The 56,519-nt window shown below is 65.5% G+C and carries 48 protein-coding genes and 1 pseudogene; 22 read left to right on the top strand and 27 right to left on the bottom strand.

Annotation, left to right across the window (positions count from 1 at the left end; all coding sequences use genetic code 11):
- Positions 1 to 447: 447 nt before the first annotated feature.
- From BMI01S_RS14480 to BMI01S_RS14465, 4 genes and pseudogenes are all read left to right on the top strand, one after another.
- Positions 448 to 630, top strand: coding sequence for a hypothetical protein (locus BMI01S_RS14480; RefSeq protein WP_028211711.1), 183 nt, complete (start codon positions 448 to 450; stop codon positions 628 to 630).
- Positions 631 to 726: 96 nt separating this feature from the next.
- Positions 727 to 1,917 carry a hypothetical protein gene (locus tag BMI01S_RS14475; protein ID WP_028211712.1) on the top strand — a complete coding sequence of 397 codons (1,191 nt, stop codon included), beginning with the start codon at positions 727 to 729 and terminating at the stop codon, positions 1,915 to 1,917.
- Entirely contained in the window at positions 1,917 to 3,116 is a 1,200-nt protein-coding gene (locus BMI01S_RS14470) for an MFS transporter (protein ID WP_028211713.1), read from the top strand. The genes BMI01S_RS14475 and BMI01S_RS14470 overlap by 1 nt, the downstream gene beginning before the upstream one ends.
- Positions 3,116 to 3,622: pseudogene (locus BMI01S_RS14465) on the top strand (methyltransferase domain-containing protein); the annotation flags it as partial. The gene BMI01S_RS14470 and the pseudogene BMI01S_RS14465, both read left to right, overlap by 1 nt.
- Positions 3,623 to 3,689: 67 nt before the next feature.
- On the opposite strand, the gene BMI01S_RS14460 reads toward BMI01S_RS14465, so the two are convergent.
- The 3 genes from BMI01S_RS14460 to BMI01S_RS14450 form a co-directional block, all read right to left on the bottom strand.
- Positions 3,690 to 4,280 (bottom strand): YceI family protein, encoded by a 591-nt coding sequence (locus tag BMI01S_RS14460; RefSeq protein WP_028211714.1) that lies wholly within the window; start codon positions 4,278 to 4,280, stop codon positions 3,690 to 3,692.
- A gap of 54 nt (positions 4,281 to 4,334) precedes the next feature.
- Positions 4,335 to 4,910, bottom strand: coding sequence for a YceI family protein (locus BMI01S_RS14455; protein ID WP_154671241.1), 576 nt, complete (start codon positions 4,908 to 4,910; stop codon positions 4,335 to 4,337).
- A gap of 62 nt (positions 4,911 to 4,972) precedes the next feature.
- Positions 4,973 to 5,542: a cytochrome b gene (locus tag BMI01S_RS14450; protein ID WP_028211716.1), complete on the bottom strand. Its 570-nt coding sequence runs from the start codon at positions 5,540 to 5,542 to the stop codon at positions 4,973 to 4,975.
- 99 nt (positions 5,543 to 5,641) lie between these two features.
- On the opposite strand from BMI01S_RS14450, the gene BMI01S_RS14445 reads away from it, so the two are divergent.
- On the top strand, positions 5,642 to 6,559 hold the full coding sequence (locus BMI01S_RS14445) for a LysR family transcriptional regulator (RefSeq protein WP_028211717.1): 918 nt from the start codon (positions 5,642 to 5,644) through the stop codon (positions 6,557 to 6,559).
- Between the two features lie 274 nt (positions 6,560 to 6,833).
- On the top strand, positions 6,834 to 7,211 hold the full coding sequence (locus BMI01S_RS14440) for a hypothetical protein (protein WP_028211718.1): 378 nt from the start codon (positions 6,834 to 6,836) through the stop codon (positions 7,209 to 7,211).
- Between the two features lie 56 nt (positions 7,212 to 7,267).
- On the opposite strand, the gene BMI01S_RS40795 is transcribed toward BMI01S_RS14440, so the two are convergent.
- Positions 7,268 to 7,417 (bottom strand): hypothetical protein, encoded by a 150-nt coding sequence (locus BMI01S_RS40795; protein WP_154671242.1) that lies wholly within the window; start codon positions 7,415 to 7,417, stop codon positions 7,268 to 7,270.
- Positions 7,418 to 7,677: 260 nt separating this feature from the next.
- On the opposite strand from BMI01S_RS40795, the gene BMI01S_RS14435 reads away from it, so the two are divergent.
- Positions 7,678 to 8,490: a mechanosensitive ion channel family protein gene (locus BMI01S_RS14435; RefSeq protein ID WP_028211719.1), complete on the top strand. Its 813-nt coding sequence runs from the start codon at positions 7,678 to 7,680 to the stop codon at positions 8,488 to 8,490.
- 111 nt (positions 8,491 to 8,601) lie between these two features.
- On the opposite strand, the gene BMI01S_RS14430 is transcribed toward BMI01S_RS14435, so the two are convergent.
- Positions 8,602 to 9,288 carry a VTT domain-containing protein gene (locus BMI01S_RS14430; protein ID WP_028211720.1) on the bottom strand — a complete coding sequence of 229 codons (687 nt, stop codon included), beginning with the start codon at positions 9,286 to 9,288 and terminating at the stop codon, positions 8,602 to 8,604.
- 223 nt (positions 9,289 to 9,511) lie between these two features.
- Here BMI01S_RS14430 and mutL point away from each other — a divergent pair, with 223 nt between their 5' ends.
- The 6 genes from mutL to BMI01S_RS42565 all read left to right on the top strand — a co-directional run bounded on the left by mutL (position 9,512) and on the right by BMI01S_RS42565 (position 17,962).
- Positions 9,512 to 11,668, top strand: a complete 2,157-nt coding sequence (mutL, locus tag BMI01S_RS14425) for a DNA mismatch repair endonuclease MutL (protein ID WP_028211721.1) — start codon at positions 9,512 to 9,514, stop codon at positions 11,666 to 11,668.
- Positions 11,665 to 12,678, top strand: a complete 1,014-nt coding sequence (miaA, locus tag BMI01S_RS14420) for a tRNA (adenosine(37)-N6)-dimethylallyltransferase MiaA (protein ID WP_042289585.1) — start codon at positions 11,665 to 11,667, stop codon at positions 12,676 to 12,678. The genes mutL and miaA overlap by 4 nt, the downstream gene beginning before the upstream one ends.
- Positions 12,679 to 12,904: 226 nt before the next feature.
- Positions 12,905 to 14,311: a D-arabinitol 4-dehydrogenase gene (gene dalD, locus BMI01S_RS14415; protein WP_028211723.1), complete on the top strand. Its 1,407-nt coding sequence runs from the start codon at positions 12,905 to 12,907 to the stop codon at positions 14,309 to 14,311.
- A 131-nt stretch (positions 14,312 to 14,442) separates the two neighbouring features.
- Positions 14,443 to 15,924 carry a xylulokinase gene (gene xylB, locus BMI01S_RS14410; protein WP_028211724.1) on the top strand — a complete coding sequence of 494 codons (1,482 nt, stop codon included), beginning with the start codon at positions 14,443 to 14,445 and terminating at the stop codon, positions 15,922 to 15,924.
- Positions 15,925 to 15,968: 44 nt separating this feature from the next.
- Positions 15,969 to 16,916 (top strand): sugar-binding transcriptional regulator, encoded by a 948-nt coding sequence (locus BMI01S_RS14405; protein WP_028211725.1) that lies wholly within the window; start codon positions 15,969 to 15,971, stop codon positions 16,914 to 16,916.
- Positions 16,917 to 17,461: 545 nt separating this feature from the next.
- Positions 17,462 to 17,962, top strand: coding sequence for a hypothetical protein (locus BMI01S_RS42565; RefSeq protein WP_202905089.1), 501 nt, complete (start codon positions 17,462 to 17,464; stop codon positions 17,960 to 17,962).
- 250 nt (positions 17,963 to 18,212) lie between these two features.
- Here the strand turns inward: BMI01S_RS42565 and BMI01S_RS14400 are convergent, their stop codons facing one another.
- The 6 genes from BMI01S_RS14400 to BMI01S_RS14375 form a co-directional block, all read right to left on the bottom strand.
- Positions 18,213 to 19,322, bottom strand: a complete 1,110-nt coding sequence (locus tag BMI01S_RS14400) for an ABC transporter ATP-binding protein (RefSeq protein WP_028211726.1) — start codon at positions 19,320 to 19,322, stop codon at positions 18,213 to 18,215.
- A gap of 42 nt (positions 19,323 to 19,364) precedes the next feature.
- Positions 19,365 to 20,051 carry an HAD family hydrolase gene (locus BMI01S_RS14395; protein WP_238327784.1) on the bottom strand — a complete coding sequence of 229 codons (687 nt, stop codon included), beginning with the start codon at positions 20,049 to 20,051 and terminating at the stop codon, positions 19,365 to 19,367.
- Positions 20,052 to 20,091: 40 nt separating this feature from the next.
- On the bottom strand, positions 20,092 to 20,901 hold the full coding sequence (locus tag BMI01S_RS14390) for a carbohydrate ABC transporter permease (protein WP_407669008.1): 810 nt from the start codon (positions 20,899 to 20,901) through the stop codon (positions 20,092 to 20,094).
- A 56-nt stretch (positions 20,902 to 20,957) separates the two neighbouring features.
- Positions 20,958 to 21,950: a carbohydrate ABC transporter permease gene (locus BMI01S_RS14385; RefSeq protein WP_407669004.1), complete on the bottom strand. Its 993-nt coding sequence runs from the start codon at positions 21,948 to 21,950 to the stop codon at positions 20,958 to 20,960.
- Between the two features lie 83 nt (positions 21,951 to 22,033).
- Entirely contained in the window at positions 22,034 to 23,368 is a 1,335-nt protein-coding gene (locus tag BMI01S_RS14380; RefSeq protein WP_028211730.1) for an ABC transporter substrate-binding protein, read from the bottom strand.
- An 81-nt stretch (positions 23,369 to 23,449) separates the two neighbouring features.
- The gene (locus BMI01S_RS14375; RefSeq protein ID WP_028211731.1) at positions 23,450 to 24,232 is read right to left on the bottom strand and encodes an L-iditol 2-dehydrogenase; all 783 of its coding nucleotides are present in this window, start codon (positions 24,230 to 24,232) and stop codon (positions 23,450 to 23,452) included.
- A gap of 353 nt (positions 24,233 to 24,585) precedes the next feature.
- Here BMI01S_RS14375 and BMI01S_RS14370 point away from each other — a divergent pair, with 353 nt between their 5' ends.
- The 3 genes from BMI01S_RS14370 (at position 24,586) to BMI01S_RS14360 (ending at position 27,320) form a co-directional block, all read left to right on the top strand.
- On the top strand, positions 24,586 to 25,575 hold the full coding sequence (locus tag BMI01S_RS14370; protein WP_081715976.1) for a metal ABC transporter solute-binding protein: 990 nt from the start codon (positions 24,586 to 24,588) through the stop codon (positions 25,573 to 25,575).
- An 85-nt stretch (positions 25,576 to 25,660) separates the two neighbouring features.
- A complete protein-coding gene (locus BMI01S_RS14365; RefSeq protein ID WP_028211733.1) occupies positions 25,661 to 26,545 on the top strand; it encodes a metal ABC transporter ATP-binding protein in 885 nt (294 codons plus the stop codon).
- The gene (locus tag BMI01S_RS14360) at positions 26,538 to 27,320 is read left to right on the top strand and encodes a metal ABC transporter permease (RefSeq protein ID WP_028211734.1); all 783 of its coding nucleotides are present in this window, start codon (positions 26,538 to 26,540) and stop codon (positions 27,318 to 27,320) included. The genes BMI01S_RS14365 and BMI01S_RS14360 overlap by 8 nt, the downstream gene beginning before the upstream one ends.
- A 123-nt stretch (positions 27,321 to 27,443) precedes the next feature.
- Here BMI01S_RS14360 and BMI01S_RS14355 read toward each other — a convergent pair whose 3' ends face one another.
- Positions 27,444 to 28,919: a xylulokinase gene (locus tag BMI01S_RS14355; protein ID WP_028211735.1), complete on the bottom strand. Its 1,476-nt coding sequence runs from the start codon at positions 28,917 to 28,919 to the stop codon at positions 27,444 to 27,446.
- A 603-nt stretch (positions 28,920 to 29,522) separates the two neighbouring features.
- Here BMI01S_RS14355 and BMI01S_RS14350 point away from each other — a divergent pair.
- A complete protein-coding gene (locus BMI01S_RS14350; RefSeq protein ID WP_042289577.1) occupies positions 29,523 to 30,995 on the top strand; it encodes a nucleobase:cation symporter-2 family protein in 1,473 nt (490 codons plus the stop codon).
- Positions 30,996 to 31,210: 215 nt separating this feature from the next.
- Here the strand turns inward: BMI01S_RS14350 and BMI01S_RS14345 are convergent, their stop codons facing one another.
- From BMI01S_RS14345 to BMI01S_RS14335, 3 genes are read right to left on the bottom strand one after another with little or no spacing between them, the layout of a single operon-like run.
- Positions 31,211 to 32,749 (bottom strand): efflux transporter outer membrane subunit, encoded by a 1,539-nt coding sequence (locus BMI01S_RS14345; protein WP_028211736.1) that lies wholly within the window; start codon positions 32,747 to 32,749, stop codon positions 31,211 to 31,213.
- Between the two features lies 1 nt (position 32,750).
- Complete coding sequence (locus tag BMI01S_RS14340) at positions 32,751 to 36,017, bottom strand: efflux RND transporter permease subunit (protein ID WP_028211737.1); 3,267 nt, start codon at positions 36,015 to 36,017, stop codon at positions 32,751 to 32,753.
- Positions 36,018 to 36,032: 15 nt separating this feature from the next.
- Entirely contained in the window at positions 36,033 to 37,295 is a 1,263-nt protein-coding gene (locus BMI01S_RS14335; RefSeq protein ID WP_028211738.1) for an efflux RND transporter periplasmic adaptor subunit, read from the bottom strand.
- Positions 37,296 to 37,725: 430 nt separating this feature from the next.
- Here BMI01S_RS14335 and BMI01S_RS14330 point away from each other — a divergent pair, with 430 nt between their 5' ends.
- Positions 37,726 to 38,379: a TetR family transcriptional regulator gene (locus tag BMI01S_RS14330; protein WP_028211739.1), complete on the top strand. Its 654-nt coding sequence runs from the start codon at positions 37,726 to 37,728 to the stop codon at positions 38,377 to 38,379.
- A gap of 81 nt (positions 38,380 to 38,460) precedes the next feature.
- Here BMI01S_RS14330 and BMI01S_RS14325 read toward each other — a convergent pair whose 3' ends face one another.
- Positions 38,461 to 39,096 carry an isochorismatase family protein gene (locus BMI01S_RS14325; protein ID WP_028211740.1) on the bottom strand — a complete coding sequence of 212 codons (636 nt, stop codon included), beginning with the start codon at positions 39,094 to 39,096 and terminating at the stop codon, positions 38,461 to 38,463.
- 164 nt (positions 39,097 to 39,260) lie between these two features.
- Here BMI01S_RS14325 and BMI01S_RS14320 point away from each other — a divergent pair, with 164 nt between their 5' ends.
- On the top strand, positions 39,261 to 40,286 hold the full coding sequence (locus BMI01S_RS14320; RefSeq protein ID WP_042289571.1) for a helix-turn-helix domain-containing protein: 1,026 nt from the start codon (positions 39,261 to 39,263) through the stop codon (positions 40,284 to 40,286).
- 56 nt (positions 40,287 to 40,342) lie between these two features.
- On the opposite strand, the gene BMI01S_RS14315 is transcribed toward BMI01S_RS14320, so the two are convergent.
- From BMI01S_RS14315 to BMI01S_RS14285, 6 genes are all read right to left on the bottom strand, one after another.
- Positions 40,343 to 41,089 (bottom strand): CoxG family protein, encoded by a 747-nt coding sequence (locus BMI01S_RS14315; RefSeq protein ID WP_028211742.1) that lies wholly within the window; start codon positions 41,087 to 41,089, stop codon positions 40,343 to 40,345.
- Positions 41,090 to 41,122: 33 nt separating this feature from the next.
- Complete coding sequence (locus tag BMI01S_RS14310; RefSeq protein WP_028211743.1) at positions 41,123 to 41,488, bottom strand: DUF427 domain-containing protein; 366 nt, start codon at positions 41,486 to 41,488, stop codon at positions 41,123 to 41,125.
- Positions 41,489 to 41,793: 305 nt separating this feature from the next.
- Complete coding sequence (locus BMI01S_RS14300; protein WP_407669009.1) at positions 41,794 to 42,294, bottom strand: carboxypeptidase regulatory-like domain-containing protein; 501 nt, start codon at positions 42,292 to 42,294, stop codon at positions 41,794 to 41,796.
- 277 nt (positions 42,295 to 42,571) lie between these two features.
- The gene (locus tag BMI01S_RS14295; RefSeq protein WP_028211746.1) at positions 42,572 to 44,074 is read right to left on the bottom strand and encodes a DegQ family serine endoprotease; all 1,503 of its coding nucleotides are present in this window, start codon (positions 44,072 to 44,074) and stop codon (positions 42,572 to 42,574) included.
- 135 nt (positions 44,075 to 44,209) lie between these two features.
- Entirely contained in the window at positions 44,210 to 45,511 is a 1,302-nt protein-coding gene (locus BMI01S_RS14290; RefSeq protein WP_028211747.1) for an ATP-binding protein, read from the bottom strand.
- An 85-nt stretch (positions 45,512 to 45,596) separates the two neighbouring features.
- On the bottom strand, positions 45,597 to 46,259 hold the full coding sequence (locus BMI01S_RS14285; RefSeq protein ID WP_028211748.1) for a response regulator: 663 nt from the start codon (positions 46,257 to 46,259) through the stop codon (positions 45,597 to 45,599).
- A gap of 382 nt (positions 46,260 to 46,641) precedes the next feature.
- Between BMI01S_RS14285 and dacB the strand changes: the two genes are divergently transcribed.
- The 3 genes from dacB to BMI01S_RS14265 all read left to right on the top strand — a co-directional run bounded on the left by dacB (position 46,642) and on the right by BMI01S_RS14265 (position 51,101).
- Complete coding sequence (dacB, locus tag BMI01S_RS14275; RefSeq protein ID WP_028211750.1) at positions 46,642 to 48,312, top strand: D-alanyl-D-alanine carboxypeptidase/D-alanyl-D-alanine endopeptidase; 1,671 nt, start codon at positions 46,642 to 46,644, stop codon at positions 48,310 to 48,312.
- A 271-nt stretch (positions 48,313 to 48,583) separates the two neighbouring features.
- Entirely contained in the window at positions 48,584 to 49,552 is a 969-nt protein-coding gene (locus tag BMI01S_RS14270; protein ID WP_028211751.1) for a sterol desaturase family protein, read from the top strand.
- Positions 49,553 to 49,721: 169 nt separating this feature from the next.
- Positions 49,722 to 51,101 carry an SGNH/GDSL hydrolase family protein gene (locus BMI01S_RS14265; protein WP_028211752.1) on the top strand — a complete coding sequence of 460 codons (1,380 nt, stop codon included), beginning with the start codon at positions 49,722 to 49,724 and terminating at the stop codon, positions 51,099 to 51,101.
- Positions 51,102 to 51,196: 95 nt separating this feature from the next.
- On the opposite strand, the gene BMI01S_RS14260 is transcribed toward BMI01S_RS14265, so the two are convergent.
- The 5 genes from BMI01S_RS14260 to fba all read right to left on the bottom strand — a co-directional run bounded on the left by BMI01S_RS14260 (position 51,197) and on the right by fba (position 56,404).
- Positions 51,197 to 52,261: an L-threonylcarbamoyladenylate synthase gene (locus tag BMI01S_RS14260; protein WP_028211753.1), complete on the bottom strand. Its 1,065-nt coding sequence runs from the start codon at positions 52,259 to 52,261 to the stop codon at positions 51,197 to 51,199.
- 14 nt (positions 52,262 to 52,275) lie between these two features.
- Positions 52,276 to 53,493: a 5-(carboxyamino)imidazole ribonucleotide synthase gene (locus tag BMI01S_RS14255; RefSeq protein WP_028211754.1), complete on the bottom strand. Its 1,218-nt coding sequence runs from the start codon at positions 53,491 to 53,493 to the stop codon at positions 52,276 to 52,278.
- 146 nt (positions 53,494 to 53,639) lie between these two features.
- Positions 53,640 to 54,158, bottom strand: coding sequence for a 5-(carboxyamino)imidazole ribonucleotide mutase (purE, locus tag BMI01S_RS14250; protein ID WP_028211755.1), 519 nt, complete (start codon positions 54,156 to 54,158; stop codon positions 53,640 to 53,642).
- Positions 54,159 to 54,197: 39 nt separating this feature from the next.
- The gene (locus BMI01S_RS14245; RefSeq protein WP_028211756.1) at positions 54,198 to 55,088 is read right to left on the bottom strand and encodes a phosphoribosylaminoimidazolesuccinocarboxamide synthase; all 891 of its coding nucleotides are present in this window, start codon (positions 55,086 to 55,088) and stop codon (positions 54,198 to 54,200) included.
- Positions 55,089 to 55,339: 251 nt separating this feature from the next.
- Positions 55,340 to 56,404, bottom strand: a complete 1,065-nt coding sequence (gene fba, locus BMI01S_RS14240) for a class II fructose-bisphosphate aldolase (RefSeq protein WP_028211757.1) — start codon at positions 56,402 to 56,404, stop codon at positions 55,340 to 55,342.
- Positions 56,405 to 56,519 lie beyond the last annotated feature (115 nt).

Below are 56,519 nucleotides of genomic sequence, written 5' to 3'. Positions count from 1 at the left end.
GCGTCATTTTTACATCGGCGCTAACAAGTATGCGTGCCGTCCGTGCAAAACCCGCCTGTTAGCGCGATATCCAGCGCGCGAAAGCTAAATGATTGAGCTATCCGAAAATCATAATGTCGCGCGAATTGAAGACGACACATATGGCAATTTTTGCGCAATGTATGGTGAGTTCCACATCGCCTAAAGCGTTAGGCAAGAGCGCTAAGATTTAGGAAAACTCCTAAAAATGATAGATCACGTTTTATTTTCAAATTTATTGTCTAGACTGAAGACGTGCTTCCAATCAATACGACACATCGAAACAGGAAAAATGTTCTTGCCTGGCCCGTCTAATCAGGGCAGGGCCAGGACGATTGAATAGATCCCGATTTCGTCTACGCTGCAAGTCGATCAAGGAAGTGCGCATCACCTGCCATAAATGCAATTCGGTTAAAAAGGAGCATCAAAATGACGATTTCCCTGGAAAAGGTAAAGATAATTCATGAATTGACCGCTGACGAGGTCGAGCCCGCCGTGGCCAACGTCAAATACGCACAGCGCAATGATGTCGAGGTAGAGCCGGTTGTGGCCAATGTCAAATACGCGCAGCGTAATGATGAAGAAGTCATGGCTGTCGCCGAGGCTGCCTGAACGCTGCGGTAATGCTCTGCATTGCTGTTCCACTCCCGGAGCAAGGGCTTTGCCCCTTGCTCAATTCTCCATATTTTTCCGAACGAAGAGTCGAATATGGTCGCATTATTGTCAACGCAATTTGCAAAAGAATTATGGGGTAGGCAAGCGGCGGAGCTGGATATATCGCGGATCCCATTCAAGGATAAAGACGTGCTGGGTGCGCTCAAGGAATATGCGGTGTGCGCGAACGACATTCGATCGTGCAACTCCCGGTCCGAAGCCATAACCGCTTTCAATGGAAAGCGCACATCAGTACCGCGTCATGATTTTCTTGCGCTTCCGCCCGATAACACACTCGATGATTATGTATCGAGAATTGGAAGTCTTGCCGGCGACGACGAATGGATGGTCATGTACTACGGGCTTCATACGGCAAGCCCCATTATCTGGGATGTTGCAAAAGCGTTTTCCGACCAGCTCGCCTTGTCATTAGGCTATCGGCCTGGCGGCCGCGTGGATATTGATTGCTTTATCGGTCGATATTCATCCACATATATCGGTATCCATGCGGATCATGCACATAATTTCGGGTTCACCCTGCGAGATGGGAAAACAATGTTCACTTGGCCCGGAAACCGGTCGGATCTCCTTGGCGTGCGATTTCCCTATTATGAATCATTCAAGTCTGAAGGAAGTCCGCTTGAGAACAAAATCAATCGTGTAACCTATTTCCCCCATGACTGGCTGCACGTTGCAGAAACTAAATCGGATGTTTCGGTAAACGTGAATATCGCTTTTTGGGAGACCGGTAACGATTCCCAGCAAAATGTGAACTACCTGAAGGGCCTGCTTCAGGCACCCAATCGTACCCGCCATGACGTACGCTCCTCGGGCATCGCAAAGCTGAACCCTGATGGCGAGCTTCTGCTTTCATCCCTGAAGATCTTGCTTGACGGTGCGTTTCTGAAAAGACGCATGATCATTTCTCAACTGATCTCGGACACCAGCAGCCGTATGAATGTCGGCCGTCCAATCGTCGAAGTCGAAGAGTTGGACGATGTCATCGCCCTCAACGCCGTCAGCACCCTGCAGTGGACGCCAGTAATGCAGGCGGGCGAGGTGCTGGTCGCGGCCAACGGCCATTGCGGCAGCTTCAGATACAGCGACGCATTGCATGAATTTCTGAATTGCCTGTCGGCCGGTCAGCAAGTGAACATTTCGGATTTATCGAGCGGGAAAGACGAGCTGCTGAACGATGATCTCTTGAGTGTCGCCGCAACGCTGACGCGGTGGGGAGCACTTTGATGGGCATCAAAGGTCGATGGGCGTTTGCTCTTATTTGTATCTCCCTGTCGTTTGGCAGCTTCGTCGATGAAGCGGCTCAAGTGACCTTTGCCCTGAGGCTGGCTGACCAGACTTCCAGGGTATCGATATTGCTCGCCGCCGGCCTCATCGGAGGCATGCTTTCCAGCCCGATCTCACCGATGATCCTCCGGCGAATCGAGCCCCGCAAAACGATTCCCGCGGTATTTCTCCTACAGTCGATTCTGATAACGGTCGCGTCCTCGGCCGATCAGTTCTGGAGCTACGTCGTCGTGTCAATGGCGCTCGGATCCACGGGGTCCGTTCTTTGGGCAGCAATCATGGTCGCCATTCCAGGCTATACAAACGACGATCGGTACATCGATCGCGTAAACCGGATTACGCAATCGGTGCGGAACATGGGTTACGTGGGCGGCCCGGCTCTCGGCGGGCTGCTGTATGGCATGGCCGAGCGTTCACGGGGGCTGTTGCTGCTGGCATTGTTGGTGTTGGTCGCCGCGCCTGTTACCGCGCTAGGTTTCAAGGTACTGGATTCTTTCAATCAAAAATCCGTTCAGGCGCCCACGCAAGTAAAGCAGAAGGGACGATTCGACCTGCTCGATCTCTTTCGCACAGCAGGCGTGATCCGTGCGGTAGTGCCGGTATTGATCACGATCGTGCTGACATCCACGCTCAATGTGCTGTTGATATTTCGAATTCGCACCGAACTGCAGTTCAGTGCCGAGACCTACGGGTTCGTCGTCAGCGCGTTGAGTATGGGGCTGATCGTCGGTCCCATGGCTTTTGCCGGAATGTTTGCGAAATTCGGCGACGCTGCCGGCGCCTCCATTGCCGCAACTATCATCGGCTTCGGCATCTTGGGGCTCGCATTGAGCGACGCGGCATGGATCATCATGTGCGCCACGTTTCTGATCGGATCGGCAAACGGCATCCAGAACGCGCTCACAGCAAGTTTCATGATGAAGGCAATCAATCCGCAGCGGCGTATCGACCTGATGCCGGCCTACATATTTTGCATCCAGACTTCGGTATTTCTCGGATTCCTGAGCGCCGGCATGATTAGTACGGCCCACGTGAGCATGGCCCTCATGGCTGTTGGAGTCGCAACGGCGATCATCGGCGCATGCGGCATCGCACTGAATGTCAAAAACCGACCAGGCATGGTTCCCAAAGGAGCTTAATGATGGATGGCATAGGACGCTTCGGATCGAAGCCAAAAGATCCGAGATCAATCAAACTGCAAGCCCCTTTGGATCGCATCGTGACATCGGGCATGGCGGATCTCAGAGTCAGCCACTACTACTTCGACGAACCGCTATTCGACGAGTATGAATTGACGACAGTCCGTGCGACATGGGATTTTTCCGCCGCGGAATCCATTGTCCGCGATGGGCACAATATTCTTGATCTGGGCTGCGGTGATGGTCGCCTGCTCCTGCACCTCGCCAAAAAAATTTTGTTGGAGGAGAGTTTTGGCATCGACATCTCTCCCGTCGCCATTGATCGCTTCAATGCGTCCGTAAATCACAGCCATATTCATGCGCTCCAGGGCGACATATTTGATCTGCCGACGCCGATAACACAACGACGCTTCGACGTCGTTACGTTTGGCGATGCGACCGTCAATTTCGTTCTGGACGACGATAGACTCGAAGCGTTGTTGCGTACATCCACCGCATCTGCAAAAAAGCCCGTACGCCTGACAGCGCACGGGCTCCAAATCAAGCCGGGCGCGGCCTCTGCCGCGCGCAAACTCAGTCTGCCTTGACGCCTTCGACCTGGATCTGCAGCGTCGTGGCCGTCTTGAAGCCATACGACTGGCCCCAGTTCACGCCGTAGTCCGCACGGTCGAATTGCGCGGATGCGTCGGCGCCGCACACTTCGCGCTTGAGCATCGGGTTCTGGAAGCACTTGAACGAATCGATCTTCAGGTTCAGCGGCTTGGTCACGCCGTGCAGCGTGAACGTGCCGATCACTTCCACCGGCTTGTCGCCTTCAAAACGGATCGACGTGCCCTTGTAGGTGGCCGTCGGGTACTTTGCGATGTCGAGGAATTCGGCCGAGCTCACGTGCTTGTCCAGCTTCGCGTTGCCGGTATCGATCGACGATGCATCGATCGTCACGTCCACGGTGCCCGTCTTCGCTTCGCGATCGAGCGTGACCGTGCCCGAACTCTTCGTGAACTTGCCGCGCCACACCGAGACGCCGCCGAAGTGATCGGCCTGGAAGCTCGGGTACGTGTGCATCGGATCGAGGTTGTAGGTCGTGGCGGCTGCCAGCGCCGGCGTGGCGACGACAGCAGCGAGCGAAGCGGCAACGGCCGCGGCGATAAACGTGATCTTCATATGGCGATTCCTGGTGCGAGAGAAACTGCGTGAAAAAGCGATGTCCCGGGCGCGTCAGTGCGCGGCGGACACGATGTGAAACTTGATCTGGACGTCGTCGGCAACGACCGAGGTGTCCTTCCACTCGCCCGCGCCGATGTTGTACGCGAGGCGCTTGATGGGCAACGTGCCGTCGAACACCTGGTTGGCGCCGTCCTTGCGGTACTGGACCGGCACGACGACGTCGGTCGTCTTGCCCTTGATCGTCAGTTTGCCGGCCACGCTGAATGCACCGTTCGCGCCCGGCTTGATCTGCGTCGAGACGAAAGTCGCGTGCGGGAAGCGGGCGGCATCGAACCACTCGTCGCCGGCGACTTCCTTGTTGTACTCGGGCGCCCCGATGTCGAAGCTCGCCACTTCGACGTCGAGCTTCGCGCTCGATGCCGCGATGTTGGCCGGATCGAAGCGCACGTCGGCGCTGAAACGGTTGAAGCGCCCTTCCACCGGCACGTTCATCTGCTTGAAGACGGCGGTCACGGAATTCTTCGCGGCTTCGGCGGCAGCATCGGCGTTCGTCGCGAAAACCGCGCCGGCGGCGAGCGCCGCGCCGAGCGCGACGACGGAAGCGGTATGGGCAAGACGTTGGATCATGGGCGTTCAGTCCAGGGTGGGAGGCATCGGGATTGGGTATCGGAACGGGGTGCGCCGGGCGATCAGTCGCGCGGCGCGCCGAACGGCAGCATGCGCGAGAGGATGTTCTGGCGGTCGATCAACTGATGCTTGATGACCGCGAGCACGTGCAGCACGACCAGGATGAGCAAGGCGTAGTTGAGCGCGACATGCACGATGCGCAGCACGCCCTTGAGCTGGGTATCGGGGTCGATCAGCACGGGCATCGGCCAGATGCCGAGGTACACCACCTGAATGCCGGCTGCCGAACTGTAGAGGTAGCCCGTCACCGGAATGGCGACCATCAGCACATAGAGCGCAAAGTGGCCCACGTGCGCGGCGAACTTCTCCCAGCCATGCATGGAGCCGGGCAGCGCCGGCGCGGTGTGCGTGGCGCGCCACAGGACGCGCACGAGCACGAGCGCAAGCACGGTCACGCCGATCCACTTGTGCCACGAGAAATACCGCAGCTTGGTGGGCGTGATGCCGGGAATGTCGGTCATGACCCAGCCGAGCGCGAAGCCCCAGACGATCAATGCGGCAATCAGCCAGTGCAGCAGCATGGCGACGCCGTTATAACGGCCGACGGGCTTGACGGTAGGGTTCATCGACATACGGCTCCAATATTCAAAGGGGGCACTTTACCCGGTCAATCCTATTCAAACAATCGTCTACAATGGATCGTTACCATCCACTTTTTCGATAGATTGACGATGGACCGCTCCCCGAGCCTCGAACAGTTGCGCGCGCTGATCGCCGTTGCCGAAACCGGCAGCTTCTCGGCGGCGGCGCGGCAGCTCGACCGCGCGCAGTCGGTCGTCAGCTACACGATTGCCAATCTCGAAGCGCTGCTGGGCGTCGCGCTCTTCGAGCGCGGCAAGCGCAAGCCGGCGCTCACGGCCGCGGGCCGCGCGATCCTCGCCGACGCGCGCCGTCTCGATCTGCTCATGGGCCAGCTTAACGCCAAGGCGGCCGGCCTGCAGCGCGGGCTCGAGGGTGAGGTCTCGCTGGCCGTGGACGTGATGTTTCCGTCGCAACGCCTCGTCGAGGCGCTGCAGGCGTTCGCGCTCGCGTTCCCCACCGTCGCGCTCAATCTGACGATGGAAGCGCTCGGCGGCGTGCTCAAGCTCGTGCTCGACGGCGACTGCGCATTCGGCATCAGCGGGCCGAATGACAACTGGCCGCATGTGATCGAGGCGCAGTCCATCGGCACCGTGGAACTCGTGCTCGTGGCCGCCCCCTGTCATCCGCTTGCCCAGGCGGATCAGCCGGTGCGCATTTCGGATGCGCGCGAGCACACGCAGCTCGTCCTGACCGACCGCAGCCGCCTGACCGAAGGGCAAACCTTCGGCGTGTACAGCAATCGCGCGTGGAAGCTCGGCGACCTCGGCGCAAAACACAGGCTGTTGCTCGCGGGCCTCGGCTGGGGGTCCATGCCGAGGCATCTCGTGCAAGCCGATCTCGATGCCGGACGGCTCGTGTGCGTCGCGCTCGCCGACCGGCGCTCGGTGAACTACCACGTCTCGCTGATTCACCGCACGGATGCGGCAAGAGGCCCGGCGAGCGAATGGCTCGGACATTACCTGACACAAGGCACGCCGCTGGAATCGCCCTTGCCCGATGCGGGCTGAAGCTGCGCTGCGCGCCCGGGCGCGAGAGAGTTGTGCGAACGCAACCCGTGTGCACACCTGACAAAGCTTCACAAACCCGCGCAAGCCGCGTCCGGCCGCGCTCGCGCGGCCACGCGCCCCGACCGTGCGCCAGCGGATGCGGTGCGCCCGCATTTATCGAGATGCATCTCCGTGCCAGGATCGCGCCACCCGTCGCCCGGGGCCGGTGCGCGCAACGATCGCGAGCCCCGCTGCCCCGCGCGAGCCTTGCGTCACTCGCCGGTCATCTCGCGTCATGGTCAACTTCGTCTGCTTTCTGATCTGGAATCTCGCCCTGCTCGTCGTCGTCCGCTTCGGCTGCTGGCTCGTCCGACGCGCGCGCCCCGATGTCACGCTCAATGGCACACGCGTCTTTGCCGGTTTGATGGCGATTGCCCTCGCGTTCGATACGGCAGTCACCTTCCTCGTCTTCGCCGACGCAGGCGGCAACTGGCAAGCGCACAACCCGAGCGAAACTTACCCGGAACGCGCCCTCTCCTACGCGCTCGCCGCATTGCTCGCCCTACTTCTGGCGTGGCGGACGCGCCGGCGGAAAGCGCGCAAGGCACGCGCACGCCCCGGCGAACTCGAAATCGAAACGTCTGCCTACAGCAAATCGACGCTGCCGATGTGAGGCGCAGGCCGCGTATCGCGCCGATCCCTCGTCGGCCTTTCTTGCCCTTGGCGGTCTTACGAACGTTTTGCGCGGCTCCTCTTGCCGAGCGTATTCCAGTGCGCGCGCCTGGCGCCGACTTCGCGACAGCCGACCGCGATCTGCGTGGAGCGCAGTTCATCCAGCTTCTCGGTGTTGGCATTGAGCCCGGTGTTGTGAAGGTTCATGGCGGCTTCCCGGTTCGTATCCGTGCCGCTTTGCGCAACGAAAGTGGCGAAGGGCTATGCGTGCAGTATTGCGCGCCTGCGCATCGCGCGGCGCCCAGGGTCCACGCGGAGGCGATCGGGCACGTTCGATGCGCGCTTCCGCCACTTCGCCTATAAATAGGCACCGAGGGATAGACGCCGGCCACGACGCGCGCCGGACTCCCCGCCAATGTCAGTTGTACGTTCCTACCGGCTCAATCAACGGCACAAGCGAGGGCATCTTGGATCTCGAAACCATCCGTACATTCGTCATGACCCGAGGCATCGACTTCGGGACCAAGGTCCTGGCGGCGATCGTCCTGTGGATCATCGGACGCTGGGCTATCAACTTCATCGCCGGCCTCCTGCGCAAGGTGCTCGCGCGCAACGAGCGCGTCGACCCGACGCTCGCGCATTACCTCAGCTCGATTCTCGCCGCCGTGCTGAACCTGCTGCTGGTCCTCGCGATCCTCCAGGTGTTCGGCGTGCAGACCACCTCGTTCGCCGCGCTGCTCGCCGGTCTCGGTCTCGCCATCGGCACCGCGTGGGGCGGCCTGCTCGCGCATTTCGCGGCAGGCGTGTTCATGCAGGTTCTGCGGCCGTTCAAGGTGGGCGACTTCGTCACGGCGGGCGGCGTTACGGGCACGGTGAAGGAGCTGGGAATTTTCGGCACGACCATCATCTCGCCGGACAACGTGGTCAACATCGTCGGCAACAACAAGATCTTTTCGGACACCATCTCGAACTACAGCGCGACGCCCTGGCGCCGCGTAGAGCTAACCGCAAAGATCGCCAACGGCGTCGATGCCGTCGATGCAACCCGGCGCCTGCGCGCGGCCATCGCGAAAATTCCGAACGTCTCGCAGGAGCCGCCGCCCGACGTCGAGATCCTCTCGTTCACGCCGGAAGGCCCATTGCTCGCCGTGCGTCCCTACACGAACAACGAAAGCTACTGGCAGGTCTACTTCGACACCAATCGCGCGATCGTCGAGACCTTCAAGGACGCCGGCTATCCAACGCCCGAGACGCCATCGATCGTTCGCCGCGTCGGCTGAATCGCCCCTCGCATCGGCATATCGGCGCACCAGAGACGCACCAGACAAAACGGCATCGCCTTCGCAGGCGATGCCGTTTTTTCATGCACTAACGATGTTCGGGCGCAGCGTTCAGCCGCCGTTCGGCTTGCGCACCGTAGCGGCGCGCGAGTTCTTGCGCATCATCTTCCATACGCCGCCCAGCACGACCGGCACGACCGCCGCGCCTATGCCGACCAGCACGATCACGTTCAGATACTGGCGAATGAACGGGATGTTGCCGAAGAAGAAGCCGAGCAGCACGAGCAGCAGCACCCAGAAGAACGCGCCCGCGAAGTTGAAGACCTGAAAGCGCTGCATGCTCATTTGCGAGACGCCGGCGACGAACGGCGCGAACGTGCGCACGACAGGAATGAAGCGCGCCAGCACGATGGTCTTGCCGCCGTGACGCTCATAGAAGTCATGGGTTTTCTGCAGCGCGGCGCGATCGAGGAAGCGCTCGAGCACGGGGATGTGCGTGTTGAACACCTTGGGCCCAATGGCGCGGCCGATAAGGTAGTTGACCGTGTTGCCGGAAACCGCCGCGAGAACCAGAAGGAAAATCAGCAGCCCGAGATGCATCTCGTGCGTGGCGGCGAACGCGCCGCCGATGAAAAGCAGCGAGTCGCCCGGCAGGAACGGCAGGATGACGAGGCCCGTTTCGCTGAACACGATCAGGAACAGCACCGCGTAGACCCAGGCCCCGTACTGGTGGATGAAGACGCCAAGAAACGTGTCGATGTGCAAGACAAGGTTGGCGAACTGCAGAAGCGTATCCAAAGGTGTCCCTTATTGAACGTGGGTCGCGGACCTGAAAAGGCGCGTTCGCCCGGTGTTGCGCGAGAAGGCAAATTGACCGCGCCATGATACCGAAAGTGCCCGGCCGTCACGAAAAAATCCCGCCAAATTCGGTGATTTCACGCACAAAGCACCCCGAGATGGGCGTTTCGCGCGAGAGAGACGCACGCCGGGCTCGCCACGCCGACTCGCTATAATTGCGCGCATGTCTTCGAATCCCGAATCCACCGGCGGCACGCCCGATTCCGTTCGCGCCGCCGAAGCCGCGACCGCTGTCCTCAACGCGGCCGCACAGCGCGCCGCGCAGCCCGCGCGGGCGATCCAGGCGCTGCCCGATCAGCTCATCAGCCAGATCGCCGCGGGCGAGGTGGTCGAGCGGCCCGCCTCCGTCGTCAAGGAACTGCTCGAAAACGCGCTCGACGCGGGCGCAAGCACGCTGCGCATCCTGCTGGACGAAGGCGGCGTGAAGCGCATTTCCATCGCCGACGACGGCTGCGGCATTCCCGAAACGGAACTGCCGCTTGCGCTCATGCGCCATGCCACCAGCAAGATCCGCTCCCTCGCCGAACTCGAGAGCGTCGCGACGCTCGGGTTCCGCGGCGAGGCGCTGGCGTCGATCGCCTCGGTGGCCGAAATGTCGATCACGAGCCGCAGTGCCGACGCGGCGCACGCCGTGAAGATCGACGCACACACGGGCGCGATCTCGCCCGCAGCTGGCGGACAAGGCACGACCATCGAGGTGCGCGAGCTGTACTTCAACACGCCCGCGCGCCGCAAGTTCCTGAAGAGCGAGCAGACCGAGCTCGGCCATTGCCTCGAAATGATCCGCCGCAGCGCGCTCGCGCGCCCCGACGTGGCGATCTCCGTGCTGCACAACGGCCGCGCCGTCGAGCACTGGAATGCGAGCGACCCCGCCACCCGTGTCTCGAAGATCCTTGGCGAAGTCTTCGCGACGGCCCACCTGCCGCTCGACGAACGCGCGGGGCCGCTCGCCGTCTACGGCTGCGCGGGCCTGCCCACGGCGAGCCGCAACCGGGCGGACCAGCAATACTTCTTCGTGAACGGCCGCTTCGTGCGCGACAAGCTGCTCACGCATGCGGTGCGCTCGGCCTACGAGGACGTGCTGCACGGCGACCGCTACCCGTCGTACGTGCTGTTCCTCGACCTGCCGCCCGAGGCCGTCGACGTGAACGTGCATCCCTCGAAGATCGAAGTGCGTTTTCGCGACTCGCGCTCGATCCACCAGTTCGTGTTCCATGCCGTGCAGCGCGCGCTCGCGCGCCACGCGGGCGCCTCGCCGGAAACGACCGCGGGTGGACATGCCGCGCTCATCGAGCCGCGGCCCTTGCCGGGCGCGGGCGTGCTCGGCGCCTCGGCCGGGCTGGCTTCGGGCGCTGGCGGCAGCTCCGGCGCGGCAGACTACGCGCGTTCCGGCGGTTCGCACAGCGTGTCCGGCGCGAGCGGCGGCTTCGGCGCGGACGGCAGGTTCGGCACCGCGAGCGTCGCGAGCAGCTTTGGCGGCGCGGGCGGCGCAAGTTCGCGCGCGTCCGGTTTCGGCCCGGCAGGCGGCAGCGCCGGCGCGGGCAGCGGCAACACCTGGCTGCGCCAGTCGCGCATGACTCAAGGCAGCCTGCCCGTCGCGCAGCCGCTTGCACTTTACGACGCCCTCTTCGGCCGCAAGGACGTAGGCGCGGGCACGGCGCAAGGCGCAACGGTGGCGCAGGCGGAGGACGCAGCGGACCCGGGTGCGCCGCAGCCCGCCTTCGCAGCGGGCGAAGACCACCCGCTCGGCTTCGCGCTCGGCCAGGTCCACGGCATCTACGTGCTCGCGCAAAACGCGCGCGGCCTCGTGATCGTCGACATGCATGCCGCGCACGAGCGCATTCTCTACGAGCAGTTCAAACAGGCGCTGGCCGAACGCTCGCTCGCCGTGCAGCCCTTGCTGATCCCGATTTCGATGACGGCGGATCCCGTCGAGACTGGCACCGTCGAGGAAGAAAAGGCGACGCTCGAAGCGCTGGGCTTCGACCTCGCCGTGCTCTCGCCCACCTCGATCGCGATCCGCGCGGTGCCCGCGCTGCTCAAGGACGCCGACCTCCAGGCGCTCGCGCGCGCCGTGCTGGCCGACCTCCACGAGTACGGCGGCTCGCGCGTGCTGACCGAGCGCCAGCATGAAATGCTCGGCACGCTCGCCTGCCACCATGCGGTGCGTGCAAACCGGCGTCTCACGCTCGACGAGATGAACGCGCTGCTGCGCCAGATGGAAGCGACCGAGCGCGCCGACCAGTGCAATCATGGCCGGCCGACCTGGTACCAGCTCACGCTCGCCGATCTCGATCGGCTCTTCATGCGCGGTCAATGACGCAGTCCACGAAACACGGAAGCGGCGCAGAAGGCAACGCGTTGCCCGTCGCGTGCCTGCTCGGGCCCACGGCCTCGGGCAAGACGGCGGCCGCGCTCGCCTATGCCGCGCAGTCGGCGGCGCGCGGTCGCACGGTGGAGATCGTGAGCGTGGATTCGGCGCTCGTCTATCGCGAGATGGATATCGGCACGGCCAAGCCGACCGCTGCGGAGCGCGCGGCGGCCGCGCATCACCTGATCGACATCGTCGATCCGCTGGATGCGTACTCAGCCGCCGATTTTCGCGCCGACGCATTGCGCGTAACCGGCGAGATCGTCGCGCGGGGCAACGTGCCCCTGCTCGTGGGCGGCACGATGCTCTACTACAAGGCGCTCACGCAAGGCCTCAACGATCTGCCCTCGGCCGATCCCGCGGTGCGCGCGCAACTCGACGCCGAAGCCGCGCGCGACGGCTGGCCCGCCATGCATGCGCGCCTCGCGCTCGTCGATCCGGCCACGGCGGCGCGCCTCGCGCCCAACGACTCGCAGCGCATCCAGCGCGCGCTCGAAATCTTCATGCTGAGCGGGCAACCGATGTCGGTGCTGCTCGCCACGCCGTCCACGCGCGAGGACGAAGCCGCGCGCTACCGCTTCGTGCCGGTCGCGCTCGAACCGTCGGATCGCGGCGTGCTCCACGCGCGCATCGAAGCACGCTTCGACGCGATGCTCGCGGGCGGGCTCATCGACGAGGTCAAGGCACTGCGCGCGCGCGGCGACCTGAACGCCAACCTGCCGTCCATGCGCTGCGTGGGCTACCGTCAGGTGTGGGAATACCTCGACGGCGAGATCGACTACGACACCATGCGCGACAAAGGCGTGTTCGCCACGCGCCAGCTCTGCAAGCGGCAGCTCACCTGGCTGCGGGCGATGCCGGAGCGCATCGTCGTGGATTGCTGCGCGGCGGATGCGACCGCGCGGGCGGTTGCGGCGGTCGAGCGCGTCGTGGAGCCAGGCGGCGACCAGGGCGGCTAGCCCTTCGTCGAATTCCCCCGGCGCCTTGTGCGCCACAACATTCCCCATTGACGTTCGCGCGCCGCGCGTTTGAGCGCCGCGCGCCCCTTCCCGCCCGCCGCAACGCGCCACGGAAAACGGCCGCCGTCCGCTTGACTTTCGGTCGACCGGATACGATCATTCGTTCATCAATAGAGCAATTGCTCAATCTCGAGCCGGTCGGCCGGTTCGAGCAAGGAGACACCGAATGAACACCGAACGCAGCGATGCGAACGTGATCCTGCACATCGGCGCCGGCTCGTTTCACCGGGCGCATCAGGCGTGGTATCTGCACCGCGTAAACCTCGCGCGCAAGGCCAACGAGGCCGCCTGGGCGCTCACCGTCGGCAACATCCGCTCCGACATGAACGCCGTGCTCGACGCGCTCGCCGCCCAAAACGGCGTCTATACGCTGGAAACCGTGACGCCCAAGGGCGAGCGCGCCTACGAGGCGATCCACTCGATCACGCGCGTGCTGCCGTGGTCCGCGGATCTTGCGGGCCTCATCGATGCGGGTGCGCACGCATCGTGCAAGATCATCGCCTTCACGGTGACCGAAGGCGGCTATTACCTCGACGAGCACGACCGTCTCGACACCGCGAACCCCGATCTCGCCGCCGATCTCAATGGCGGCCGCACGACGATCTACGGCGCGCTCGCCGCGATCCTCGAAGCGCGGATGGCGCGCAACGGCAGCCCCGTCACGCTGCAAACCTGCGACAACCTGCGCAGCAACGGCAAGCGCTTTCATGCGGGCATGCGCGAATTCCTCGCGCTGCGTGGCGCGATGGATCTGCGAGACTGGTTCGACGCGAACACGGCCTGCCCCGACTCCATGGTCGACCGCATCACGCCGCGCCCCACACCGGACGTGCGCGAGCGCGTGAAAGCAGCGACCGGCGTGGACGACGCCTGCCCCGTGATGGGCGAGGCGTTCATCCAGTGGGTGATCGAGGATCACTTCTGCGCGGGGCGGCCCGCCTGGGAGCGCGCGGGCGCCGAGATGGTCGAATCGGTGATGCCTTATGAGGAGGCGAAAATCCGCATCCTCAACGCTACGCACAGCTGCATTGCGTGGGCCGGTACGCTCGTCGGGCTCGACTTCATCCACGAAGGCACGAACGACGCCGACATTCGCACCTTCGCACGCGAGTACGTGAGCGAAGACGTGATTCCCTGCCTCACGCCGAGCCCGCTCGATCTCGCGACGTATCGCGACGTCGTGCTCGAACGCTTCAGCAATCCGTACATCCAGGACACGAACCAGCGCGTGGCCGCAGATGGCTACTCGAAGATCCCCGGCTTCATCACGCCCACGCTGGCGCAACGCATCGCCGGGGGTGCGACGCCGGGCGCCACGGCCATGCTGCCCGCGCTCTTCCTGCGCTTTCTCGAACGCTGGCACAAGGGCACGCTGCCCTACCGCTATCAGGACGGCGTGATGGACGAAGCGGCCGTGCATCGCATGTTCGAAAGCGGCGACCCCGTCGCGGCGTTTCTCGACGACAAGCTGCTGTGGGGCGGTCTCGCCGGCAATCCTGCACTCGCAGGCGCCGTGCGCGGCGCGCTCGCGCGTGTCGATGCGTGGCTCGCCTCGCGCGGGTGCAGCGTTTGAAGCAAGGCATCGAAGCGCACAAAGAAGGGCGCTCGACACCTGCGCCACGCGCCGTCCGGGTCGGCGCGCATGGCGTCGCGCCCGGCGCGCGGCTAAAGTAGCGCAACCCCCATCACCACTTGCGCGCGCCCATGTATCTCGGCATCGACCTCGGCACCTCCGAAGTGAAAGTCCTGCTGCTCGCGCCCGATGGCCGCGCGATCGGCACCGCCGGCTCACCCTTCACGGTGTCGCGTCCGCATCCGCGCTGGTCCGAGCAGAATCCCGCCGACTGGTGGGACGGCACCCGCCGCGCGCTCGCGGCGCTGCGCGAGGCGCACCCGCACGAATTCGCGCAGGTGCGCGGCATCGGCCTCTCCGGGCAGATGCACGGCGCCGTGCTGCTCGATCGCCACGACAACGTGCTGCGCCCCGCGATCCTCTGGAACGACATGCGCGCCGTCCAGGAATGCGCGGAACTCACCGCGCGCGCGCCGCAGCTGCATCGCATCGCGGGCAATCTCGCCATGCCGGGCTTCACCGCGCCCAAGCTGCTGTGGGTCGCGCGCCATGAGCCGCAGGTCTTTCGCGATACGGCCTGCGTGCTGTTGCCAAAGGACTACCTGCGCCTGTGCCTCACGGGCGGCAAGGTGTCCGATCCTTCCGACGCAGCAGGCACGCTCTGGCTCGACGTGGCCAAACGCGACTGGTCCGACGCGCTCCTCGACGCCTGCAACCTGACGCGCGCGCAAATGCCCTCGCTTGCCGAAGGCAGCGCGCCCTCCGGCACGCTGCTGCCCGAACTGGCGCGCGAACTCGGTTTGCGCGACGACGTGGTCGTCGCGGCCGGCGGCGGCGACAACGCGACGAGCGCGATCGGCATAGGCGCAACGCAGCCCGGCGACGGCTTCGTCTCGCTCGGCACGTCTGGCGTGCTCTGCGTGGTCGGCGACCGCTTCCGGCCCAATCCCGCCTCGGCAGTCCACGCGTTCTGCCATGCGATTCCGGACCGCTGGCATCAGATGAGCGTCGTGCTTTCGGCTGCCAGCTGTCTGCGCTGGGTCTGCAAACTCACGGGCACGGACGAGCCCACGCTGCTCGCCGAAGTCGAACGGCTCAGCGCCGAAGCGCTGGCCGAAGCGCCGCTCTTCCTGCCGTATCTCTCGGGGGAGCGCACACCGCACAACGACCCCTATGCGCAGGGCGTCTTCTTCGGCATGACGCACGCGACCGATCGCGCGCTGCTCGGCTACGGCGTGCTCGAAGGCGTGACGCTCGCGCTCACCGACGGCCTCGACGCGCTCGCGGCCGCGGGCACCGAAGTCGGCGCGCTCTCGATGCTGGGCGGCGGCGCGCGCAGCGGCTACTGGGCGCAACTGGTTGCCGACGCATTCAATACGCCCACGCGCCAGCACGGCGGCGGCGAGACCGGTGCCGCGCTCGGCGCGGCGCGACTCGGCTGGCTGGCGGCGGGCGGCGCCGCGAGCGACGTGCTGAGCAAGCCGCCCGTCGTGGCCGAGTACACGCCGAACGCCGCGCGCCATGCGGCGCTGCGCGAGCGGCTCACCGCCTACCGCGCGCTGTACCGCCACGTGCGCCCGCTGTTCGAACCCTCGCGCGAACGTCTCGCGTGAGGCGTGCAGTACACTTCGGCCCCGATCCCGCCTCGAACACCACCGTGCCCAAGTCCACCGAAAAACTCGATCTCGCGACCCGCGCCGCCTGGCTCTACTACGTGGCCGGCAACACCCAGAACGAAATCGCCGAGAAATTGCAGGTCTCGCGCCCGGTCGCGCAGCGTCTCGTCGCGTTCGCGGTCGAGAAGAACCTGATACGCGTGCGTGTCGATCACCGGCTCGCCGATTGCCTCGCGCTCGCCGATAAGCTCTCGAAGCGCTACGGCCTTTCGGTCTGCGAAGTGGTGCCCGTGGACAACGACACGCGCGAGGAGATCGACCGCAAGCTCGCGGTGGCGGGCGCGCAGGTCATGGAGCGCTATCTGACCGAAGAGCGGCCGATGGTGGTGGCCGTGAGCAGCGGCCGCACACTCAAGGCCGCTGTCGACCAGATCGCGCAGCTGGAGCGGCCGCAGCACCGGCTCGTTTCGATGGTGGGCGCCATCGCGCAGGACGGCTCCTCGAACCGCTACGACGTCGCGCTGCACATCTCCGAGAAGACCGGCGGCAAGCACTTTCTGCTGCCCGCACCGCTCATCGCCGACAGCGAGGCCGAGCGCGCGCAATGGTGCAATCACCGGCTCTACCGCATCGTCGAATCGCTGTCGGGCGAGGCCGATGTCGCGTTCGTGGGCATCGGCAATATCGGCGAACATTGCCCGCTCCATGAGGATGGCTTCATCACCTCGGAGGAAGTGCGCGAACTGATGAGCCAGGGCGCCGTGGCCGAGATGCTCGGCCTGCCCATCGACGCGGCCGGCAAGCGCGTGGATTCGCCCACTGGCCGCCGCGTGACGAGCGTGCACCTCGACTCGCCGCCGCGCCGCCCGACCATCGGCTTCGCCGGTGGGGCACGCAAACGCGAAGCGGTCATTGCGGCGCTCAACGGCGGCTGGCTCTCCGGGCTCGTCACCGACGAGCTCTGCGCGCGCGCGGCAATCGAACGCTGAGCGCCTGAAGACTCTCGTTGAGGGCGGGAAAAATTGATCGCGGGTTTCCCGGGGAGACGCTTTGTGGACAGGCTGTAGTCGGCCCAGGTGCGGTCATTTCCAGCAACGCCCCGAACCGGACTCTCGTGCGAGTCGCCAGTGTGACGTTCGCAACGCAGCTATTGCTTTGGCATCGGGGCCCGGGTAAGGTCGACGTCGTCCAGTTTGTTGATTGCATTGCGAGATGGATTAAAGACAAAAACTATGCGTTGAAGGACGACCATGATCGTATTTGAAATAGCTACCCCAGGCACGTGGCTCGACTGCGAAGATAGGAACTGGGCATGGCGAATTCAGGGGCAGCTTCGATCGCTTGAATCGCAATTTTTCGAAGCCAATGCGGCGTTAAACCTGTTTATTGGTGCACAGTCGATTCGCCCGTCGTTTGCAGATCGTGAAAACTGGGAGCGCGATTCGCAGCGTCGGTCTGAAATTTGGCGCATCATTGAGCAAGAGGCTGGCGTCAGCCTTGCGAAAATTTTGACGAAATTCGGTTTGAAACCGAAGTGCGCTTCAAGCGAGAAAAGTGGGCGGCCGGAGGTGTGCCGCGCGAGTTCGAACATAACTTGCCGTTCATCTATGCCCGCGCATTTTTGTATGCACTTGATGCTTTCGACAAATTCCTCGGCGTTCTTGCGAAGGAAGAAAATGTCCCTGAGGAAGTGGCAACTCATCATGAGAAGATCGCAGATGCTTTCCCTCATCTTCGCGGTGTTCGCAACACAGCTCAACACCTTGAAGATCGTGCCCGGGGTTTAGGCGCAGGCCGGAACCCTCAACCCCTTGAGCTTAAACCAATTGAAAACGGGTTCATCAATGCGCCAAGGGGCGGCGTTCTTGTACTGAACTGTCTTAACGGCTCAAAGTATGGTTCTACAATGTCAGACGGTCATTATGGCGAGATCGATGTATCACCTGAGTCAATGCTGCGTTTAAAGGAAATTCTGGAAGCAGTTTTGTCGTCATTTAAGTGGCGTGGACCAAGACAACACGCTCCGAGTGTGTGATGCAAACCCTGTGCTTAACATTGAGCCCTACCCACGGCTTCGCGACTTTACGGTTGCCGTAAGCTCCACGTCGAAGGTCCGCTTACCCAAATTCCCTCGGACCGTTTTGGGTCGAACTGAGCCCTACCGGCAAATCTGCGAAGAGCCGAAAAAAAAAGCCCGCGCAGCGGGCTGACAAAGGCAACTTCCGGTACCTCGCCTCACCACACCGCCTCACCATCGAGGCGGTGCGTCCAGCGAGCCAGTGAAATCACGCAGCCAGTTGCTGCGCGAAGCGACGCTCGAACGCCTGGCCGTTCGCGTCGAAGAGATGGCAATGATCGGGCGTCGATCCGACCTTGAACGCCTCGCCACGCGCGTGCTGCTCGAGTGGCGGAACGCGCGCGATCAGGCCGTCGGGGGCGACCGGACATTCTGCGTAAAGATAAGCGGCGTCGCCGAGCGACTCCACCGTCATCGCTTTCGCGCTCACGCCTTCCTCGCCCGTCATGATGTGCAGGTGCTCGGGACGGATGCCCACCGTCACCTTGTCGCCTTCGCGAGCGTTGCCCGGCTCGACGCCCACCTTCTGCGTATCGCCCGTCGCGTAGCGCACGACGATGCCGTCGCTCCCGACCTGCTGCACCGTGCCGTCGAGAAAGTTCATCTTCGGCGAGCCGATGAAGCCCGCCACGAAACGGTTCGCGGGCGCATGATACAAACGGTTCGGACTGCCGACCTGTTCGACATTGCCGGCCGAAAGCACGACGATCTTGTCCGCAAGCGTCATCGCCTCGACCTGGTCGTGCGTCACGTAGATCATCGTCGTCTTCAGGTCGTCGTGCAGCCGCGCGAATTCGAGGCGCATCTTGACGCGCAGCGCGGCGTCGAGGTTCGAGAGCGGCTCGTCGAACAGGAACACCTTCGGCTTGCGCGTGATCGCGCGCCCGATCGCCACGCGCTGGCGCTGGCCGCCGGAAAGCTGCTTCGGCTTGCGGTCGAGCAAGTGGTCGATGTGCAGGATCTTCGCGGCGTTTTTCACGGCCGCATCGATCTCGGGCTTCTTCGCGCCCGCGAGCTTGAGCCCGAACGCCATGTTGTCGTAGAGCGTCATGTGCGGATAGAGCGCGTACGACTGGAACACCATCGCAATGCCGCGCTTGGCGGGCGGCACGTCGTTCATGCGCGTGCCGTCGATCAGCAAGTCGCCACCGCTGATGTCCTCCAGTCCCGCGATCATACGCATGAGCGTGGTCTTGCCGCAGCCGCTCGGGCCCACGAACACGACGAACTCGCCGTCGCCGATGTCGAGATTCACGTCGCGCAGCACTTCGTTGTCGTCGTAGCGCTTGAGGACGTCTCTGAGGATCACGCTTGCCATGATATGTCTCCGTTCCGTTGCCGCGGATTTGCGCAGCACCGCTCAGTAAGAGCGCGCTTGCGCCTGGTTGATTCGTTGCGCCACCCGCGCGGGCAGCGTCGTCATGTCGTCGAAGATTTCGATCGCGCCCGCTTCGCGCAACTCGTGCGCGTGCGCGTCGCCACCGACGTGCGTACCGCCCACGAAGCCGAGCACCGTCATGCCCGCCGCGCGCGCCGCACTCACGCCCGCCACGCTGTCCTCCACCACGAGGCATGCGGCGGGTGCGAGGCTCATGCCCTGCGCCGCAGCGAGGTAGACATCGGGCGCGGGTTTGGGCTTCGCGACCATATCGGCGCAATACACGCGCTCACCGAAGAAACGCGTGAGCCCGTTGCGCGCCAGCACTTCGCGCACCACAGCGGTGTAGCTGTTGCTCGCACAGGCCTTCGTGAGCGCCACGGCTTCCAGCGCGGCGAGCACGCCCGGAAAAAGCGGCGCCTCGCGCGCATTCGCCTCGGCCACGGTGCGGATCGCATCGATATCGGCTGGCGTGAGGCTGCGCCCGAGCGCCGCGCCCGCGCCGCTCAGCACGCGCTCGATGCGCAAACCGAGCAGCGGCATCACGACGGGCGCCGCCGCCACGCCTGGCCATCGCGTTTCGAGTTCGCGCACCAGCACGCCGGCCGCCACGGCTTCGCTGTCGATCAACACGCCGTCGCAGTCGCAGATCAGGGCTCGAATGGGCATGGATTCGTCCATTTCGCTGGGTTCAATTCCCTTTGTCGGCTTACTTGACCGCCCCGAACGTAAGGCCGCGCACCAGCTGCTTCTGCGAAAGCCAGCCGACGATCAACACCGGGGCCACCGCGAGCAGCGACGCCGCGGAGAGCTTCGCCCAGAAGAGCCCTTCCGGACTGGAGTACGAGGCGATGAACACGGTGAGCGGCGCGGCGTTCGAGCTCGAGAGGTTGATGCTCCAGAATGCTTCGTTCCACGAAAGAATGATCAGGAGCAGCGCCGTGGAAGCGAGCCCGGGAACGGCCATCGGCATGAGCAGATAGACGATTTCCTGCCACGTGGCCGCGCCGTCCATGCGGCCGGCTTCGAGAATATCGCGTGGAATCTCGTTGAAGTACGTGTAGGCCATCCATACCGCAATTGGGAGGTTGATGAGCGTATAGACGATGATCAGCCCGCTCACGGTGTCGAGCAGCCCCGTGTTCTTCCACAGCAGGTAGATCGGAACGAGCACGCCCACCGAAGGCATCATCTTCGTGGAGAGCATCCACAGCAGGATCTTCTGCGTGCGATGGTTCGGGAAGAACGCCATGGCGTAGGCCGCGGGCACGGCAAAGATCAGGCACACGATCGTCACGCCGGCCGAAATCATCACCGAATTCCAGGCGAACGCGAAGTAGTTGCTGCGCGCGAACACCTCGCGGAAGCTGTCGATCGTCGGCGCGAAGAAGATCGTCGGGATATAGGCCTGCTGCTCGGTCTTGAAGGCCGTGATCGTCATCCAGAAGATCGGGAAGAACAGCGCGATCGCAATAAGCCACGCGAGCAGCCCGGGCAGCACGCGGCCGATGAACTGCATCGGCGAGGAATGGTGGACTGCGTCGGCCGATTGCACGGGTGTAGCGGTAATCTGGCTCATTTTTCGTACTCCCCTTTGAGGTTGCGCGCGAGCATGCGCACGAGGAAGAACGACACGATGTTCGCGAGCACGACGGCGAGAATGCCGCCCGCCGAGGCGATGCCCACGTCGAACTGCTGCAGGCCCAACGAGTAGATCAGGTAAGTGAGGTTGGTGGTCGCGTTGCCGGGACCGCCGCCCGTGGTCGTGTAGATCTCGGCGAAGATCGAGAGCAGGAAAATGGATTCCATCATCACGACAACGGCAATCGCGCGCCGCAAGTGCGGCAGCGTGATGTAGAAAAACAAGGCGATCGGGCCCGCACCGTCGATCTTCGCCGCCTCCTTCTGCTCCTGGTCGAGCGACTGGATCGCCGTGAAGAGAATGAGGAATGCGAACGGCAGCCACTGCCACGCCACGATCATGATGACCGCGGTGAGCGGATACACGGCGAACCAGTCGATGGGCGTCATCCCCAGCGAGCGCATCGCGACCGCCACGAGGCCATACACGGGATGCAGGATCATGTTCTTCCAGATCAGCGCGCTCACCGTGGGCATCACGAAGAACGGCGCGATCGCGAAGAGCCGCGCCACGCCCTGGCCGACGAATTTGCGGTCGAACAGCACCGCCATCAGCACGCCGCCGACCACGGTGATCACGAGCACCGCCGCGATCAGTTCGATGGTGTGCAGGATCGACGGCACGAACGAGGGATCGGTGGCGAGGAACCGGTAGTTGTCGAAGCCCGCGAAACCCTTGAGGTCGGGGTTCAGCAGGTTGTAGCGCGTGAACGAAAACCAGATCGTCATGGCGAGCGGAATCGTCATCCACAGCAGCAGCACCGCGACGGACGGCGACACGAGCCAGCGTGACGCCGAGCGGCGCGCTTCGACCTGCTGCGGTTTCTGTGGCGTGCGCGCTCGATTGAATAGAGGCATGGGGAGATGGAGATGACGCATGAGGACCACCCTTCTCTGTTGAGCGCCTGCCGGAGCACGGCGCCGCATCGGCTTCGCGAGGGTGCGCGCGACGGATGGCCCGGCGCGCGCTCGCGGTACTACGCTTGCCGCTTCGCTTTGCGGCGTTGCGGTTACTTCTGGTACCCGGCCTGCGCCACGGCGCGATCGGCAGCCGCGTTGCCCGCGGTGAGCGCTTGATCGACGCTCATCTGCCCGGCCACCGCGCCGGCGATGCCCTGGCCCACCACTGTGCCGAACGACTGGAACTCAGGAATCCCAACGAACTGGATACCCGTGTACGGTACCGGCTTCGCGGTGGGATGAGTCGGATCGGCGGTCTGAATCGCCTTCAGCACGAAGTCCGAGAACGGCGCGGCCTTCTTGTACTCGGGATTCTGATACGTCGAAATGCGCGTACCCGACGGCACCGAAGCCCAGCCTTCGTCCTTCGCGACCATCTCGACGTACTCCTTCGAGGTGGCCCATTCGATGAACTTCTTCGCGGCGTCCTGCGACTTCGAAGACTTGGGAATCGCGAGCGCCCATGACCACAGCCAGTGCGCGCCATTGGGCGTGGCCTGGGTGGGGGCCGCCGCGAAGCCGATCTTGTCGGCCACCTGCGACTGCTGCTTGTTGTAGAGAATGCCCGCGGCCACCGTGGCGTCGATCCACATCGCGCACTTGCCCGACGACATCAGCGTGAGGTTCTCGTTGAAGCCGTTCGAACTGGCTCCCGGAGGGCCGTCCTTCTTCAGCATATCCACATAGAAGTTCACCGCCTTCTTCCACTCGGGGGAGGTGAGCTGCGCGTGCCACTTGTCGTCGAACCAGCGGCCGCCGAAGGTGTTCGCGACCGTCGTCACATACGCCATGTTCTCGCCCCAGCCGGCCTTGCCACGCAGGCAGATGCCGTAGGTGCCGGCGGACTTGTCGGTGAGCTTGTCGGCGAAGTCCCTGATCTGGTCATAGGTCGGCTGCTCGGGCATCTTGAGGCCCTTCTTGTCGAACAGGTCCTTGCGGTAATACGTCATCGAGCTTTCCACGTAGAACGGCAACGCATAGAGCGTGCCGTTGTACGAGAGGCCGTCGCGCGCGGTTTTCACCACGTCTTCGAGGTCGTAGCTGGCAGGCAGGTTGGTCATCGGCACGATCCAGCCGCGCTTGCCCCACTGCGGCGCCTCGTAGGTGCCGATCATCATCACGTCGAACTGGCCGCTGTTGGTCGTGATGTCGGTGGTCGCGCGCTGACGCAGCACGTTCTCTTCGAGGATCACCCAGTTCAGCTTGATGCCCGGATTCGCCTTTTCGAAAGCCGGCGAGAGCTTCTTCAGCTCGATCATGTCCGGGTTGTTCAACATGGCGATCGTGACCGTCTGCGCGTGCGCTGCGCTAGCCGCGGCGACGAGCGCGCCGACGCTCACGGCGCGGCTTATGCACGTTGCTGCGGTCTTGAAAGCAGGTTTCATGGCGATGTCTCCTTGTTCGTTGCGTTATGTCGTGCTGCAGTCGAGCTGTCGTGTCGCACCGGGCAGGCGTTGCGGGAAAGGTCAGCTCATCCAGTTTCCGCCGTCCACGTTGAGTGTCTGCGCGGTGATGTAATCGGCGTCGGCCGATGCGAGAAAGAGCGCGGCGCCCGTGAGATCTTCGGGCAGACCCATGCGCCCTAGCGGCACGGCCTCGCCCACGAGGCGCTTTTTTTCGCCGGGCTGCCGGTGCTCGTAGCGCGCGAAGAGCGCGTCCACCTGCTCCCACATCGGCGTGTCGACCACGCCCGGCGCAATGCCGTTCACGTTGATGCGATGCGGCGCGAGCGCGAGCGCCGCCGACTGCGTGTAGCTCAGCACCGCGGCCTTGGTTGCACAGTAGTGGGAAACGAGCGCCTCGCCGCGGCGGCCCGCCTGCGAAGACATGTTGATGATCTTGCCGCCCTGCCCCTGCTCGACCATGCGGCGCGCCACGGCCTGCATGAGGAAGAACATGCCCTTCACGTTCACCGCGAAGAGGCGGTCGTACACGTCCCACGATTCGTCGAGGAGCGGGCGCATGTCGAAGAGCGCCGCGTTGTTGAAGAGGATGTCGATGCGGCCAAAGCGCTCGACCGCGCTCAGCACGATACGGTCGATGTCCTCGCGGCGCGTGACGTCGGCCGTGAGCGCGAGCACGCGCTCCGGGTACGCGGCGGCCAGCGCAGGTGCGATGGACCCGGCGGGCTTCACGTCGACGAGCACGCAGCGCGCGCCTTCGTCCAGATAGCGCCGTGCGACCGCCTCGCCAATACCGCTCGCCGCGCCAGTCAGCACGGCTACCTTGTCTTGCAATCGTCCTGCCACCGGGGTCGCGGGATGTGCCACAGGTTTGTCTCCAATTTCGCTCGTTCGGGCGCGCGCGGAAACACTTTGGGATATATCTGAGCGTTCGCCCGACGCGTGAGCATTTGCTCTGTCGTTGATCGAATGATCGGATACGAGTAGGAGCCTGTCAAGGCGAACAAACGCGATCGGCCGACATTTCAATGGTGCGATGCGCAATCCTCCTGTGGCTGTGGTCTCCCAACGGCCCCTGACTGAATGGCCGGATCGCGGCACGACTCGCCAATCCGAGTGATACGTTATATCATCGCGCCTTCGCGACACCGATGCATTCGCGGTCTCCTCTCGCTTCGGCTCAAGACAAGGATAGAACCATGCTGACGTTCACCCGCGCGAATTTCACCCGCTGTCCCGCTATCGCGGCGGCGCGCCATCGCCTGGCGCCGGCTCTCGCCCGCCTGGCGGCGGGCGTCGCCCTTGCGCTTGGCGCGACGTTTGGCGGCGCGAGCGCCGCCCTCGCGGCGCAAGCGGGCAACGCGGCGATTCCCGTGGTCGCGGCAGAGAACTTCTATGGCGACGTCGTCAAGCAGATCGGCGGCAGCTACGTGGATGTGACGAGCATCCTGAGCAACCCCGACCAGGACCCGCACCTCTTCGAAGCGAGCCCGAAGACGGCGCGAGCGCTCCAGAGCGCGCGCCTCGTGGTCTACAACGGCGCCGACTACGACCCGTGGATGACGAAGCTGCTCGGCGCCACACAGGGCAAGGACCGCACGACGATCGTCGCGGCGGACCTGGTCGGCAGGAAAGCGGGCGACAATCCGCACCTCTGGTACGACCCGAAGACCATGCCCGCCGTGGCGCGCGCCGTGAGCGCCGCGCTCGGCACCGCCGATCCGGCGCACAAGAGCGTGTACGATGCCAACCTGGCGGCGTTCCTCGCCTCGCTGCAGCCGGTCGACGCCAGGGTCGCGGCACTGCGCGCGCGCTACCGGGGCCAGCCCGTCACGGCCACGGAGCCGGTGTTCGGCTATATGGCTGATGCGATTGGCCTCGACATGCGCAACCAGCGCTTCCAGCTCGCGGCGATGAACGACACGGAGCCGAGCGCCTCCGACATCGCCGCGTTCGAGCGCGACCTGCGCGAGCGCCGCGTGCGCGTGCTGATCTACAACAGCCAGGCGACCGAAGCGCTCACGCGGCGCATGCTGGCGTTGGCGAGCCAGTCGAACGTGCCGTCGGTGAGCGTGACCGAAACGCAGCCGGCCGGCGTGAATTTCCAGCAATGGATGCTCGCGCAGCTCGATGCGCTCGACAAGGCGCTCGCGGCGAGCGCTCGCGCGCAAAAGCCGGCGCAACATTAACCGTACTCAGCAAGGACATTTCATGACAGGGGCCGGCCCTTCGCCCACGCATCACGCACAGCCCGGCGCCGCTCACCATGCGCCGGTGCCCGTGCTCACCGTCGCGGGCGTGACGCTCGCCCTTGGCGAGCGCACGATCCTGCGCGATGCGAACTTTGCGGTGAACCAGGGCGAATTCATCGGCGTGCTCGGGCCGAACGGCGCCGGCAAGACCACGCTCATGCGCGCGATTCTCGGCCTCGTGCCCGCCGCGCGCGGCGCGATCCGCGTGCTGGGCGAGCCGGTCGCGCGCGGCAACGCGAAGATCGGCTACATGCCGCAAACGCGCACCGCACTCGCGAGCCGCAGGGTGCGCGGCCGCGACTTCGTGGCGATGGCAGCGGACGGCCACCGCTGGGGCCTGCCGCGCGCCGACGCCGCCACGCGCGCCGACGTCGCCCGCGTGCTCGACCTCGTCGGTGCGAGCGCGCTTGCGGATCGCCCGCTCTCGGAACTCTCGGGCGGCGAGCGCCAGCGCCTGCTGCTCGCGCAATGCCTGCTCGGCGACCCGAAGCTGCTGCTGCTCGACGAGCCGCTCATCAGCCTCGACCCGAATCATCAGCGCGGCGTGGTCGAACTCGTGCGCCGCGTGCAGCGCGAGCTTGGCATCGCGGTGCTGTTCTCCGCGCACGAACTCAATCCGCTCCTCAACGCGCTCGACCGCGTGCTCTACCTCGGCAATGGCGTGGCGGCGCTCGGCAGCGTGGACGAAGTCATCACCGCGCCCATGCTCTCGCGTCTCTACGGCTCGCCCATCGAGGTCATGCGCATGAAGGGCCGCATCTTCGTGATGTCCGGCGACGTGGAAGTCGAAAAGCACGACCACGAGCATGAGCATGACCATGGCGGCCACGGCCATGGGCACGATCACGGGCACGGACACGACCACGGCAACAACGACAACGCACACGGCCACACACACGATGCTTGAATACGATTTCATGGTGAACGCCTTCGCGGCGTCGGGCATCGTCGCGGTGCTCGCGGGCGTGGTGGGCTATTTCCTCGTGATGCGCGGACAGACCTTTGCGGGCCACGCGCTCTCGCACGTGGGCTTCACGGGCGCCACGGGCGCCGTGCTGCTCGGCATTTCGCCGATGTGGGGCATGGTGGGCTTCACGCTCGCCGCGGGCGTTTCGATGGGCGCGCTCGGCGAAAAGCTCGCGGGCCGCGACGTCGCGATCGGCGTGATCCTCTCGCTCGCGCTCGGCTTCGGGCTCTTGTTTCTGCACTTCTTCACGGCGTACGCCACGCAAGTCACGGCGCTGCTGTTCGGCAACGTGCTGGGCGTGAACCGCGAGACGCTCGGCGTGCTCGCCGCGCTCGCCGTGGCGAGCCTCGTCGCGCTCGCGGCCATCATGCGTCCGCTGCTGTTCGCCTCGCTGCAGCCCGAACTCGCCGAAGCGAAGGGCGTGTCGCTGCGCGCGGTCTCGATGCTGTTCCTCGCCATCGCCGCGCTCGCGGTGGCAGCGTGCACGCAGATCGTCGGCGTGCTGCTCGTCTTCACATTGATGGTCGGCCCCGCCGCCGCCGCGCAGAATCTCACCACGCGCCTTTCCACCGGCCTCGTGCTCGCCGCGCTGCTCGCGCTAGCGCAAGCGTGGCTCGGCGTGACGCTCGCCTTCTACACCGACTGGCCGACCAGCTTCTGGATTACCGCGCTCGCTGCGCTCGTCTATGGGGCGAGTTTGATCGGGCGGCGCTAGGTCGTTGCGCGCGCATCGAAAAAGGCGTTGCCTCCTGACGGTGGCAACGCCTTTTGCGCTTCTACGGCACGCAGGATGGCCGCCCAGCGGGTTTGCACCGCCCGGGTTTCGCATCGGGCGAAATCAGCGCGATGCCGGTGCGAACCAGGTCCTCACGCGACCATAGAGATCGATGAAGCGCGCGTAACGCTGTGCGAGCGCGGCGTCCTCGCGCGGCGACGCGACATGGATCGCCGCCGGCGCGAGCGCGGCGAGATCGCTCATGCGCCAGTGCCCGCAAGCGAGGCCCCCCAGCAGCGCGGCACCGCGCGCGGCCGCGTTCGGGCAGTCGATCGCATAGAGGTCCGCGCCGAGCGCGTCGGCGAGCAACTGCCGCCAGCGCGGGTCGACGGAACCGCCGCCCGCGAGCTTGAGGCTCGCCACAGGGTGCCCGTCGCCCGTGCCTTCCTGCGTACTGCGCACGGCGTCGAGACCCGCACGCAACGCGAATGCCACGCCTTCGAACGCCGCCCGCATGAGCGTGCCGCGCGAATCGCCAATCGAGGCACCGAGCCAGCCGCCGCGCGCCGCCGGGTCGAGCCACGGCGAGCGCTCGCCGCTCAGGTAAGGCAGGAACGCGAGCGTGGCGGATGGCGGGACGGCGAACGCATCGGCGTACGCGCGCGCCCAGTCGTAGGCCAGCCATCCGCGCACCGCTTCGAGCGCCACGCCCACGTTTTGCATCGCAGCCATCGTGTACCAGCCGCCCGTGGCCGAACGGTAACGATGCAGGCCGCGCCGCGCATGCGGTTCGCTGGCCGCGGTCACGACGATCTGGCCGCCGGTGCCCGTGGTGAGGAGTGCGTCGCCCTCGGCGTCTTGAGCAAGACCGCTGCCGAGCGCGGCGCAAGGCGTGTCGCCCGCGCCCGTCGCGAGCACCGCGCCGGTGGGCAGGCCCAGCAGCCGCGCGGCCGCCGGATCCAGCGTGCCGCTCGCCTCGCACGATGCGGCGAGCGGCGCGAACCAGCGCGATGGCAATTCCAGTTGCTCGATCAACGCCAAATCCCACGCACCATCGGGCGCGGCGAGCGCTGTCGCGCACGCGTCCGACGGGTCGGCGACGAACGCGCCGCCAAGCGCCACACGCAGCCAGTCTTTCGGCTGCAGCGCCCAGCGCGCGGACTGCGCGACTTGCCGCTCGTGCTGCGCGACCCAGCGCAGCAACGGCCCAGCCATGCCGGGCGCAACGGGATTGGGTTGCGGATGCGCGGGCTCATCGGGCCATGCATCGAGCAGCGCATGCGCGCGCGTGTCGGGCCAGAGCATCGCGGGACGCAGGGCGCGCCCCGTTTCATCGGTCAGCACCACGCCATGCATCTGCCCGGAAAAGCCGATCGCGCGCACGGCGGCGCGTTCGCTGCCCGGCAGTTGCGCGCAGGCCGCGACGAGCGCTTCCCACCAGCGTTCGACAGCGATCTCGGCCCAGCCGGGCTGCGGCGTTTCGAGGGCGTAGGCAACGCTCGCGGCGGCGCGCTCGACGCCGTCGCCATCGAAGATGCCGAGCTTGAGCGAGCCGGTGCCGAGATCGATGCCGAGGAAGCGTGTTTCAGTTGAGCTCATGGGAGACGTACGCGATGCGGGGTTGAGGGCAAGCCATCATACCGACAGGAGGCGCGACGCGAATCGAGTTGAATTCGCCGTCAAAGGCAGATTTCGAGCATGCCGCGAATCCGCTCGCAACGCAGCCGATTTCGATGCGAAAAGCACGTATTCGCGGGTTAACCCGATGGATGAATGCGCAACGGAAAAACGCTCACATACCGTCTCCGAAATGGCGAGCATAAGGACTCCGCCATATGCGGAATGACAGGCGCGCATCTTGTCGCGATGGCGAATCCGCGCACGGACCCGTCATCACGGCTCGACGCTGCCGGGCTCGCGCCGCGTCGCGCTACCGGGCAAACCCCTTCGACAGCTTTAAACAGGGGCCTTCGCGCCCTGCGCCGCCTCTCGCGCGGCCGCAAGCACCGCGCGCGGCAGCCAGCGGAACGCCGTCGCGCGCGGTCCGCCGGGGCTGATCGCCCCCTTATGCGGCCCCTCCGCCGGGGCGTGCGCATATCGTCGCCGGAAAGCACGGAATAGCCACCAGCGGTCTTGTTGCATGTTTTCGTACCGCATACCTTGGAGGCCACATTCTTCAACAAAGAGACGGAGACAGACGACATGCAAGCGAACGGCATCGAGGACCAGGCCGCCCAGCGATCCGGCCAACGGCGGGTCCACCCCTGCGACGAGCGCCTGCCGTTCGGCCAGTTGCTGACACTCGGCATCCAGCACGTGCTAGTGATGTACGCGGGCGCGGTCGCGGTGCCGCTCATCGTCGGCGGCGCGATCGGCCTGCCGAAGGACCAGATCGCGTTCCTCATCAGCGCCGACCTGTTCGCCTGCGGCATCGCCACGCTGATCCAGACGCTCGGCCTGTGGATCTTCGGCATCCGCCTGCCCGTCATCATGGGCTGCACGTTCGCCTCGGTCGGCCCGATGATCGCCATCGGGACCAACCCCTCGCTCGGCATCCTCGACATCTTCGGCTCGACCATCGCCGCGGGCGCGATCGGCATCGTGATCGCGCCGACGATCGGCAAGCTCCTGCGCTTTTTCCCGCCCGTGGTGGTCGGCACCGTGATCGCGGTGATCGGCCTCTCGCTCATGGAAGTCGGCATCAACTGGGCCGCAGGCGGCGTGGGCAACCCCGACTACGGTAACCCCGTCTATCTCGGCCTCTCGCTGCTGGTCCTGACGCTGATCCTGCTCATCAACAAGTTCGGGCGCGGCTTCATCGCCAATATCTCGGTGCTGCTGGGCATCGTCGCAGGCTTCGCGATCGCGCTTGCGCTCGGCCGCGTGAATCTCGCCGGCATGGCAAGCGCGCCGTGGGTCGGCATCGTCATGCCGTTCCACTTCGGCATGCCGCAGTTCCACATCCTGCCGATCGCGACGATGGTGATCGTGATGTTCGTGACTTTCATCGAATCGACGGGCATGTTCCTCGCCGTGGGCGACATGGTCGAGCGCCCCGTCGATCGGGCCACGCTCGTGCGCGGTCTGCGTGTGGATGGTCTCGGCACGATGATCGGCGGCATCTTCAACTCGTTCCCGCATACGTCGTTTTCGCAGAACGTCGGCCTCATCGGCGTGACGGGCGTGAAGAGCCGCTACGTGTGCGCCATGGGCGGCGTGATTCTCGTGCTGCTCGGCCTCTTTCCGAAGATGGCGCAGATGGTCGCCTCGGTCCCCTCCTTCGTGCTGGGCGGCGCGGGGATCGTGATGTTCGGCATGGTCGCGGCGAACGGCATCAAGGTGCTCTCGCGCGTGGATTTCGTGAAGAACCAGCACAACCTCTTCATCGTGGCCGTGAGCGTGGGCTTCGGCCTCGTGCCGGTGGTGTCGCCGCACTTCTTCGCAAAGCTGCCGCCCGCGCTCTCGCCGCTGCTCCATAGCGGCATCCTGCTCGCTTCGGTTTCTGCGGTGGTGCTGAACCTGATCTTCAACGGCGCAAAGAGCGCGAAGAGCGAAGGGGCCGGCGAGCGCGCCATCCGCCGCGCCGGGCACGATCTCGAAAGCCGCCATGGCGCGGAGCAAGTGCCGCACGGGCCCGATGCGCGCCACGAAATGCCCCGTTCGGCCGCGCACTAAGCGGACCGTATGGGTTCGACCAGTTCGATCGTATTGAGTTGACGCGAGAGGTACCCGCTCGCAGGTGTCTCAGGCGGGCGGGGTCTTTTGCTGGTTCGGCGCCATGGGAAACCGTGGCGCTTTTTTTTCGATGCCCCTCTCTTCGCTCACACGCGCATAAAAAAACGCCACAGTCTCCCGTGGCGTTCTCGCTTCGCGCTGTTCAAGCCGTAGCGTTACCCCGCCGTCGCGGCCGAAGCGGCCACCGGCGCGCTGGCCGCGCCGTAATCGACCGGCGCATCGGCCGGGCGCGGCGTCTCGCCCGCGTGCTCGATCCAGCCGCCGCCGAGCGCACGATAGAGATCGACGAGGTTGGTCAGCCGCGCGAGCCGCGCCGTGATGAGCGCTTTTTGCGCATTGTAGAGACTCGTCTGCGCGGTGAGCACGGGGAGATAGCTGTCCACGCCGTTCTTGTAGCGCAGTTCCGAGAGCGAGAGAGAGCGCTGGTTCGCAAAGGTGCTGCGCTCGAGCGCTGCGATCTGCTCATCGTAAGTGCCGCGAGCAGCGAGGCCATCGGCCACTTCGCGGAAAGCCGACTGGATCGACTTCTCGTAATTGGCGATTTCGATGCGCTTCTCGACATTGGCGAGTTGCAGGTTCGCGATGTTCGAACCGCCCTCGAAGATCGGCAGCGTGATCTGCGGCACGAAACTCCACGCCGCCGTGCCTGCCTTGAAGAGCCCGCCAAGCGAGAGGCTTTCGGTGCCGAACGCCGCCGTGAGCGAGATCTTCGGGAAGAACGCCGCACGCGCCGCGCCAATATTGGCGTTTGCCGCGAGCAGCGACTCCTCGGCCTGCATGATGTCGGGACGCCGCGTGAGCATGTCCGAAGGCAGTCCTGCCGGAATGTCGTTGAGCAGGGCCTGGCCGTCGAGCGGCAGGCCTTGCGGCAAATCCGCCGGCAGCGGCTCGCCGATCAGCAGCACCAGCGCGTTCTCGGCCTGCGCGCGGGCGCGCATTTGCGCCTGCAGGTTGGCCTGCGCATCCTCGACCACGGTCTGCGCCTGGCGCAAATCGAGTTCGGTGCCGGTGCCCGTTTCGAACTGCGCCTTCGTGATGTTGTACGAGTCCTGCGCCGTCTTCAGCGTTTGCTGCGTGATCTTGAGCAGGTCGTCGTCGGAGAGCATCGTCAGATATTGGTCCGCGACTTCCGAAACGAGCGTGATCTCGGCCGACTTGCGCGCATACGCCGTGGAGAGATACTGCGCCAACGCCTGGTCTTTCAGGCTGCGGATGCGCCCCCAGAAGTCGATTTCCCACGACGCCTGCACGCCCACGTTGTAGACGCTGTACGGATTGTCCACCGTGGTCTGAAATTTCCTCGGCACGCGCGTGCGCGTGTCCGTTGCCACACCGTTGATCGCGGGGAACAACTCGGCGCGCGTGATCTGATACTGCGCGCGCGCCGCATCGACGTTGAGCACCGAGACGCGCAGATCGCGGTTGTTCTTCAGCGCGATGGCGACCAGTTGCTGCAGGCGCGGATCGATGAAGAACTCGCGCCAGCCGATGTCGGTCGCCGGGGCACCATTGGCGCTCTGGGCGGCCTGACCGTTCTGGCCGGTCGCGCCGGGTTGCGTCGCATAGACGCCGCCCTGCGGGAAGGTCTGCGAGACCGGCGCCTCGGGCCGGTGGTACCACGGCTCCATCGTGCAACCCGCGAGGACGGTGGTGGCCACTGCGGTGGCCACTGCAATTACGGATAGTTTATGCATCTCAATGTCCTTCCTTGCCCGGGCCGTCGCCGCCGTTGCCGCCGTTGCCACCGCCCGTGCCGCCCTGACCGCCGGCGCCATCGCCATTCGCGCCGTTTTCGTCGTCATTGTCGTGAGCGTGGTGCTCTTCGTAGTGCTGGAGCGCGACGTCCGCGTCTTCCTTCTCGCCGGCGAACTTCGCGCGAATCACGACGAAGAACATCGGGATCATGAAGATGGCGAGGAACGTGGCCGTGATCATGCCGCCGATCACACCCGTGCCGATGGCGTGCTGCGAAGCCGAACCCGCGCCGTTGCTGATCGCGAGCGGCAGCACGCCGAGAATGAACGCCATCGACGTCATGAGAATCGGCCGCAGACGCAGTCGCGAAGCTTCGAGTGCCGCCTCGATCGGCCCCATCTTCCCTTCGGCTTGCAGGTCGCGCGCGAACTCCACGATCAGAATCGCGTTCTTCGCCGAGAGACCCACGGTGGTCAACAGCCCCACCTGGAAGAACACGTCGTTCTCGAGGCCGCGCAAGGTCACCGCGAGCAGTGCGCCGAGCACGCCGAGCGGTACCACCATGATGACCGCGAACGGAATCGACCAGCTTTCATACAGCGCCGCGAGACACAGGAACACGACGAGGATCGAGATGCCGTAGAGGATCGGCGCCTGCGAACCCGACTGGCGTTCCTGGTACGACAGACCGGTCCATTCGTACCCGATGCCCGGGGGCAGCTTCGCCGCGATCTGCTCCATGGCCGTCATGGCTTGGCCCGTCGATTTGCCCTGCCCCGCCTGGCCCTGGATTTCCATCGACGAAATGCCGTTGTAGCGCTCGAGCTTCGGGGAACCGAACGACCAGTGGCCGCTCGCGACCGAGCCGAACGGCGTCATCCCGCCCGAACTATTGCGCACGTACCAGTTGTTCATGTCGTCCGGCGTCATGCGGAACGGCGCATCGGACATGACGTAGACCTTCTTGATACGGCCATCCGTATCGAGGAAGTTGTTCACGTACGCCGACGCCCAGGCAATCGAAAAGGTCTGGTCGACCGCCGCCGACGTCACGCCGAGCGCGTTGGCCTTTTCACGGTCGATGTTCACCGTGAACTGCGGCGTGTCGTTCAGGCCGTTCGGGCGCACGACGGCGAGCGCCGGATCCTTCGCAGCCATGCCGAGCAGCATGTTGCGCGCTTCCATCAGCTTTGCGTGGCCGACGCCGCCGCGGTCCTGCAACTCGAAGTCGAAGCCGGATGCGGTGCCGAGTTCGGGAATCGAAGGCGGATTCACCGGGAACACCATCGCGTCCTTGTAGCTCGCGTAGTGCATGAACATGCGCCGCACCAGCGCCTGAACCTTCTGGTCCGCGTGCTGACGCTGCTTGTAGTCCTTCATCCGCACGAACACGAGACCCGAGTTCTGGCCGCGGCCCGCGAAGCTGAAGCCGTTCACCGTGAACACCGATTCGACGATGCTGCCTTCATCCTTGAGCAGCCAGTTCTGGATGTTGGCGAGCGTGCGCGCCGTGGTTTCCTGGGTCGAGCCCACGGGCGTCTGCACGATCACGAACATCGTGCCCTGGTCCTCATCGGGCAGGAACGACTTCGGCAGGCGCACGAACAGCATGCCGACCGCGACGATCACCGCGAGATAGATGATGAGCCAGCGGCCCGAGCGCTTGATCACGTGGTACACGCCGCTGTGATACTTGTCGCGGCTCTTCTCGAACGTGCGGTTGAACCAGCCGAAAAAGCCCTTCTTCTGCTCGTGATGACCCTTCGGAATCGGCTTGAGGATGGTCGCGCACAGCGCGGGTGTGAGAATCAACGCGACGAGCACGGACAGCACCATCGCCGCCACGATCGTGAGTGAGAACTGCCGGTAGATCGCGCCGACCGAACCGCCCGAGAACGCCACCGGCACGAACACCGCCGAGAGCACGAGCGCCACGCCCACCAGGGCGCCCGTGATCTGGCCCATGGCCTTGCGCGTGGCTTCCTTCGGTCCCAGCCCCTCTTCCGCCATCACCCGCTCGACGTTCTCCACGACGACGATCGCGTCGTCGACTAGCAGACCGATGGCGAGCACGAGGCCGAACATCGAGAGCGTGTTGATGGAGAAGCCCACCATCGCCATGATCGCGAACGTGCCCAGCAGCACCACCGGCACGGCGATCGTCGGAATCAGCGTCGCGCGCAGGTTCTGCAGGAACAGATACATCACGAGGAACACCAGCACGATGCCTTCCAGCAGCGTCTTGATCACTTCCTCGATCGACAGGCGCACGAACGGCGTCGTGTCATACGGGTACTTCACGACGAGGCCGTGCGGGAAGTACCGCGAGAGGTCGTCGATCTTCTGGCGCACGAGCTTCGCCGTTTGCAAGGCGTTGGCGCCCGTCGCGAGCTGGATGCCGAGGCCGGCTGTCGGCGAACCGTTGTACTTCGTGTCGAAGTTGTAGTTCTCGCCGCCGAGACCGATGCGCGCCACGTCCTTCAGCCGCACCTGCGAGCCGTCCTGGTTCACCTTCAGCAGGATGTTGCCGAACTGCTCGGGCGTCTGCAGCAGCGTCGATTCGGTGATGGTCGCCTGGAACGACTGCCCCGCCACCGCCGGCGTGCCGCCCAGCTGGCCGCCCGCGATCTGCACGTTCTGCGCGGTGATCGCAGCCGTGACGTCGGAGGGCGTGAGCTGGAAGTTCGTGAGCTTGTGCGGATCGAGCCAGACACGCATCGCGTATTGCGAGCCGAACAGCGTGACCGTACCCACGCCGTCGATACGGCTGATCGGGTCCTTCACGTTCGACGCCACGTAGTTCGCGAGGTCGTACTTGGTCATGCTGCCGTCTTCGGACACGAACGCGAGCACGAGCAGGAAGCTGCTGCTCGACTTCGTCACGCTGATACCGAGCTGCTGCACCACCTGCGGGAGGACCGGCGTGGCGAGCTGCAGCTTGTTCTGCACCTGCACCTGCGCGATGTCCGGGTTGGTGCCCGCGGCGAAGGTCAGCGTGATGGTGGCCGTGCCGGAGTCATCGGAAGTCGACGAGATGTACAGCAGGTGGTCGAGACCGCTCATCTGCTGCTCGATCACCTGCGTGACCGTGTTTTCCACCGTCTTGGCCGAGGCGCCCGGGTAGTTCGCGCTGATCTGGATGGACGGCGGTGCAATGGTCGGATACTGCGCGACCGGCAGCGTGAAGACCGACGCCACGCCCGCCAGCATCAGGATGATGGCGATCACCCATGCAAAGATCGGGCGATCGATAAAGAACTTTGCCATGAAGCAGGCTCCCGGTTATTGCGCTGCGGAAGCGGCAGGCGCAGCCGAGGCGCCGTGCGCGGCCGATGCCGCGCTGGCAGCGTTGGTATTGCCCGAGGCCGTCGCCATGTCGGCCGAAGGCGCGCCCGCCACCGGCGGCGGCGGCAACTGCGCGGGGACGGGCTTGACCTGCAAGCCCGGCTTGACCTTGTCGGTGCCCTGCACGATCACGCGGTCGCCCGGGTTCAACCCGCTCTGGACGACCCAGTCCTGACCCTGCGCGGACCCGATCGTGACCGGCGTCGACACGACCTTGTCTTCCTTGTTCACGACATACACCGATGCCTGACCCTTCTGATCGTGCTGCACGCCGACCTGCGGCACGAGGAACGCGTTGTTGTCGATACCTTCCTCGATGCGCGCGCGCACGAACATGCCGGGCAGCAGCACGCGGTCGGGGTTCGGGAAGATCGCGCGTACCGTGACGGAGCCCGTGGTCTGGTCGACCGTGACGTCGCTGAACTGGAGCTTGCCCTTTTCCACGTAGGTGCGGCCGTCTTCGAGGACGAGCGCGACCTTCGTGGCGTTCGGGCCGCTCGTCTTCAGGCGCCCTTCCTGGATCTGGCGGCGCAGCTTGAGCCCATCGAGGCTCGATTGGGTGACGTCGACGTACATCGGGTCGAGCTGCTGCACCGTCGACATCAGCGTCGCCGCGCTCGCCTGCACGAAGGCGCCCGGCGTGACCTGCGAGATGCCGACCTGGCCCGTGACCGGAGAAACGACATCGGTGTAGCCGAGGTTGATCTGCGCGGTGTCGACCGCGGCCTTGCCGGCAGCGACGTCGGCCACCGCCTGGCCTTGCGCGGAAACCGCGTTGTCGTAGTCCTGCTTGCTCACCGCGTTGGCCTGCACCAGCACCTTGTAGCGCGCCACCAATGCGTTCTGCGTGACGAGGTTCGCCTGCGCCTTGGCGAGCGTGGCCTTGGCGTTGTTGAGCGCGGCGATGTACGGCGCCGGGTCGATCTTGTAAAGCCGCTGGCCGGCCTTCACGAGCGCGCCTTCGGTGAATTCGCGGCGCAGGACGATACCGTCCACCCGCGCGCGCACTTGCGCGACGAGGTAGGCGCTGGTGCGGCCGGGAAGTTCGGAGACGACCGGCACGGCGGTCGGCTGGAGGGTGACGATACCGACTTCGGGAGTTTGCGGCGGGGGCGCCGACTGCTTTTGCCCGCAGGCTGCGAGCACGATGGCAGCCGTCGCGACACTGATTAGGCGGAATGGAACCCGTTCGACGCGCATGGAGCGACCTCTGTCTATAACTGACAATAAAAGCGTGCGGCGTCCCGCGACGAGGGGGACGACCACGCACGCCAACATCTGGCAAATACCTGACGGATAAACCCGGTACTTCTTCTCGAAGGCGCGATCCGGTCTGCAAATCCGTCCGGGCGATACGGCCGCGCGCCGCCCGAGCGGCGTCTCGGCATTGGGGTTTCTACGACCACCAGGCCAGTCACGGATATTAACCGCACATCACCCCTTGAGGCATACAGGTGGTGGGGTGCTATTATAGATACATTCGCGAACGAATGTAAAAGGACGTTATGTAACCGCTGAAGCCCGCTTCAGGAGCGATCCTGCGCAGGGCATGCATTAAAAATCAATATATTGCGGTTCGAGCCCTAAATACTTTTTTGACCCCCATCAAATCCACACATTCGTTTACAACATGGTCCGCCGAACGAAAGAGGAAGCGCAGGAGACGCGCAACCGTATCCTCGATGCCGCCGAATATGTCTTTTACGAGAAGGGCGTGTCGCGCACTTCGCTTGCGGATATCGCCCAGGCAGCGGGCGTCACGCGCGGTGCGATCTACTGGCATTTCGAGAACAAGGGTGACCTTTTCACGGCCATGTTCGACCGCGTGGTGCTGCCGCTCGACGAGCTGAAGGTGGCATCGACGGACCCCGGCGAGCCCGATCCGCTCGGGCGGATGCGCGAGCTCTGCATTCTGTGCCTGCGCAACACGGCAACCGACGTGCGCCGCCGCCGCGTGTTCGAGATCCTGTTCCTGAAGTGCGAGTTCGTCGAGGAGATGGGGCCCGTCATGGCGCGACATCAGACGGACATGCGCGAAGGCCTCGCGAGCATCGAGCAAGGCTTGCGCAATGCGATATCGAAGGGCCAGTTGCCCGCCGACCTCGCTCCCAGGCGCGCCTCGCGCGTGCTGCATTCGTTCATCGGCGGCGCGCTGCGAGACATGGCGATCCTGCCCGACGTGTTCGACGTGGCGAGCAACGCCGAACGGCACGTCGATGCGATGCTCGACGCGCTGCGCTACAGCCCGGCGCTGCGCCTCGGCGCGGGCGAGCAGGACGACTGACGCCGCCCTGCCCTACTGCCGCCCTTTATCGAGGCGGCCTGTCGGCGGGGCCGCCACCGAAGGCATCGCGCAGCCCGCGGTTCAAGCCGGCACGCGGTTCGCGCGGGCCCGCTGGTTCGACGCGTAGATGGTGTCGCGCGCGAGCGGCACGCCTGCCTCGACGGCGGCAAGCCATGCATCGGTGCTCGCGACCGCGGCGAAGCGCGAGTGCATCACCACGCTGAACACGCGGTGGATGTCCGCCGCGCTCGCCGAGCCTGCGTCGTTCGCGTACGGCACCGAGCCCGTTGCGTCGGCGAGAAACTCCACGGCGAGACCCGCGTGGGTCGCCTCGAACACCGTGGAAGCGTCGCAGTTGTGCGTCATGAAGCCGGCCACCGCGATCGTGTCGATGCCGCGCCCGGCCAGCCAGGCCTTCAAATCGGTCCCTGCGAACGCGCTGGGCAGCGATTTTTCGACGTAGTGATCGCGTTCTCGCGAGGCCACGACCGGATGCAACTCGGCGCCCACGCTGCCGCGCGCGAAGAGCGGGGAGTTGGCGGGCGCGAAGTTCTGCACCACCACGACCGGCACGCCGGCCACGCGCGCGGCGTCCATCGCGCGGCCGATGTTGGCGAGCGAGGTGTCGATGGGGGGAAACTCGATCGGCAGGTCGCCGCTCACATATTCGTTCTGCACGTCGATGACGACGAGCGCCCGGCGCGGATTCGCGGACATGGCATTGCCTCCTGGCGTGGGTGTGTGGGTGCTGATATCAGGGAGAATCGACCGGTCGGAAGGACGCGAAGTCGATGGCGGGATTGTTGCGCCGCTTGCGCACGCGCGACAGTGGCCCGAACGACAAGATTCGCTAGAATCGGGCCATTCGTCCCAGGATCGCCATGACCGATTCCGCCCGCCCGAGCCGTGCTGCAGCCGCCGATGCGCGCGTCGAGCCAGCCGCGACCGCGCCTGTCCGGCTGCGCGTCGCCGTGATCGCATTCGATCGCATCAGCCCTTTCCATCTCTCCGTGCCTTGCGTCGTGTTCGGCGAGGACCGTAGCGAAGGCGGCGTGCCGCCGTTCGAACTGGCCGTATGTGCCGCGGAACCGGGTACGCTCACGACCACGGCGGGCTTCACGATTGGCGCGACACAAGGCCTCGACGCGCTGCGGGGCGCAGACGTGATCGTCGTCCCGAGCTGGCGGGACACCCGCGAAGCGCCGCCTGCCGCGCTGTGCGAAGCCTTGCGCGACGCGCATGCGCGCGGCGCGATACTCGTCGGCCTTTGCCTGGGTGCTTACGTACTCGCGCATGCGGGCCTGCTCGACGGCCGTCCGGGCACGACGCACTGGGCCGCCGCCGACGACTTCGCCCGGCGCTTCCCCGCCGTGCGCTTCGATCCGGAGGTGCTCTACATCGACGACGGCGATCTGCTCACTTCTGCGGGCACGGCGGCGGGGCTCGACTGCTGCCTGCACCTCATGCGGCGCCTGTGCGGCGCGAGCGCCGCGAACTACGTCGCGCGCCGGCTCGTCGTACCGCCGCATCGGCAGGGCAATCAGGCGCAGTACGTGCAGCAGCCGCTCGCTGCAGCTGGGCGCGGCGACCGCCTGGCTGGCCTGCTCGACTGGATTCGGGCGCATCTCGATACGCCCCACACGCTCGATACGCTCGCGCAGCGCGCACTGATGAGCCGCCGCACGTTCACGCGCCAGTTTCGCTCGACGACGGGCTCGACCGTGAGCGCCTGGCTGCTAGGCGAGCGCCTCGCCCGCGCGCAGCAGTTGCTCGAGACCACCGATCAGCCGATCGACGCCATCGCGCAGCGGGCGGGCTTTGGCTCGGCGGCGTCGCTGCGCCAGCATTTCGTGGACAGGTTCAGGACTACGCCGTCCGCATGGCGGCGCGAGTTTCGGGGATCGTGAGCGCTTGCGCGCGGATGGGAGTGCAACGCCGGGCGGCGAACGCCGCGCCGGCGTGTTCAGGTGGCAGTGAACCAGCGCGCCGCATAAAGCAGCACCGCCACGAAAAAGATCATAGCGGCCCATGCCCAGTACGGCATGGCGTGCGGAGACGGCTCGTGATGCAGCGCGCTCGCCGCCCGGCCGGATAGCGTTCCTCCGGCGTGCTGCGGGAGGATGTGCGCGCGCCGGGCGAGGCCGGCGAGATTGATCGGCCGCAGGAACACGTGCTGCCGGCGCGGCGGCTCGCCCGCCACGCGGTTCGGCGCCTGCCCGTGCTTCGCGGCAACCACGGCGCAGAATTCCGTGAAGAAGTCGTCGGCAAGTTCATGCAGCGCGTTCTCGATCTGGCGCGACGGCAACTCGGAAAGCGGACCCGTCAGGGTGGCCCATACCGAGTAATCGATGCGCGTGCTCGCGTCCTGGCCCGCAGGCGTCTCCTTGCTCGCGCCGCGCTCTTCCGGGCGCAACGCCACGTCGATCTGTCCGCGCAACGAGCCGATGCCATCGGCGCGCGCACGAAAGCTCAGCACGCGGCGCGGTGTGAGCGGCACTTGAGCGGTGTCGTTCGCGATGTGAGCGCGCACTTCGTAACGCGCACGCAGCGGCCCGAGCGGCACGGTGAGCGTAATCGCGTATTCGCCGGGCCCGAGCCGGCGGAAGGACTCGCAATGCTCCATGCTCGCGCGCACGAGCGCGACGTCCTGCAACGCCGCCCATACGGCGGACGGTTCGAGCGGAATCCTCAACGCATCGTTCAGTTCCATGGCGGCTTCCCCTTTGCGCGCGAACTGGCCTTTTCAGGATGTCTGGTCGATCCGGTCCACGCGGGACCCGTAGAAGGCCAGATAGCCCTTGATCGCGCTTGCTTCGTCGAGCGGCGCTTCGTAACTCCAGGCGGCGTCGTCGACGCGCCCGTCTTCGGTGCGCAAATGGTAGTACGAGGCCTCGCCCTTGTAGGGGCAATGCGAGGTACGTGTGGAGCGTTCGAGCCGCGCCATGTTCACGTCGGCGCGCGGGAAATAGAAGACGTCGGGGTACCCGGTCTCGCGCAGGGTAACGGCGTGCAGCGTATCGGCAACGGTGATGCCGCCGTGGATTACGCGTACACGGTGACGGTTAGCCACGATGTCGATGCGATGTGCCGCATCCGGTTCGACCGCCATGTTCGGCCCCCTCCTGGTTGGCGGCGCCTTGCGGCGCCATGCCCTCACCGGGCGGCACGCCGCGCCGGCTGGCGTAGCGCGCACGCGCGCGTGCAATTCCGCGGGTTGGCCGCTCGGCGACCGCTGCGTCAATCGCCGGATCGATGGCGACAGTCAGGACGCTCGCCTTGCACGCGATCCGCCGAATTGACCGAGGCCTCCCCCTTCACGTCATTATCGGCCAAACTGGGCCGCCCTGCGTGGTTGTTATGGGCCGCGTGCGTGCGGCAGTGCGCCATGCGCGCACACGGGCATAGCCCGGCGGCCTACCACACGAACGACGCGCGCGCGCTGCCGTTCGAGCTGACCGTCACCGTGCTCGTCTTGTCGACGCCCGCATGGCTCACATGCACGTTGTAGCGGCCCGGCCGCACCCTGACGAGCATATAAGGGCCGCGCGACGTCGTATCGAGCACGCTCGCGCCATGCGAATCGGTGATCTGCACGCGCACATCCGCCACATACTCGCCGCTGCGCTGGGTGAAACGCAAGGAGAGCGGCCAGTCGGACTGCGCGCCGAGCAACGCCCTCGATTCGTCGAGGCCGACGCCGCCCGAGACGAACGACACGTCGCCCTGTTGCTGCACTTGCGGCATGCCGGTGCCGTTGGTGTTGCCTGCGCTCGTGTTGTCGGCGGTGGAGCCGCCGACCGTGCCCGATGCATCGGCTTGCTGCGCTGCCGCACCGCCCGCGTAGCCGAACGCCAAAGTGGCCGCGAGAAAGGTTGCACAAGCGGTGGAGTGGACGGGGCGCGAGTTGGGAACCATATTCATCATCGATCGCCTCCTTTCAGGTTGGCTCCTGCGTGAAGCTTTACGCAAGGTGCATGCCCAGGTGCCCTGCCGGCGCTTGGGAACGCCGACGACATCATCAGGAGAGATAGGCGATCTCGAAGCGAAGAGCGCGTTGCATGTCCAGAAACGCCGCTGCCGCCGGGCGCGAGGCCAACGGCGGCAGCAGAAGCACAACGAACGGACGACTACTTCGAATATCCTGCTCTCGCCGCGAATCCGGCGCACGGAGCCGGATTCGCGACAGCAGGGATCAGCCGAGATCGACGGGCACGAAAATCTGTGCGTCGTCTCGCTGGATCAGGAGCGCAATGCTGTTGCCGGCATGCGAAATCATTTGCTTGAGCTGGTCGGCGCTCGTCACCGGGCGGCCATTCACGGCGAGGATGACGTCACCAGGCTGAACGCCGGCGTTCGCCGCGGCGCCGCCCGCCTGCTCGACGACGAGGCCGTGATCGAGCGAGTTGTTGCTCTTCTCGTCCGGCGTGAGCGGACGCACCGCGACGCCGAGGCGTCCCTGCATCTGCGATTGCGGCCCGTCGTTCGAGGCCACCTTCGCGTCGCCGAGCGCGCCGATGGTCGCCGTGAGGTTCTTCGTGCCCTTGTCGCGCCACACCTGGATGTCGGCCTTCGTGCCCGGCTTCATGCCGGCGATCAACGAAGGCAGATCGGACGACTCGTCCACCGCCTGGCCGTTCACGGACAGGATCACGTCGCCGGGCTTCAAACCCGCCTTCGCAGCGGGGCCGCTCGCGTCCACCGAGCTCACCAGCGCGCCACGCGGCTTGTCCATGCCAAACGAATCGGCCAGCGTCTGGTTCATCGCCTGCACCGCGACGCCGAGGCGCCCGCGGCTCACGTGGCCCGTCTTGACGAGTTCGTCCTTGACCTTGATCGCCTCATTGATCGGGATTGCGAACGAAAGGCCCTGGAAGCCGCCCGTCTGCGAGTAGATCATCGAGTTGATGCCGATCACTTCGCCCTGCAGATTGAAGAGCGGGCCACCCGAGTTGCCCGGGTTCACCGGCACGTCGGTCTGGATGAACGGCGTGTAGTTCTCGTCGGGCAGCGTGCGCGACTTCGCGCTGATGATGCCCGAGGTCACCGTGTTGTCGAAGCCGTAAGGCGAGCCGATCGCCACCACCCACTGGCCGACCTTGCTCTGGCGCGGGTCGCCGATCTTCACGGTCGGCAGATCCTTCGCGTCGATCTTGAGCACCGCGACGTCGGACTGCTTGTCCGCGCCCACGACCTTCGCCTTGAATTCGCGCTTGTCGGTGAGCTTCACCGTCACGACGTTGGCGCCGTCCACGACGTGCGCGTTCGTGAGAATGTAGCCGTCCGCGCTGACGATGAAGCCCGAGCCGAGGCTCGCGCTCGGCGTGTCGGGCTGCGCGCCGCCATCGCCGCCGCCCATGCCCGGGACGCCGCCGTAGAAGTGCTTGAAGAACTGGTAGAACGGATCGCTCGGATCGATCGGCAGTTGCTGCGAGCCCCTGCCGCCGCTGCGCATGGCCGTCTGCTTCACGACGTGCTTCGCGCTGATGTTGACGACTGCGGGCCCATACGTTTCAACGAGGCCCGAAAAGTCGGGGATGCCAGTCTTGGCCGCCGCTTCGGCCGGCATCATCGCGGCCTGCGCCTGCGAGATGACCTGCGGGGCCGGCACGTCGCGGTGTCCCGCCACGTAGCCCGCCGACAACGCGACGGCCACGGCGACTGCCACGGCACTACGGGAAAGCACTTTCGTATTCATTGCGGACTCCTTGCGCGGGTACTCATCTCGACGTACCGAAGCGTAAGCCGTGTCACTTAAAGGAGTCTTAAGTACGCGCAATTTGCAGAAATCTGCCAAACGCCCGTCGTGCGGGCGTTTGCAGGCACTGCCGGATCAGAACCGCAGATCCACGAGCAGGCCGCCGGCAGGCGAATCGCCAAGCGTGATCGTGGCGTCATGCTGATCCGCAATCCGTTGCACGATCGCGAGGCCCAGCCCCGTGCCCGCGATGTCGGTGCGCGCGCGGTTGACGCCCGCGCCCACGCGATAAAAGCGATCGAACACCCGGGCGCGCTCGTCCACGGGAATGCCCGGCCCGCTGTCCGCGATGCGCACGCGGGGATGTCCCTCCTCGACGACGAGGCTCACATCCACGCGGCCGCCAGCCGGCGTGTATTTGGTTGCGTTGTCGAGCAGATTGTTGAACATCACGCGCAACGCATCGGCGTCGCCGTGCACGGTCGCGGCCGCGCTCTGCTCGATGCCGAGATCGACGCCGCGCTGCTGCGCGAGCGGCGCATAGTTGAGCACGCAATCGTCGAGCAGCGCATGGAGATCGACGGTCTGGGCCCGCGCATGAGCATCGGGCTCCGAGCGCGCGAGCGCGAGCAGCTGTTCGGCGAGACGCGTGGCGCGCGTCACGCCCGCCTGAAGATCGGCAATCGCTTCGCTGCGCGCTTCGTCATTCCTTGCGCGCGCAACGAGCTGCGCCTGGATCTGCACGGCCGCGAGCGGCGTGCGCAATTCGTGCGCGGCATCGGCAACGAAGGCCTTTTGCGTGTCTAGCGCCTGTGCGAGGCGTTCGAGCAGCGCGTTCAACGCGTGCACGAGCGGCGTGACTTCGCGCGGCAGGCGCTCTTCGGGCAGCGGATCGAGCGCCTCGGGACGGCGTGTGTCGAGCGCGCGCGCCACGCGCGAAAGCGGCTTGAGCCCGCGCCCCACCACCACCCACACTGCGAGCCCGAGAAACGGCAGCACCACGATGAGCGGCCAGAGCGTGCGCAGCGCGACGTTCGCAGCGAGCCGGTTGCGCACCGATACGGGCTGTGCGAGCTGCACGACGTTGTCGCCGACGATGGCGCCATACACGCGCCAGTCGCCGCGATCGGTGCGCTCGGTCGAAAAGCCGAGCTCCGCGCGCGGCGCGAGCGGTGCGCGCGGATGCGAGTAGTACATGAGCACGCCGTTGCGGTTCCAGATCTGCAGCACGATGCCTTCGTTGCCGGTGTCGCGCGAGCTGAGGATCTCGTTGAACGACTCGGAGGGCAGCGCCGCGGCGATTTCCTGCAACTGGTAGTCGAACAGCTCGTTGGCTTCGGCGAGCGCCTGGCGATAGATCAGCCAGCCCGCGAGCCCCACGCCCGCAACGACGATCGCGAGCAGCCAGAACAGCAGTTGTCGTCGGATGGAACTCATCGGCTAAACGGGTCTCCCGTGCGCGTCGTTTCTCGCATCGTGCCTGGCGTTGTCGTTCGATTCATGCGGCGCTTCACGGCAGACTTCATGCATCCTTGGCGATCATGTAGCCGAGGCCGCGCACGTTGCGGATCAGATCCGCGCCAAGCTTCTTGCGCAGCGCGTGAATATAGACCTCGACGGTATTGCTGCCGATCTCCTCGCCCCAGCCATACATCTTCTCTTCGAGCTGGGTTTTCGAGAGCACCGCGCCCGGGCGCGCGAGCAGCGCTTCGAGCAGCGCGAATTCGCGCGCCGAGAGTGCGACGGGCGCGCCGTCCTGGGTGACCTGGTGCGAAGCCGGATCGAGCGTGAGCGAGCCGTGACGGATCGTCGAATCGCTGCGCCCCGACTGGCGGCGGATCAGCGCGCGCATGCGGGCGCCCAGTTCGTCGAGATCGAAGGGCTTGATGAGATAGTCGTCGGCGCCGGCGTCGAGCCCTTTCACGCGATCGGCCACGGCGTCGCGCGCCGTGAGGATCAGCACGGGCAGCGCCGCGCCGCGCGCGCGCAGCGTGCGCAATACGTCGATGCCGTCACGCCGCGGCAAGCCGAGATCGAGCAGCATGAGATCGTAAGAATCGGCGCTCGCAGCCGAGAGCGCGGCGTCGCCGTCCTCGACCCAGTCGACCGCAAAGCCTTCGCCGCGCAGCGCCTTGCGCACGCCCTCGGCGATCATGCGGTCATCTTCGACTAGCAGTATGCGCATCGTAATGAATTGGCAAGGCGGCAACGCGGCGCCGCGCTGAGTGAAAGATGGCGATGCGTGCATTCTAGCGCCTGAACAGGGACGGCGCTCCGCATGGGATGCGTGGCCGCCGCGAGCCGCGCCGCCCGCGTTGCTCATATTGCGCGCTTTTCCCCGGCTTTTCTCGCGCGCAATGCGCGCGAGCCACGCGAGGTCTTTACAATGAGCGCTTTTGCGGCGCAACGCCGCGATGCGCGCGAGCCGGCCTGCACGGCACGCTACGGCATGCGCATCGCGCAAAGCGCGCCGCCCGAATTTCGCGTCCGCGCGCAGCGCCGGTGGGACCCTCTCGCGGTTCGCCGCGCACGGGAAGCGCACCGCACGCACTCGCCCTAACGTTTTCATGCCGCTCGCCTCGCTGTCCCGCCTACGCTCCTTGTTCAGACTGCCCGCCTCGCGCACCGACCGGGCGCAAGGCGCCTGCGCTCATCGCAGTGCCCTGCCGCCCGCGCTCGCCTTGGCCTGCGCGGCGCTCGCCGCGGGCTTCGTTGCCGCGCCGGCCGCGCAAGCGCAGCCCGAAGGCGCACGCGTGCCCACGGTCAACGTGACCACCGTGCTGCCGCCCACCGTGATGGCGGGCCTCGAGCGCGCGCACGTGCCGCTCTCGTCGGTGAGCGTGGTGATCGAAAAGGTGGGCGACCGCCTGCCGAGCGTCGCCGTGAATGCCGGCCAGCCGATGATGCCCGCGTCGACGATGAAGCTCGTCACGACGTGGAGCGGTCTCTCGATGCTCGGTCCCGACTATCGCTGGAAGACGAGCGCCTACACCGACGGAGAGATCGATGCGAGCGGCACGCTGCACGGCAATCTCTACATCAAGGGCACGGGCGACCCGAAGCTCGTGCCCGAAGAACTCATCGACCTCGTGCAGAAGATTCGCACGGCGGGCGTCGCGCGCATCGACGGCGCGCTGGTGCTCGACAAGAGCGAGTTCGACGCGTCCACGCGCGACCTCCCCTCGTTCGACGGCGACGACAGCGCGCCCTACAACGTCGGCCCCGATCCGCTGATGTACGCGTTCAAGGCGGTCTCGTTCACGTTCTCGCCCTCGCGCGAGGGCGTGTCGATCGACGTCGTGCCGCCCGTCGCGCAGTGGCAGATCGACAACCAGATCCGCGAGCGCCGCGGCGCGTGCGGCGGCATGCTGCCGAGCCCGCAGGTCTCGCCCGGCGGCAACGGCGTCGTGACCGCGAGCTTCGCGGGCAGCTACGCCATGGGCTGCGGCGACCGCACGCTCAACATGGCCGCGCCCGTCGACCACAGCACGTTCTTCGCGGACGGCTTTCTCGCCCTTTGGCAGCAAGCGGGCAGCAGCCTCTTCGCCAATCCGGGCGGCGCGGTGCGCGAAGGCGTCGTGCCGCCGCACGCGCGTCTGCTCGCTGTGCATCAGAGCCCGCCGCTCTCGGACGTCGTGCACGACATCAACAAGTTCAGCAACAACGTGATGGCGCGCAATCTCTTCCTTACGCTCGGCGCAGTCGCCGGCAAGCCGCCTTCGACTACCGCGAAGGCCGGCGCCGCCGTCAATGCGTTCTTGCGGCGCAGCGGTCTTTCCATGCCCGAGCTGGTGCTCGACAACGGCTGCGGCCTCTCGCGCGAAGAGCACATCAGTGCGCTTTCGCTCGCGAACCTGTTGCAGAACGCGAACGCGAGCCCGGTCGCGCAGGTCTTCATTGATTCGCTGCCCGTGGCCGGCGTGGACGGCACGATGCGCAACCGCCTGACCAACGCGGGCGTGGGCGGCAATGCGCACATCAAGACGGGCACGCTGCGCGACGTGCGCGCCATTGCCGGCTACGTGGCGGCTGAGAACGGCGAGAGCTGGATCGTGGTGAGCCTCATCAACGACCCGCACGCCGAGGCCGCGCGTGCCGCGCATGACGCGCTGCTGGAGTGGGTCTACAAGGGTATGCCCGAAGAAAAGCCCGTGTACGTCGAGCCCCATCCCAAGCGTGCGGCGAAGGCATCGAAGGCCACGCACAGGGCAGAAGTCAAACGGCGCGGCGCACATTGACGCGGCGCTCCAACGCGCTCGCGCGCCCGTCTCCTCGGAGCCCGCCGCCTCGCGCCGGGCTCGAAGTTTTCCTCTAGCAAAGCGCCGCCCGTCCAGCGTGCGAGGCGTGTACTCTGGCGGGCACAGGCCAAAGCGCGTCATATCGATCCGACAAACGCGCAGCCATCGAGCCGCCCGCCCTTCGAAGGCGGCAAGACGGCCAAAAACGACACGAGAATACATCTGCCGCGCTGACCCACAGCGCGCTCACGAGACAAGGAGGACGACGTTCGTGCAGTTCGATGCGCAATGGCTGCTGCTCGCCCTCGCCCCCGTGTTTCTCGCCTGCATCGGCTGGGAAGCGTGGCATCTCTCCCGCACGCGGCCGCGCACCGCACCGAACGACGCCGCCGCCGATAATGCACGCTACACGTGGCCCGACACGCTCTGCAACGCCGCGCTCGCGCTCATGCATCAGGGCGCCGACAAGCTCGCGTGGCTCGTTGCGGTTCCCGTCTACGCTTATGTCTACCGTCATTTCCGGCTCGTTTCATGGCAGCCGGGATTCGTCGCCTGGTTCGCGCTCTTTGTCGCGCAGGACCTGCTCTATTACGCTTTTCATCGCGCGAGCCATCGCGTGCGTTGGCTCTGGGCTGCGCACGTCGTCCATCACTCGTCGGAATGCCTGAACCTTTCGACCGCGTTCCGCCAGAGCCTCATGTATCCCGTCGCGGGCATGTGGATGTTCTGGATTCCGCTTGCCCTGCTTGGGTTCACGCCGGAACAGGTCGTCGCAATCGTGCTCGTCAACCTCGCGTTTCAGTTCTTCGTTCATACGCAGGCTATCGGCAAGCTCGGCTGGCTGGAATACGTGCTCAACACACCGTCGATGCACCGCGTCCACCACGCGCGCAACGCACGCTATATCGATCGCAACTTCGCTGGCGTGCTCGCGATCTGGGACCGCATGTTCGGCAGCTACGTCGAGGAAGACGCTCGGGAAGCGCCCGATTACGGCATCGTCAAGCCGCTAGCGTCGTGCAATCCGCTCAAGGCGACGTTTCACGAATGGCTCGCCATGGCCCGCGACTTCGCACGCATGTCCGGCTGGCGTTCACGCGCCGCCGCGCTGTTCGCGCCGCCCGACTGGTGCGAGCGACACGACGCGCTGGGCCTCGCACCGGTAACGGCGGCGGCGCATGCACGGCACGTCGTGCCCGAAAACGATACTGAGGCCGAGTTCGGGTCGCGCAATCCCTGAGAGATTGCCTGATCCTTTTGACCTTGGCGCCGACCCGGGGCCAGCAGCATGCAGGGGGTTGCATGCACGGCCCGCGATCGAGAACAACAGCAACTCGCAGCGCGAGCACCTATAGCAAGAGCAATGAGACATGGCACCAAAGGCCACACACAGAGGAGATGAAGTGAACATGAAGCATCAAGGACCGAGACACCGTACGCTGTTGCGCGCCACCCAGATCGCTGTCGCGAGCGCGGCTTTCGCGCTGCTCGCCGCCTGCGGCGGCGGCAGCGGGGGGAACAACAACGCGAGCACGCCGCCGCCGTCGGGCGTCAGCTTGCAGGTGGTGGCGTTCGGCACGAGCCTGACCGACGCGGGCACGTATTCCGAGCAGATTCTGCCGGGCTTCGGCGGTGGCCGCTTCACGACCAACCCGGGCGAAGTCTGGGCGCAGAAAGTTTCCGAGTATTTCGGCAGCACGCTTTCGCCGGCCTTCGAAGGCGGCTTCGGCCTGCCGCTCACGGCGACCGGCGGGCTCGATTACGCGCAGGGCGGCGCACTGGTTACCGGCGGCGGCGTCGCGAATACGAGCGCTGTGATCCCGGCCGCCAGCGAGCAGCCGGTGACGTGGCAGCTCCAGCAGTATCTGGCGCAGCACGGCGGCTTCAATGCGAATCAGCTCGTGCTCGTGGAAGGCGGCGCGAACGAGATTCTCAACCTGCTGGACAACAAAGGCGCAGGTCTGACGGCATTCGGCACGGCACTCGCGGCCACGCCGTTCTCGACGCTCGTCACCGATCCCGCGACGCAACAGAGCACGGTTGCGAGCCTGATGAACGCCGGCTTCACGCAAGCACAGGCCACGGCCCTGGTGCCGGCAGCCATCGCGCTCCAGATTGTCACCAACCCGGCCTACGCTGCCAGCTTCACGTCGATTCTGCCGGTTCTCACTGCCGCTCAAACGCTGGCGAACCTCGTCAGCACGCAGATTGCCGGCACGCCTAAGGTTGCCGTCGCGACGGTGCCCGATATCGGCAAGACGCCGGCAGCGCTGGAAGCCGATGCGAGCACGGGCGCAACTCCCGGTTCGTCGAGCTCGCCCGATCAGGCGCTCTCGCTCGTCTCGGCCATGTACAACCTCACGCTGCTGAAGGGAATCGGGCCGTCGGTGGCCGCCAAAAAGGTCGTCGTGGTCGACGTGTTCTCGTGGCTAGACCAGTCGATCCAGAACGCGGCCAGCCTCGGCTTCACCGTGACGAACACGGACACCGCCTGCAATCTCACGCAGATGACAACCAGCGCGACCAACTATGCGCTGGCCAATCCGAAGGCAACGTTGGGTCTGGACCCGGCCACGACGCCGCAGGCAACGATCAACGCAGCGGCGCAGGCATACGGTACGAGCTTCGGCAGCGCACTGTTCTGCTCGCCGCAGACGCTGAAGGCGGCCAACGCGCCGACGACCTACATGTTCGCGGATCAGTTCCATCCGACCACGGCGCTGCACGCGCAGTTCGCCACGTTCGTCGAAACGCAGCTGGCTGCCGCAGGTATCGGCAAGGCACCGTAATAGCGCCTCACTCACCGGTCCTCTGGTGCAAAGAAAACACCCCACGGACCATCAGGCTCGTGGGGTGTTTTTTTCGACAGCGCGAAAAGCCGTGCTCAGCGTTGCTGCGCTTCGAACGCCGCCGCGGCACGCCCCAACCGGTCATTGACCGCAATCCACTCGATCGTCTCCGGCAGCTTCTCGATGAGGATGCGCGAGACATTCGCGCGATCGAGCGCGCGCAGCAAACCATAAAGCTCGCGAGCATATTCTTGCGGCTCTTCCGGTGCGGCAACGAAATGCACATGCGGCGCCTGCGTCCAGGCGTGCGCGCGCGAGGCGCGCGCCACGAGCGCCACCGTTTCACCGGTATCGCGCGCCGCCGAGAGCAGCGGCTCCAGCGCTTCGAACGGCAGCAGCGCGAGCGGCGTGCGCGGCGCGTAATGGGCCTTGAGCGTGCCAGAGGCGCGCGGCGCAGTGGCGTCCGAGCCGTCGGGCAGGCGCGGCGCCTCACCGAGCACGCGCGCGATATCGTGCGGCGTCACGTGGCCGGGACGCAGCAACGCGGGAAAGCCGCGCGACAAATCGAGAATCGTCGATTCGATTCCCACATCGCACGCGCCGCCATCGAGCACGTGCACCGTGCCGCCGAATTCGTCGCGCACGTGCTGCGCCGTGGTGGGGCTCACGTGGCCGAAGCGGTTCGCCGATGGCGCCGCCACGCCGCCATGGCCGCCGCGGCGCTGCGAAAACGCCGCGAGCAGCTTCTGCGCGACCGGATGCGACGGGCAGCGCAACCCCACGGAATCCTGCCCACCGCTCACGGCGTCGGGAATGCGCTCGTGGCGCTTGACGATCAGCGTGAGCGGGCCGGGCCAGAAGGCTTGGGCGAGCTTTTGCGCCGCCTCGGGCCACTCCGCGGCCCAGTACGTCGGGTCGCCGCCCGGCGGCAGATGCACGATCACCGGGTGATTCGCCGGCCGCCCCTTGGCCGCGTAGATGCGCGCGACGGCTTCGGGGCTCGCCGCATCGCCGCCGAGGCCATAGACGGTCTCGGTCGGGAACGCGACCAGTTCGCCCGCGTCGAGCAGCGCTGCGGCCTGCTCGATCTCCGCGGCGGACGGCTGCGGTTCGGTCGGATGCGGCGTGCCAGCGGGCGGCGCGTTCTGCTGATCGGACATGATGCGGCCCAACCTCAGCTCGTGGCGATGTGCAACAGGCGCGCGCAGTCGCGGGCGGCCGTGCGCGCTTCGTCGAGCGTGGGCGCGGTGAAGTTCACGTGGCCCATCTTGCGGCCCGGGCGCGCTTCTTCCTTGCCGTACAGATGCAGGCGCGCGGCCGGCATTGCGGCCACCTGGTCCCACGGCGGCGTGACGGGCGCGGCGCCCTTCTGGGGCTTCGCCTCGCCCACGGCACAGGGGAACCAGACATCGCCGAGAATGTTCAGCATCACGGCCGGCGAGTGCTGGCGCGTGTCGCCGAGCGGCATGCCCGTCATCGCGCGCACCTGCTGCTCGAACTGGCTCGTCGCGCAGGCGTCGGTCGTGTAGTGGCCGGAGTTGTGCGGGCGCGGCGCCATTTCATTGGCGACGAGCGTGCCGTCTTCGAGGATGAAGAATTCGACGCACAGCACGCCCACATAGCCAAGCTTGGCCGCGATCTGGATCGCCGCCTGCTGGGCCTGCTGCACGAGCGCCGGGCTCGCGTCGGGCGCGGGCACGATGGTGTGCGAGAGCACGCCGTTGCGATGCGTGTTCTGCGCGAGCGGATAGACCACGGCCGCGCCGTTCGTGCCGCGCGCGATCAGCGCGCTCACCTCGAACTTGAGCGGCAGACGCTTTTCGAGCACGCACGGCACGCCGCCGAGCGAGGCATGCGCTTCGCGCACTTCCTCGGCGTTGCCCACGCGAACCTGGCCTTTGCCGTCGTAGCCCATGCGCGCGGTCTTGAGGATGCCCGGAAGCACGGCAGAGAGCGCGGTGTCGTCGATGCCGGCGAGCGCCTGCGACGACTCGATCACCACGTGGGGCGCGACCGGCACGCCGGCCGCCGCGATAAAGCGCTTCTCGGCGATGCGGTCCTGCGCCACCGCCACGCAGCGCCCGGCCGGGCTCACGAAGGTCGACTTCGCCAGCGCGTCGAGGCTGGCCGCGGGCACGTTCTCGAACTCGGTCGAGATCGCCGCGCACAGGCGCGCGAGTTCGGTGAGCGCGGATTCGTCGTCGTAGGCCGCGCAGATGTGGCGGTCGGCTACGGTGCCCGCTGGGCTCGTCGCGTCGGGATCGAGCACGGCGACGCGATAGCCCATCGCCTGGGCGGCAAAGCAGAACATGCGGCCGAGCTGGCCGCCACCCACCATGCCCAGCCAGGCGCCGGGCAGGATCGGTGAAACCGGAGAGTTGTCAGGAGTCATCTTCGTGGTCGGTCGCGGCTGGCCGCGCATGTGGGGACGTCGCGCGGGCCAGGCCGGTGTTTAACGTCCGGGCGCTGCGCTCGCGGCGCGGCCTGGACGGTGATACTTCTGTCGGGCGGCGTCGCCCGGATCGATCGAATGCCAGATTACAGCGGGGGCAGCACCATGGCGTGCGCCGCTTCGTTCTGGCGCACGCGGAAGGCCGCGAGCTTGTTCGCGTATTCCGTATCGGTGACGCTCAGGATCGACACGGCGAAGAGCGCCGCATTGGCCGCGCCCGCCTCGCCGATAGCGAAGGTCGCGACCGGCACGCCCTTGGGCATCTGCACGATCGAGTGGAGCGAATCCACGCCCTTCAGATACTTGCTGACCGCCGGCACGCCGAGCACGGGCACCGTGGTCTTGGCCGCCAGCATGCCCGGCAGATGCGCCGCGCCGCCCGCGCCCGCGATGATCGCGCGCAGGCCGCGCTCGCGCGCCTTTTCCGCGTACTCGAACATTTCGTCGGGCATACGGTGCGCCGAAACGACCCTGGCCTCGTAGGCGACGCCGAACTCCTGCAGGATCGCGACCGCGTGCTTCATCGTTTCCCAGTCGGAGCTGGAGCCCATCAACACGCCGACGAGCGGCGCCGCGTGCTGGTGAGCCGTCTGAACTTCGCTCATTGTGCTTCCTTCTTCCCTCTTTGCGCTTGCTTGATTGCCTTAAGCGAGCTTCTGACCCGTGAGACGCTCGAGCGCCTCCTGATACTTCGCCGATGTCTTCTCAATTACCTCATCGGGCAGCTTCGGCGCCGGCGGCTCTTTCTTCCAGTCCTGCGTTTCGAGCCAGTCGCGCACGAACTGCTTGTCGAAGGACGGCGGGTTCGAGCCGACCTGGTATTGATCCGCGGGCCAGAAACGCGACGAGTCGGCCGTGAGCGCCTCGTCCATCAGGTACAGCTGGCCGTGGTTGTCGAGACCGAATTCGAACTTCGTGTCGGCGATGATGATGCCGCGCGTGGCCGCGTAGTCGGCGGCTTCCTTGTACAGCTTGATCGAGATTTCCTTGATGGTGCGCGAGAGCTCCGTGCCGATGCGGCGCTCCATCTCTTCGTAGGTGATGTTCTCGTCGTGGTGGCCCATTTCGGCCTTCGCTGCCGGCGTGAAGATCGGCTCGGGCAGCTTCTGCGCGTTCTGCAGGCCCGGCGGCAGCTCGACGCCGCACACGGCGCCCGTTGCCTGGTAGTCCTTCCAGCCGCTGCCAGCCAGATAGCCGCGCACCACGGCTTCCACGAGGATCGGCTCGAGGCGCTTCACCACCACGGCGCGGCCCTTGACCTGATCGACTTCGTCGGCGGCGACCACGGTCTCGGGCGCCACGCCCGTGAGGTGGTTCGGCACGACGTGCTTGAGCTTCTCGAACCAGAAGTCGGCCATCTGGTTGAGCACCTCGCCCTTGCGCGGAATCGGCTCGCCCATGATGACGTCGAACGCCGACAGACGGTCGGTGGTGACGATCAGCAGCTTGTCGTTGCCCACGGCATAGTTGTCGCGGACCTTGCCGCGGCCGAGGAGCGGCAGCGAGCGGAGCGTGGATTCGTAGAGGGTAGACATCGTCGTGATTCGCTAAAAGAACAATCGGAACGAAAAGCGGGTCTGGTCAGATTCGCGCCCGTGAACGGCGCAAGAAGACCGGAATCCTGAAGGTATTGCGAGGGTAAACCAAAATTCCCAGAAAAGCCCATCGCCGCTCCCCCGAAACAGGCGGAAACGGCGATGTTTTTACGACAACAGGCGCGTGGCGGACCTTCCCGGCGGAACCTCCGAGCCGGACCGGGCCCGCGCGCCCGGCGCATCAGGCGCCGTTAGCGGACGATCTGCGCGAGTTCACCCGACTTGTACTTCTCCGCGATCTTGTCGAGCGAGACCGGCTTGATCTTGCCGGCCTGGCCTTCGCAGCCGAACGCGAGGAAGCGATCCACGCAAACCTTCTTCGCGGCTTCGCGGGCCGGCTTCAGGTAGTCGCGCGGGTCGAACTTCGACGGGTTTTGATACATATAGCGACGGATCGCGCCCGTGATCGCCAGGCGCAGGTCGGTGTCGATGTTGATCTTGCGCACGCCGTGACGGATGCCTTCCTGGATTTCCTCCACCGGCACGCCATACGTTTCCTTCATGTCGCCGCCGAACTCGCGGATTTCCGCGAGCAGCTCCTGCGGCACCGACGACGAACCGTGCATCACGAGGTGCGTGTTCGGAATGCGCGCGTGGATTTCCTTGATGCGCTGGATCGACAGGATGTCGCCCGTGGGCTTCTTGGAGAACTTGTACGCGCCATGCGACGTGCCGATGGCGATGGCCAGCGCATCGCACTGGGTGAGCTTCACGAAGTCGGCGGCCTGCTCCGGATCGGTCAGGAGCTGCTCGCGCGTCATGGTGCCTTCGGCGCCGTGACCGTCTTCCTTGTCGCCCTTCATCGTTTCCAGCGAACCGAGCACGCCCAGTTCGGCTTCGACCGTCACGCCGATCGAGTGCGCCATTTCGACGACCTTGCGCGACACATCGACGTTGTACTCGTAGGAAGCGACCGTCTTGCCGTCGGCTTCGAGCGAGCCGTCCATCATCACGCTGGTGAAACCGCTGCGGATCGCGGCCATGCAGACCGCCGGCGACTGGCCGTGGTCCTGGTGCATCACGACCGGAATATGCGGATACGACTCGACCGCGGCTTCGATCAGGTGACGCAGGAACGGCTCGCCCGCATACTTGCGCGCGCCGGCCGAGGCTTGCATGATCACCGGCGAACCCACCTGGTTCGCGGCTTCCATGATCGCCTGGACCTGTTCCAGGTTGTTCACGTTGAACGCCGGCAGGCCATAGCCGTGTTCAGCCGCGTGATCGAGCAGTTGACGCATTGAAACGAGAGGCATTGTTGCTACTCCTTTGATTTGAAACGAATGGCTTCGTGCCGCCGGCTATCTTGCGCAGCCGGTCGAAGGCGGCCTGGCAGCCGCCGCCCGCGTGCTCGCAGCGGGCTCGATGCCG

It is taken from the genome of Paraburkholderia mimosarum LMG 23256 = NBRC 106338, from assembly GCF_000739815.1.
GTDB lineage: Bacteria > Pseudomonadota > Gammaproteobacteria > Burkholderiales > Burkholderiaceae > Paraburkholderia > Paraburkholderia mimosarum.
This window is presented reverse-complemented; position numbering and strand designations above follow the sequence as displayed.

Coding starts and splice junctions, on each gene's coding strand:
- BMI01S_RS14480 (WP_028211711.1), top strand. CDS start 448: ATGACGATTTCCCTGGAAAAGGTAAAGATAATTCATGAATTGACCGCT.
- BMI01S_RS14475 (WP_028211712.1), top strand. CDS start 727: ATGGTCGCATTATTGTCAACGCAATTTGCAAAAGAATTATGGGGTAGG.
- BMI01S_RS14470 (WP_028211713.1), top strand. CDS start 1,917: ATGGGCATCAAAGGTCGATGGGCGTTTGCTCTTATTTGTATCTCCCTG.
- BMI01S_RS14460 (WP_028211714.1), bottom strand. CDS start 4,280: ATGAAGATCACGTTTATCGCCGCGGCCGTTGCCGCTTCGCTCGCTGCT.
- BMI01S_RS14455 (WP_154671241.1), bottom strand. CDS start 4,910: ATGATCCAACGTCTTGCCCATACCGCTTCCGTCGTCGCGCTCGGCGCG.
- BMI01S_RS14450 (WP_028211716.1), bottom strand. CDS start 5,542: ATGTCGATGAACCCTACCGTCAAGCCCGTCGGCCGTTATAACGGCGTC.
- BMI01S_RS14445 (WP_028211717.1), top strand. CDS start 5,642: ATGGACCGCTCCCCGAGCCTCGAACAGTTGCGCGCGCTGATCGCCGTT.
- BMI01S_RS14440 (WP_028211718.1), top strand. CDS start 6,834: ATGGTCAACTTCGTCTGCTTTCTGATCTGGAATCTCGCCCTGCTCGTC.
- BMI01S_RS40795 (WP_154671242.1), bottom strand. CDS start 7,417: ATGAACCTTCACAACACCGGGCTCAATGCCAACACCGAGAAGCTGGAT.
- mutL (WP_028211721.1), top strand. CDS start 9,512: ATGTCTTCGAATCCCGAATCCACCGGCGGCACGCCCGATTCCGTTCGC.
- miaA (WP_042289585.1), top strand. CDS start 11,665: ATGACGCAGTCCACGAAACACGGAAGCGGCGCAGAAGGCAACGCGTTG.
- dalD (WP_028211723.1), top strand. CDS start 12,905: ATGAACACCGAACGCAGCGATGCGAACGTGATCCTGCACATCGGCGCC.
- xylB (WP_028211724.1), top strand. CDS start 14,443: ATGTATCTCGGCATCGACCTCGGCACCTCCGAAGTGAAAGTCCTGCTG.
- BMI01S_RS14400 (WP_028211726.1), bottom strand. CDS start 19,322: ATGGCAAGCGTGATCCTCAGAGACGTCCTCAAGCGCTACGACGACAAC.
- BMI01S_RS14395 (WP_238327784.1), bottom strand. CDS start 20,051: ATGCCCATTCGAGCCCTGATCTGCGACTGCGACGGCGTGTTGATCGAC.
- BMI01S_RS14390 (WP_407669008.1), bottom strand. CDS start 20,901: ATGCAGTTCATCGGCCGCGTGCTGCCCGGGCTGCTCGCGTGGCTTATT.
- BMI01S_RS14385 (WP_407669004.1), bottom strand. CDS start 21,950: ATGCGGCGCCGTGCTCCGGCAGGCGCTCAACAGAGAAGGGTGGTCCTC.
- BMI01S_RS14380 (WP_028211730.1), bottom strand. CDS start 23,368: ATGAAACCTGCTTTCAAGACCGCAGCAACGTGCATAAGCCGCGCCGTG.
- BMI01S_RS14370 (WP_081715976.1), top strand. CDS start 24,586: ATGCTGACGTTCACCCGCGCGAATTTCACCCGCTGTCCCGCTATCGCG.
- BMI01S_RS14360 (WP_028211734.1), top strand. CDS start 26,538: ATGCTTGAATACGATTTCATGGTGAACGCCTTCGCGGCGTCGGGCATC.
- BMI01S_RS14355 (WP_028211735.1), bottom strand. CDS start 28,919: ATGAGCTCAACTGAAACACGCTTCCTCGGCATCGATCTCGGCACCGGC.
- BMI01S_RS14350 (WP_042289577.1), top strand. CDS start 29,523: ATGCAAGCGAACGGCATCGAGGACCAGGCCGCCCAGCGATCCGGCCAA.
- BMI01S_RS14345 (WP_028211736.1), bottom strand. CDS start 32,749: ATGCATAAACTATCCGTAATTGCAGTGGCCACCGCAGTGGCCACCACC.
- BMI01S_RS14340 (WP_028211737.1), bottom strand. CDS start 36,017: ATGGCAAAGTTCTTTATCGATCGCCCGATCTTTGCATGGGTGATCGCC.
- BMI01S_RS14335 (WP_028211738.1), bottom strand. CDS start 37,295: ATGCGCGTCGAACGGGTTCCATTCCGCCTAATCAGTGTCGCGACGGCT.
- BMI01S_RS14330 (WP_028211739.1), top strand. CDS start 37,726: ATGGTCCGCCGAACGAAAGAGGAAGCGCAGGAGACGCGCAACCGTATC.
- BMI01S_RS14325 (WP_028211740.1), bottom strand. CDS start 39,096: ATGTCCGCGAATCCGCGCCGGGCGCTCGTCGTCATCGACGTGCAGAAC.
- BMI01S_RS14320 (WP_042289571.1), top strand. CDS start 39,261: ATGACCGATTCCGCCCGCCCGAGCCGTGCTGCAGCCGCCGATGCGCGC.
- BMI01S_RS14315 (WP_028211742.1), bottom strand. CDS start 41,089: ATGGAACTGAACGATGCGTTGAGGATTCCGCTCGAACCGTCCGCCGTA.
- BMI01S_RS14310 (WP_028211743.1), bottom strand. CDS start 41,488: ATGGCGGTCGAACCGGATGCGGCACATCGCATCGACATCGTGGCTAAC.
- BMI01S_RS14300 (WP_407669009.1), bottom strand. CDS start 42,294: ATGGTTCCCAACTCGCGCCCCGTCCACTCCACCGCTTGTGCAACCTTT.
- BMI01S_RS14295 (WP_028211746.1), bottom strand. CDS start 44,074: ATGAATACGAAAGTGCTTTCCCGTAGTGCCGTGGCAGTCGCCGTGGCC.
- BMI01S_RS14290 (WP_028211747.1), bottom strand. CDS start 45,511: ATGAGTTCCATCCGACGACAACTGCTGTTCTGGCTGCTCGCGATCGTC.
- BMI01S_RS14285 (WP_028211748.1), bottom strand. CDS start 46,259: ATGCGCATACTGCTAGTCGAAGATGACCGCATGATCGCCGAGGGCGTG.
- dacB (WP_028211750.1), top strand. CDS start 46,642: ATGCCGCTCGCCTCGCTGTCCCGCCTACGCTCCTTGTTCAGACTGCCC.
- BMI01S_RS14265 (WP_028211752.1), top strand. CDS start 49,722: ATGAAGCATCAAGGACCGAGACACCGTACGCTGTTGCGCGCCACCCAG.
- BMI01S_RS14260 (WP_028211753.1), bottom strand. CDS start 52,261: ATGTCCGATCAGCAGAACGCGCCGCCCGCTGGCACGCCGCATCCGACC.
- BMI01S_RS14255 (WP_028211754.1), bottom strand. CDS start 53,493: ATGACTCCTGACAACTCTCCGGTTTCACCGATCCTGCCCGGCGCCTGG.
- purE (WP_028211755.1), bottom strand. CDS start 54,158: ATGAGCGAAGTTCAGACGGCTCACCAGCACGCGGCGCCGCTCGTCGGC.
- BMI01S_RS14245 (WP_028211756.1), bottom strand. CDS start 55,088: ATGTCTACCCTCTACGAATCCACGCTCCGCTCGCTGCCGCTCCTCGGC.
- fba (WP_028211757.1), bottom strand. CDS start 56,404: ATGCCTCTCGTTTCAATGCGTCAACTGCTCGATCACGCGGCTGAACAC.